Source organism: Paraburkholderia sp. JPY419, assembly GCF_050435705.1.
Lineage (GTDB): Bacteria > Pseudomonadota > Gammaproteobacteria > Burkholderiales > Burkholderiaceae > Paraburkholderia > Paraburkholderia youngii.
This window is the reverse complement of sequence record NZ_JBNDKV010000002.1, coordinates 1720478-1778148: the sequence shown is the minus strand read 5'-3', so window position 1 is coordinate 1778148 and position 57671 is coordinate 1720478. Positions and strand designations below refer to the sequence as shown.

48 protein-coding genes and 1 tRNA gene (1 of these 49 cut by a window edge) are annotated in these 57671 nt (G+C 63.9%); 20 read left to right on the top strand and 29 right to left on the bottom strand.

Annotation, left to right across the window (positions count from 1 at the left end; translation table 11 throughout):
- A protein-coding gene (locus QFZ91_RS14280) for a DUF3857 domain-containing transglutaminase family protein (RefSeq protein ID WP_429567599.1) crosses the window boundary here: on the bottom strand, positions 1-678 show its 5' end (the start). It extends 1221 nt beyond the left edge of the window; 678 of the gene's 1899 nt are visible here — the first part of the coding sequence; its start codon is at positions 676-678; the stop codon falls past the left edge of the window.
- 332 nt (positions 679-1010) lie between these two features.
- Between QFZ91_RS14280 and QFZ91_RS14275 the strand changes: the two genes are divergently transcribed.
- Positions 1011-1724: a PepSY-associated TM helix domain-containing protein gene (locus tag QFZ91_RS14275; protein ID WP_429567598.1), complete on the top strand. Its 714-nt coding sequence runs from the start codon at positions 1011-1013 to the stop codon at positions 1722-1724.
- A 51-nt stretch (positions 1725-1775) separates the two neighbouring features.
- On the opposite strand, the gene QFZ91_RS14270 is transcribed toward QFZ91_RS14275, so the two are convergent.
- From QFZ91_RS14270 to QFZ91_RS14220, 11 genes are all read right to left on the bottom strand, one after another.
- The gene (locus QFZ91_RS14270) at positions 1776-2798 is read right to left on the bottom strand and encodes an XdhC family protein (RefSeq protein ID WP_176367392.1); all 1023 of its coding nucleotides are present in this window, start codon (positions 2796-2798) and stop codon (positions 1776-1778) included.
- Positions 2771-3385: a CoxG family protein gene (locus tag QFZ91_RS14265; RefSeq protein ID WP_429567597.1), complete on the bottom strand. Its 615-nt coding sequence runs from the start codon at positions 3383-3385 to the stop codon at positions 2771-2773. Before QFZ91_RS14265 ends, QFZ91_RS14270 begins: the two co-directional genes overlap by 28 nt.
- Positions 3376-4641: a vWA domain-containing protein gene (locus tag QFZ91_RS14260; protein WP_429567596.1), complete on the bottom strand. Its 1266-nt coding sequence runs from the start codon at positions 4639-4641 to the stop codon at positions 3376-3378. The genes QFZ91_RS14265 and QFZ91_RS14260 overlap by 10 nt, the downstream gene beginning before the upstream one ends.
- A gap of 11 nt (positions 4642-4652) precedes the next feature.
- On the bottom strand, positions 4653-5534 hold the full coding sequence (locus tag QFZ91_RS14255; RefSeq protein ID WP_176109790.1) for an AAA family ATPase: 882 nt from the start codon (positions 5532-5534) through the stop codon (positions 4653-4655).
- A gap of 168 nt (positions 5535-5702) precedes the next feature.
- Positions 5703-6500, bottom strand: a complete 798-nt coding sequence (locus tag QFZ91_RS14250) for an FAD binding domain-containing protein (protein WP_429567595.1) — start codon at positions 6498-6500, stop codon at positions 5703-5705.
- Positions 6501-6528: 28 nt separating this feature from the next.
- Positions 6529-8910, bottom strand: coding sequence for a xanthine dehydrogenase family protein molybdopterin-binding subunit (locus QFZ91_RS14245; protein ID WP_429567594.1), 2382 nt, complete (start codon positions 8908-8910; stop codon positions 6529-6531).
- Positions 8911-8920: 10 nt separating this feature from the next.
- The gene (locus QFZ91_RS14240) at positions 8921-9442 is read right to left on the bottom strand and encodes a (2Fe-2S)-binding protein (protein WP_429567593.1); all 522 of its coding nucleotides are present in this window, start codon (positions 9440-9442) and stop codon (positions 8921-8923) included.
- Between the two features lie 469 nt (positions 9443-9911).
- The gene (locus QFZ91_RS14235; protein WP_429567592.1) at positions 9912-11303 is read right to left on the bottom strand and encodes an amino acid permease; all 1392 of its coding nucleotides are present in this window, start codon (positions 11301-11303) and stop codon (positions 9912-9914) included.
- A gap of 302 nt (positions 11304-11605) precedes the next feature.
- Positions 11606-12262 (bottom strand): response regulator transcription factor RqpR, encoded by a 657-nt coding sequence (gene rqpR / locus QFZ91_RS14230; protein WP_429567591.1) that lies wholly within the window; start codon positions 12260-12262, stop codon positions 11606-11608.
- 10 nt (positions 12263-12272) lie between these two features.
- Complete coding sequence (locus QFZ91_RS14225; protein ID WP_429567590.1) at positions 12273-13160, bottom strand: sensor histidine kinase; 888 nt, start codon at positions 13158-13160, stop codon at positions 12273-12275.
- Between the two features lie 398 nt (positions 13161-13558).
- Positions 13559-14329 carry a ferredoxin--NADP reductase gene (locus QFZ91_RS14220; RefSeq protein WP_018436901.1) on the bottom strand — a complete coding sequence of 257 codons (771 nt, stop codon included), beginning with the start codon at positions 14327-14329 and terminating at the stop codon, positions 13559-13561.
- Positions 14330-14935: 606 nt separating this feature from the next.
- On the opposite strand from QFZ91_RS14220, the gene QFZ91_RS14215 reads away from it, so the two are divergent.
- Positions 14936-16072 (top strand): hypothetical protein, encoded by a 1137-nt coding sequence (locus QFZ91_RS14215; protein WP_429568644.1) that lies wholly within the window; start codon positions 14936-14938, stop codon positions 16070-16072.
- Between the two features lie 187 nt (positions 16073-16259).
- Here the strand turns inward: QFZ91_RS14215 and QFZ91_RS14210 are convergent, their stop codons facing one another.
- From QFZ91_RS14210 to QFZ91_RS14190, 5 genes are all read right to left on the bottom strand, one after another.
- Complete coding sequence (locus QFZ91_RS14210; RefSeq protein WP_429567589.1) at positions 16260-17216, bottom strand: ABC transporter permease; 957 nt, start codon at positions 17214-17216, stop codon at positions 16260-16262.
- 22 nt (positions 17217-17238) lie between these two features.
- The gene (locus QFZ91_RS14205) at positions 17239-18219 is read right to left on the bottom strand and encodes an ABC transporter permease (protein WP_429568643.1); all 981 of its coding nucleotides are present in this window, start codon (positions 18217-18219) and stop codon (positions 17239-17241) included.
- Between the two features lie 49 nt (positions 18220-18268).
- Positions 18269-19834 carry a sugar ABC transporter ATP-binding protein gene (locus QFZ91_RS14200; protein ID WP_429568642.1) on the bottom strand — a complete coding sequence of 522 codons (1566 nt, stop codon included), beginning with the start codon at positions 19832-19834 and terminating at the stop codon, positions 18269-18271.
- 325 nt (positions 19835-20159) lie between these two features.
- The gene (locus tag QFZ91_RS14195) at positions 20160-21179 is read right to left on the bottom strand and encodes an ABC transporter substrate-binding protein (protein ID WP_368594888.1); all 1020 of its coding nucleotides are present in this window, start codon (positions 21177-21179) and stop codon (positions 20160-20162) included.
- A gap of 191 nt (positions 21180-21370) precedes the next feature.
- Positions 21371-22408, bottom strand: coding sequence for a LacI family DNA-binding transcriptional regulator (locus tag QFZ91_RS14190; protein ID WP_429567588.1), 1038 nt, complete (start codon positions 22406-22408; stop codon positions 21371-21373).
- A 332-nt stretch (positions 22409-22740) separates the two neighbouring features.
- On the opposite strand from QFZ91_RS14190, the gene QFZ91_RS14185 reads away from it, so the two are divergent.
- Positions 22741-23745 (top strand): aldose 1-epimerase, encoded by a 1005-nt coding sequence (locus QFZ91_RS14185; protein ID WP_429568641.1) that lies wholly within the window; start codon positions 22741-22743, stop codon positions 23743-23745.
- Between the two features lie 47 nt (positions 23746-23792).
- On the opposite strand, the gene QFZ91_RS14180 is transcribed toward QFZ91_RS14185, so the two are convergent.
- The gene (locus QFZ91_RS14180) at positions 23793-24590 is read right to left on the bottom strand and encodes an endonuclease/exonuclease/phosphatase family protein (protein ID WP_176109779.1); all 798 of its coding nucleotides are present in this window, start codon (positions 24588-24590) and stop codon (positions 23793-23795) included.
- Between the two features lie 54 nt (positions 24591-24644).
- Positions 24645-25205, bottom strand: a complete 561-nt coding sequence (locus QFZ91_RS14175) for a hypothetical protein (RefSeq protein WP_429567587.1) — start codon at positions 25203-25205, stop codon at positions 24645-24647.
- Positions 25206-25485: 280 nt separating this feature from the next.
- On the opposite strand from QFZ91_RS14175, the gene QFZ91_RS14170 reads away from it, so the two are divergent.
- The 3 genes from QFZ91_RS14170 to QFZ91_RS14160 all read left to right on the top strand — a co-directional run bounded on the left by QFZ91_RS14170 (position 25486) and on the right by QFZ91_RS14160 (position 28368).
- The gene (locus QFZ91_RS14170) at positions 25486-26463 is read left to right on the top strand and encodes an AAA family ATPase (RefSeq protein ID WP_429567586.1); all 978 of its coding nucleotides are present in this window, start codon (positions 25486-25488) and stop codon (positions 26461-26463) included.
- 354 nt (positions 26464-26817) lie between these two features.
- On the top strand, positions 26818-27924 hold the full coding sequence (locus QFZ91_RS14165; protein ID WP_176122315.1) for an NAD(P)/FAD-dependent oxidoreductase: 1107 nt from the start codon (positions 26818-26820) through the stop codon (positions 27922-27924).
- 132 nt (positions 27925-28056) lie between these two features.
- Positions 28057-28368, top strand: a complete 312-nt coding sequence (locus QFZ91_RS14160) for a high-potential iron-sulfur protein (RefSeq protein ID WP_176380697.1) — start codon at positions 28057-28059, stop codon at positions 28366-28368.
- Positions 28369-28496: 128 nt separating this feature from the next.
- On the opposite strand, the gene QFZ91_RS14155 is transcribed toward QFZ91_RS14160, so the two are convergent.
- Both QFZ91_RS14155 and QFZ91_RS14150 read right to left on the bottom strand, forming a co-directional pair.
- Entirely contained in the window at positions 28497-30053 is a 1557-nt protein-coding gene (locus QFZ91_RS14155; RefSeq protein WP_217910395.1) for an amidase, read from the bottom strand.
- Between the two features lie 242 nt (positions 30054-30295).
- Positions 30296-30994 carry a dienelactone hydrolase family protein gene (locus tag QFZ91_RS14150; RefSeq protein ID WP_013088117.1) on the bottom strand — a complete coding sequence of 233 codons (699 nt, stop codon included), beginning with the start codon at positions 30992-30994 and terminating at the stop codon, positions 30296-30298.
- A gap of 321 nt (positions 30995-31315) precedes the next feature.
- Here QFZ91_RS14150 and QFZ91_RS14145 point away from each other — a divergent pair, with 321 nt between their 5' ends.
- Together QFZ91_RS14145 and QFZ91_RS14140 are read left to right on the top strand one after the other, a co-directional pair.
- On the top strand, positions 31316-32419 hold the full coding sequence (locus tag QFZ91_RS14145; protein WP_429567585.1) for an NAD(P)H-dependent flavin oxidoreductase: 1104 nt from the start codon (positions 31316-31318) through the stop codon (positions 32417-32419).
- A 451-nt stretch (positions 32420-32870) separates the two neighbouring features.
- Positions 32871-34016 (top strand): branched-chain amino acid ABC transporter substrate-binding protein, encoded by a 1146-nt coding sequence (locus QFZ91_RS14140; RefSeq protein ID WP_018436890.1) that lies wholly within the window; start codon positions 32871-32873, stop codon positions 34014-34016.
- Positions 34017-34120: 104 nt separating this feature from the next.
- Here the strand turns inward: QFZ91_RS14140 and QFZ91_RS14135 are convergent, their stop codons facing one another.
- Positions 34121-35335, bottom strand: a complete 1215-nt coding sequence (locus tag QFZ91_RS14135; RefSeq protein ID WP_429567584.1) for an MFS transporter — start codon at positions 35333-35335, stop codon at positions 34121-34123.
- A 250-nt stretch (positions 35336-35585) separates the two neighbouring features.
- Here QFZ91_RS14135 and QFZ91_RS14130 point away from each other — a divergent pair, with 250 nt between their 5' ends.
- The 3 genes from QFZ91_RS14130 to QFZ91_RS14120 all read left to right on the top strand — a co-directional run bounded on the left by QFZ91_RS14130 (position 35586) and on the right by QFZ91_RS14120 (position 38513).
- Positions 35586-36248, top strand: a complete 663-nt coding sequence (locus QFZ91_RS14130) for a HugZ family protein (RefSeq protein WP_429567583.1) — start codon at positions 35586-35588, stop codon at positions 36246-36248.
- Positions 36249-36643: 395 nt separating this feature from the next.
- Positions 36644-36946, top strand: a complete 303-nt coding sequence (locus QFZ91_RS14125) for an H-NS family nucleoid-associated regulatory protein (protein WP_008921239.1) — start codon at positions 36644-36646, stop codon at positions 36944-36946.
- 283 nt (positions 36947-37229) lie between these two features.
- On the top strand, positions 37230-38513 hold the full coding sequence (locus QFZ91_RS14120) for a cation diffusion facilitator family transporter (protein WP_429567582.1): 1284 nt from the start codon (positions 37230-37232) through the stop codon (positions 38511-38513).
- A gap of 60 nt (positions 38514-38573) precedes the next feature.
- Here QFZ91_RS14120 and QFZ91_RS14115 read toward each other — a convergent pair whose 3' ends face one another.
- From QFZ91_RS14115 to QFZ91_RS14105, 3 genes are all read right to left on the bottom strand, one after another.
- On the bottom strand, positions 38574-39032 hold the full coding sequence (locus QFZ91_RS14115) for an Lrp/AsnC family transcriptional regulator (protein ID WP_012431468.1): 459 nt from the start codon (positions 39030-39032) through the stop codon (positions 38574-38576).
- A 90-nt stretch (positions 39033-39122) separates the two neighbouring features.
- A complete protein-coding gene (locus QFZ91_RS14110; protein WP_013088123.1) occupies positions 39123-39755 on the bottom strand; it encodes an exonuclease in 633 nt (210 codons plus the stop codon).
- Positions 39752-40396 carry an MBL fold metallo-hydrolase gene (locus QFZ91_RS14105; protein WP_429567581.1) on the bottom strand — a complete coding sequence of 215 codons (645 nt, stop codon included), beginning with the start codon at positions 40394-40396 and terminating at the stop codon, positions 39752-39754. The genes QFZ91_RS14110 and QFZ91_RS14105 overlap by 4 nt, the downstream gene beginning before the upstream one ends.
- 646 nt (positions 40397-41042) lie before the next feature.
- Here QFZ91_RS14105 and QFZ91_RS14100 point away from each other — a divergent pair.
- Entirely contained in the window at positions 41043-41648 is a 606-nt protein-coding gene (locus tag QFZ91_RS14100) for a septal ring lytic transglycosylase RlpA family protein (RefSeq protein ID WP_176122309.1), read from the top strand.
- A 122-nt stretch (positions 41649-41770) separates the two neighbouring features.
- On the opposite strand, the gene rsmI is transcribed toward QFZ91_RS14100, so the two are convergent.
- Positions 41771-42655 (bottom strand): 16S rRNA (cytidine(1402)-2'-O)-methyltransferase, encoded by an 885-nt coding sequence (rsmI, locus tag QFZ91_RS14095; RefSeq protein WP_429567580.1) that lies wholly within the window; start codon positions 42653-42655, stop codon positions 41771-41773.
- On the opposite strand from rsmI, the gene QFZ91_RS14090 reads away from it, so the two are divergent.
- The 6 genes from QFZ91_RS14090 to QFZ91_RS14065 all read left to right on the top strand — a co-directional run bounded on the left by QFZ91_RS14090 (position 42654) and on the right by QFZ91_RS14065 (position 46620).
- The gene (locus tag QFZ91_RS14090) at positions 42654-43166 is read left to right on the top strand and encodes a YraN family protein (RefSeq protein ID WP_429567579.1); all 513 of its coding nucleotides are present in this window, start codon (positions 42654-42656) and stop codon (positions 43164-43166) included. The two genes, rsmI and QFZ91_RS14090, sit on opposite strands and share 2 nt — an antisense overlap.
- 148 nt (positions 43167-43314) lie before the next feature.
- Positions 43315-43902, top strand: coding sequence for a phosphoheptose isomerase (locus QFZ91_RS14085; RefSeq protein WP_176122307.1), 588 nt, complete (start codon positions 43315-43317; stop codon positions 43900-43902).
- A 26-nt stretch (positions 43903-43928) separates the two neighbouring features.
- Positions 43929-44720, top strand: a complete 792-nt coding sequence (locus tag QFZ91_RS14080; RefSeq protein WP_176380706.1) for a BON domain-containing protein — start codon at positions 43929-43931, stop codon at positions 44718-44720.
- Complete coding sequence (locus tag QFZ91_RS14075) at positions 44720-45076, top strand: c-type cytochrome (RefSeq protein WP_429568640.1); 357 nt, start codon at positions 44720-44722, stop codon at positions 45074-45076. Before QFZ91_RS14080 ends, QFZ91_RS14075 begins: the two co-directional genes overlap by 1 nt.
- A 62-nt stretch (positions 45077-45138) precedes the next feature.
- Positions 45139-45214: transfer RNA gene (locus QFZ91_RS14070), tRNA-Ala, on the top strand.
- A gap of 191 nt (positions 45215-45405) precedes the next feature.
- Entirely contained in the window at positions 45406-46620 is a 1215-nt protein-coding gene (locus QFZ91_RS14065) for a tyrosine-type recombinase/integrase (RefSeq protein ID WP_368716785.1), read from the top strand.
- A 219-nt stretch (positions 46621-46839) separates the two neighbouring features.
- Here the strand turns inward: QFZ91_RS14065 and QFZ91_RS14060 are convergent, their stop codons facing one another.
- Positions 46840-47349: a hypothetical protein gene (locus QFZ91_RS14060; RefSeq protein ID WP_429567578.1), complete on the bottom strand. Its 510-nt coding sequence runs from the start codon at positions 47347-47349 to the stop codon at positions 46840-46842.
- A gap of 2300 nt (positions 47350-49649) precedes the next feature.
- Positions 49650-51251 (bottom strand): NERD domain-containing protein kinase family protein, encoded by a 1602-nt coding sequence (locus tag QFZ91_RS14055; protein ID WP_429567577.1) that lies wholly within the window; start codon positions 51249-51251, stop codon positions 49650-49652.
- Between the two features lie 1662 nt (positions 51252-52913).
- Between QFZ91_RS14055 and QFZ91_RS14050 the strand changes: the two genes are divergently transcribed.
- The gene (locus QFZ91_RS14050; protein WP_429567576.1) at positions 52914-54446 is read left to right on the top strand and encodes a sensor domain-containing diguanylate cyclase; all 1533 of its coding nucleotides are present in this window, start codon (positions 52914-52916) and stop codon (positions 54444-54446) included.
- Between the two features lie 160 nt (positions 54447-54606).
- The gene (locus QFZ91_RS14045) at positions 54607-55914 is read left to right on the top strand and encodes a solute carrier family 23 protein (protein ID WP_429549066.1); all 1308 of its coding nucleotides are present in this window, start codon (positions 54607-54609) and stop codon (positions 55912-55914) included.
- 62 nt (positions 55915-55976) lie between these two features.
- Here the strand turns inward: QFZ91_RS14045 and QFZ91_RS14040 are convergent, their stop codons facing one another.
- Positions 55977-57632 (bottom strand): Na+/H+ antiporter, encoded by a 1656-nt coding sequence (locus QFZ91_RS14040; protein WP_429484066.1) that lies wholly within the window; start codon positions 57630-57632, stop codon positions 55977-55979.
- Positions 57633-57671: the final 39 nt, after the last annotated feature.

Sequence of the window (57671 nt, the reverse complement as noted above, 5' to 3'; positions counted from 1 at the left end):
CCGATCCCCGTACGACACGTACGCGATCGAGCCGCGTTCGAGCCGGTCGAAATGCGCCTTGTCGTAGCGGAATTCGTAGCGCGTGCGGCCGTCGCGCGTGATGGGCGTCACCGCGCTGAAGCCCCGCGCGTCCGCGTACAACGGCTTGTCAGCGGGCAGGTCGTAGATCAGGCGGAAGTCGCGGGTCGGCGCGAGGTCGGGCGGCGTGAAGTCGCTGAATTCTCCAGGCACGATCGGCTGCCGCTGCGTCTTGCGGTACGTCAGATGCACGCGCGCGCCGGGTTCGACCGCGGGGAACACGATCACCTTTTCCTGGATGTCCTGGAACATCGGCGCGTCGAACGAACGGACTTCCTGCACGTCGCGGATCTGCTCGGGCGCTACGTCGTGACGTTTACCATCGGCGGTGACCGTATAGGCCTCGAGGATCTGCACGTCGGCCATGTTGCGGTTGAACCAGACGTATTGCTGCGCGACCCGCTCGACACCGGCTTCGGTGTTCACGCGCAGCGTCATCGAATCGAGCTTCGCATACGAGCCGTCCGCGTTGATGGTGAAGGTCTGCGTCTCGCCTTCGTTGGTGTACGGGTCGTCCAGTTTGACCGGCATGCTCGCGCTCGCGGCATGAATGCCGGCCAGCCAGCTGGCGGTGGCAAGGACCACGAGGCAGAGTCGCATGACGGTAGGTATCCCCGGACGATAAGGTTGACGGCATCGCCAGCTAGCGTCGTTTCACGCCGCGCGGATGTCAAGCGGCTGGCGCGCATCTGGAAGCGACTCGGAGATTGCCCGGCGGGTATGCACCGCGCACCCACAGCGTCCCGACATTGAGCAAAACACTTAATTGTGTAATGATAATGTTTCTCAATTGAAAGGCATCGAAAGCTTTTTGTCGCGAGTCTTCTCCTCTGTGACCGCCAGCCAGCCCTTCACGCGATCGCCCGGATCACAAGCCGGCCGATCCGCCTTCTCACTCGAATTCTTCTTACCGCTCTAGCCCGGAGTCCGTTTTGAACGCGCCTGAATCGATCGATCTGAAACCTACCGTCGCCGCGCCGGGCGTCCCCGCGCCGGGCGCCGCCGCGCAGCAGGCGCCGGGGCGGCAGCGTTCGCGTCGTGCGACCTTCATCAAGTGGCTGCGCAATGTGCATGGCTGGATCGGCTTGTGGGGCGCGGTGCTCGGGCTGATGTTCGGCGTGACCGGCTTTCTGCTCAATCATCGCGCCGGTCCGCTGAAAATTTCCACGGGCGCGCCGCAGGTCGAGGAAATGCAGATCGCGGTGCCTGAGAAACCGCTGCACTCGCCGGGGGAGATGGCGAAGTGGCTGCAACGCGAACTGAAGATCGACGGCAAGCCTGGACGCGCGAAGCGCGAGCCCGCCCATACGGTCGCGTGGGGCGATCACAGCACGATTCAGCCTGAGCAATGGCAGGTCGGCATCATGGGCCCGGGCCAGAGCGTGCAGGCCGAGTACTGGGTCGGCAATGGCTTCGTGACGGTGAAGCACACGCGGAACTCGTTTTTTGCGACGCTGAGCAATCTGCACAAGGGCGTCGGTCTCAGCGTCGGGTGGGTGCTGTTGATCGACACGATCGCGGGCAGCCTGATTCTGCTGTCGCTGACCGGCGTGCTGCTGTGGACCGAATTGAATAAACGCCGCGTGGTGGGCGTGGTACTGGTGAGCGGATCAGTGATCGCGGCGGTGCTTTGCGGCTTGATGTAAGCGCGGAAGGCACGCCCGGTGCCCTCCGTCTGGTTTGTTGAACGCGGCAGGCTACACTTTGCAAGCGGCGCCACCCGACGCCGCAATCTCCCGCGCAGCCTTCGCCCCTTCGACCTGCAATAGCGTCGGCAGCGACACGCCATTCTTGGCCGCCGTCACCTCCGCGAGAATCGACACGGCGATCTCAGGCGGCGTCCTGCTGCCGATATAAATGCCGACTGGCCCATGCAAACGGGCCAGTTCGGCTTCGTTCAAATCGAACTCCTTCAAACGCTCGCGTCTCGCGTGATTGTTCCGGCGCGAGCCGAGCGCGCCGACATAAAACGCCGGCGTTTTCAATGCTTCCATCAGCGCGAGATCGTCGAGCTTCGGATCGTGCGTGAGCGCGATCACCGCGCAGCGCTCGTCGAGCTTCATGTCGATCACGGTATCGTCCGGCATCGTGCGGACGATCTTCGTGCCCGGCACGTCCCATTCCTCGGTGTATTCCTCGCGCGGATCGCAGACCGTCACCTGATAATCGAGCCCCACCGCGATGTGGCATAGATAGCGCGACAACTGCCCGGCGCCGATCACGAGCATCCGGTAGCGCGGGCCGTGGATCGTCAGCAGACGCTCACCGTCGAAATGCACGCCGTCGGTCGCCTGCGCGTTGTCGAGCCGCACCGCGCCCGTCGCCATGTCGAGTTCACGCGCGACGAGCCGGCCGTTCTCCACCGCGTGACACAACTCGGCGATGCCGCTTTGCCGCGTCAACGGTTCGAGCACGAGCTGGATCGTGCCGCCGCACGGCAGCCCGAAGCGATGCGCTTCCTCGGCCGTGATCCCGTATTTCACCGCTTCCGGATGCGTCTGCTCGATGCCCTGTTGCCGTACGCGGTCGATCAGATCGTCCTCGATGCAGCCGCCCGACACCGAGCCCACCACGAGGCCGTCGTCGCGCACCGCGAGCATCGCGCCCTCGGGACGCGGCGACGAGCCCCACGTCTTCACGACCGTCACGAGGAGCGCGCGATGTCCGTCGTCCAGCCAGCGGGCGCTAGTCTTCAGAACTTCGAGATCCACGCTGTCCATGATTTCTTCCCCTTCTTTGCTTCGCCGCCGGACTCTTCGTCCGCGGCGTCGTTCGATTCCGCTTGCGCAGACGCGGACGCAGACGCAGCTTCGGCTTCGGTATCCACCGATGCGTCGCCATCCGCAGCTTCATCAGCGCTATTCTCACCCGAGAGCTGGGCACTCAAGCGCTTGAAAAATTCCCCGGCAATCTTGCGCGCCGCGCCGTCGACGAGCCGCGAGCCGATCTGCGCGAGCTTGCCGCCGACCTGCGCGTTGGCGGTGTAGGAGAGCTTCGTCGCGGCATCGCCGTCGGCTTCGAGCGTGACCTGCGTATTGCCCTTCGCGAAGCCGGCCGCTCCGCCCTGGCCTTCGAACACGATCGTGTAGGCGTTCGGCGCGTCGATGTCGGTCAGTTGCATGCGCCCCTTGAAGCGCGCCTTGACCGGGCCGACCGCCGCGCTCAGCGTGACCAGGTACGCGTTTTCGCCGTCCGGGTCGATGCTTTCGCAGCCGGGGATGCAGGCGCGCAGAATCTCCGTGTCGTTCAACGCGTCCCACGTTTGCTGCTGCGCGACCGGCAGCGTATGAGTTTCGCTCAATTCCATGACGTTGCTCCTGCGAGTGTCGTCGCGGCGACGGCGTGGCGAGGCGTGCGCGTCAATTGCGCGAGATCGCGGCCGAACGCTGCGAGACTGTCTAGATTATGAACCGGACGATGCGCGTCGACATACGGCAGGATCGCCTGCACGCCGCGCGCCTTCGGAGTGAAGCCGCTGAACCGCAGCAGCGGATTGAGCCACACGATGCGATGCGCGAAACGTGCGAGGCGCGCCATTTCGGTATCGAGCACGTCGATCGCTTCGTGATCGAGACCGTCGGTGACGAGCAGCACCGTTGCACGACCTGTGAGCACGCGGCGCGCCCAGCGCCGGTTGAATTCGGCGAGCGCCGCGCCGATGCGCGTGCCGCCCGACCAGTCGACCACCTGATCGCTGAGCGTCGCGATCGCGACGTCGGGATCGCGTTCGCGCAATGCGCGCGTCGCGTTCGTGAGCCGCGTGCCGAACAGAAACACCTGCAGACGTTCGCGCGACTGCAACAACGCGTGGCAGAAGTACAGCACCGCGCGCGAGTAGTTGCTCATCGAGCCGGAAATGTCGAGCAGCAGCACGAGCGGCGGCTTGCGCTCGACCCTCGCGCGATACTTCCACACGGTCCAGTCGCCACCGGCGCGCACCGCGTGCCGCGCGCTCGCGCGCAGGTCAGCGTGCGTGCCGTGCGATGCCGCCTTCAGGCGCCGCGTCGGTTCGGTGGCGAGCGGCAGCCGCTGGCCGCGGATCAGATGACGCAGCGTGCGCCATTCGTCGGCGCTCAGCGTGTCGAAATCGCGATGACGCAGCCGCTCTTCCGCGCTGAACGTCAACTGAGCATGCAACTCGTGCTGCTCGGTTTCTTGCGGCGCATTCAGATGCGGCGACGGCGGCATGCGTACCGCGAGCGCATCGGCGAGACGGTTGTTGCGCTTCGGCGGCGGCAGCCCGTCGCGCACTTTCGGCAGCAGCAGTGCGCGCAGCTTGCCCTCCCAGTCGGGGTCGCGCCAGAAAAGATCGAATGCGGCATTGAAGAGCTCGCGTTCGTCGGGCGCGGTGACGAGCAGCGCGGCAAGCGCGGCGCGCACGTCGTCGCGGCGGCCGAGATCGATCCACTGCAACGCGGCGAGCGCGTCGACGGCCTGTGCGGGCGACATCGGCAAACCGGCGCCGCGCAGCACGCGCACGAAATGAACGACGTTGCGCGCGAGCGTGGGCCCCGACTGCTGGTTCGCGCCGTCGCGTCTGCCTATGCCGATGTCGTTCGTCATGCCGACGACCCTCACCCGGCCAGACACTGCGCGATCTGCGCGGCATCCACGCGCGCGAGATCGTCCTGATACTTGAGCAGCACGCCGAGCGTGTTCTGTACCGATTGCGGATCGAGCTCCGTGACCGACAGCGCTTCGAGCGCGCGGCACCAGTCGATCGTTTCGGCGATGCCGGGCGCCTTGAACAGATCCATGCCGCGCAGCCGATGCACGAAGTCGACCGCGCGCCGCTGCAATTGCGCCGACGTTTGCGGCGCGCGCGCGGCGACGATCTCGAGTTCGCGCTCGCGATCCGGATAGCCGATCCATTGATACAGACAGCGGCGCTTCAACGCATCGTGCACTTCGCGCGTGCGGTTCGACGTCATGATGACGAGCGGCGGCTGTGCGGCGCGCACGGTGCCGTATTCGGGAATCGATACCTGGAAATCCGAAAGCAGTTCGAGCAGGAAGGCCTCGAACGGTTCGTCGGCGCGGTCGATTTCGTCGATCAGCAGCACGCGTCGCGCGCCGGGATGGTTTTCGTCGGGCATCAGTGCCTGTAGAAGCGGACGCTTCAGCAGGAATTCGCCGCGATACAGCGTGTCGTTGTCGGGGCGCTCGCCGCTCGCTTCGGCGAGCCGCAGCGCCATGATCTGGCGCGGGTAGTCCCACTCATAAAGCGCGCTCGCGGTGTCGAGTCCTTCATAGCATTGCAGCCGCAGCAGCGTGGTGCCGAGCATGCCGGCCGCCGCTTTCGCGAGCTCGGTCTTGCCGACACCCGGCTCGCCTTCGACGAACAGCGGCCGCTCCATGCGCAGCGCGAGATACAGCGCGGTCGCGAGTTCGCGGCTCGCGAAATAGCCTTGGGCGGCGAGTTGGGCGAGGGTGTCGTCGATCGAAGCCGGCTGCATGGTGGTCCTGAATGCGCGCGACAGGCCATGACAAGGCGTGGCGCGAGTGAAGAACGCAATGGGCGCGAGCTCGGCGTCGAACGCAGGCGCCTGCTCGCGAAAGGAACGAAGCCGGCTTGCGCGCGCCACGATGTTCGCGCGGCAAGCCGGGCCGCCTAGCGAGTATCGCTAGGCATTTGCCTTCGTGACCGCGCGCGCGGCGAGCAGCGGAATCAGATGCGCGCGATACGCGGCGCTCGCGTGCATGTCGTCGTTCAGCTCGTCGGGCGACACGCTGACCGCGCGTGCCGCCTCGGGCGTGAAGTTCGCCGACAGCGCGCTTTCGAGCTCGGGCACGCGAAATACCGACGACGCCGCACCCGTCACCGCAACCCGCACACCGCCTGCGGACTTCGCGACGAACACGCCGACCAGTGCGAAGTGCGAGGCCGGATTGCGGAATTTCTCGTACGCGGCGCGCTCGGGCACCGGAAACTCGACGGCGACGATCAACTCGTCGGGTTCGAGCGCGGTCTCGTACATGCCGACGAAGAAATCGCTCGAGGCGATGCGCCGCCGATCCGTGACGATCGTCGCGTCGAGCCCCATCGCGGCGGCCGGGTAGCACGCGGCCGGATCGTTGTTCGCGAGCGAGCCGCCGATCGTGCCGAGCGCGCGCACCTGGCGATCGCCGATATTCGAAGCCAGCTCCGCGAGCGCGGGCAACACGCGCCGCACGTCCGCATGCTCGGCGACGTCGGCATGACAAACGGCCGCGCCGATCGTCACCTTGTTGGCGTCGACGCCGATCGTCTTGAGCACGGGAATGCGCGTCACGTCGATCAGTTGCGACGGCTGGGCAAGACGCAGGCGCATCGTCGGCAGAAGGCTCTGGCCGCCGGCGAGAAACTTCGCTTCCGGGTCGGCGGTGAGGGCTGCGGCGGCCGCTTGCGGATCCGTCGCGCGTTGATACTCGAATGAATACATGTCGAATGCTCCGCTCAGGATCGTTGGGTCAGGCTTGCTTCGCCGCTTGAATCGCGGACCACACGCGATGCGGCGTGGCCGGCATCTGCAGATTGGTCACGCCAAGCGGCGCGAGCGCGTCGATGATCGCGTTGATCACGGCCGGCGGTGAGCCGATCGCGCCCGCTTCGCCGCAGCCTTTGACGCCGAGCGGGTTGTGCGTGCACGGCGTGCCCTTCGAGGTCTCGACCGTGAAGTCGGGCAGATCGGACGCATGCGGCATCGCGTAGTCCATGTACGAACCGGACAGCAGCTGGCCGCTGTCGTTGTCGTACACGCAGCGCTCGAGCATCGCCTGGCCGATGCCTTGCCCGAGCCCGCCATGCACCTGGCCTTCGACGATCATCGGATTGATCACGTTGCCGAAATCGTCGACGGCGGTGAACTTCTGGATGCGGCTCTCGCCGGTGTCCGGATCGACTTCGATCTCGCAGATGTACGCGCCCGACGGATACGTGAAGTTGGTCGGGTCATAGAATGCGCTTTCTTCGAGGCCGGGTTCGAGCACATCGAGCGGATAGTTGTGCGGCACGTAGGCTGCGAGTGAAATTTCCGCGAACGCCTTCGTGCGGTCGGTGCCCGCGACGCGAAACACGCCGTTCCTGAACTCGATGTCTTCCGCCGACGCTTCGAGCAGATGCGCGGCGATCTTCTTCGCCTTCGCTTCGATTTTGTCGAGCGCCTTCGAGATTGCCGAGCCGCCGACCGCGATCGAACGCGAGCCATACGTGCCCATGCCGAACGCGATGCGGCCGGTGTCGCCGTGCACGATCTCCACGCTTTCGAGCGGAATGCCGAGGCGGTCGGCGACCACTTGCGCGAAGGTCGTCTCATGGCCTTGGCCGTGGCTATGCGAACCCGTGAACACGGTGACCGAACCGGTCGGGTGCACGCGAATCTGGCCGACTTCGAACAGGCCCGCGCGCGCGCCTAGGGCGCCCGCGATGTTCGACGGCGCGAGACCGCATGCCTCGATGTAGCACGAGTAGCCGAGGCCGCGGCGCTTGCCGTTCTTTTCCGATTCCTGCCGGCGCGCGGCGAAGCCTTCGACGTCAGCGAGCGTCAGCGCGCGCGACAGAATCGCGTTGTAGTCGCCGGTGTCGTAGGTGAGGCCGACCGGGGTCGCGTACGGGAACTGCGTGATGAAGTTGCGGCGGCGAATTTCCGCGGGGTCGAGCTTCATCTCGCGCGCCGCGGCTTCGACCAGGCGCTCGACGACGAACGTCGCTTCCGGCCGGCCCGCGCCGCGATACGCATCGACGGGAACGGTGTTGGTGAAGACCGCCTTCACTTCCGCGTAGATCGCGGGCGTCGCGTATTGGCCGGCGAGCAGCGTCGCGTACAGGATCGTCGGCACGCTCGACGCGAACGTCGACAGATAGGCGCCCATGTTGGCGATCGTATGCACGCGCATCGCGAGGAACTTACCGTCGGCGTCCATCGCCAGCTCGGCCTTGGTCACGTGATCGCGGCCGTGCGCGTCGGAAAGGAACGCCTCGGAGCGCTCGGCCGTCCATTTGACCGGCCGGCCGATCTTCTTCGATGCCCATGTGAGCGCGACGTCTTCCGCATACAGGAAGATCTTCGAGCCGAAGCCGCCGCCGACGTCCGGCGCGATCACGCGCAGCTTCGATTCCGGCAGCGACAGCACGAACGCGGCCATCAGCAGCCGCTCGACGTGCGGATTCTGATTCGCCACATACAACGTGTAGCTATCGTCCTGCGCCGAATAGCTCGCGTTGACCGCGCGTGGTTCGATCGCGTTCGGCACGAGGCGGTTGTTGACGATGTCGAGCGTGGTCACGTGCGCGGCTTTCGCGAACGCGGCGTCGGTCGCGGCCTTGTCGCCGTGACCCCAGTTGTAGCAGACGTTGTCGGGCACTTCGTCGTGCACCGCCGCCTGACCCGGGTCGGCCGCATGCGCGGTATCGACGACGGCCGGCAGTTCTTCGTAATCGACCTCGATCAGTTCGGCCGCATCTTTCGCGGCCTTGATCGATTCGGCGATCACCAGCGCGACCTGGTCGCCCACATGCCGCGCTTTCGTATGCGCGATCACGGGATGCGGCGGCTCGTTCATCGGCTTGCCGTCGGTGCTATGGATCAGCCAGCCGCACGGCAGTCCGCCGACCTTCTCCGCCGCCAGGTCCGCGCCGGTGAAGATCGCGACCACGCCCGGCGACTGTTTGGCCGCGCTCGTGTCGATGCTGTTGATCTTCGCGTGCGCATGCGGCGAGCGCAGGAACACCGCGTAGGTTTGCTGCGGCAGCACGATGTCGTCGGTGTACTGGCCTTTGCCGGTCAGGAAGCGATAGTCTTCCTTACGTTCGACGGCGGCGCCGATCAGGCTCTGGGTATCGGGTGCGTTCATCGTCGGCTCCTCAGGCGGTTGCGCCGGCGGCATTCGCGCCGGCAGTTGCGCTCGATGCGGCGGACGCCTTCATACCCGCGGCGCCTTCGAGCACGGCCTTGACGATGTTGTGATAACCCGTACAGCGGCATAGATTGCCGTCGAGCTGTTCGCGCACTTCGTCGCCGGTCAGATCGGGTTGACGCTGCACCAGCGACACCGCGTTCATCACCATGCCCGGCGTGCAGAAGCCGCATTGCAAACCGTGGCAGTGCTTGAACGCGGCCTGCATCGGATGCAGCGCGCCGTTGTGCGCGAGCCCTTCGATGGTCGTGACTTCGGCGCCATCGGCTTGCGCGGCGAGGATGTTGCAGGACTTGATCGCGCGGCCGTTCAGATGCACGGTGCAGGCGCCGCATTGCGCGGTATCGCAGCCGACGTGGGTGCCGGTCAGACGGAGTTGATCGCGCAGGAACTGGACAAGCAGGGTGCCAGGGTCGACTGAGGCGCTCACGGGTGCGCCATTGACCGTCAGACTGATGCTGATCGCCATGAAGCTGTCTCCTATGTCGACCGCGGTTAGCGCTTTAGCGCTTACCGCGGTCCCATGCGGTTTAAACGCGATTGATCGGAGCGAGCGCTTCGGCGTATCGATCCCCGCCTCCACGCTGACCACGATCCCATGCAAGATAGTTGCTGTGGGTGAGACCGGACCTGTGATTGTTGTTGCCCCTGCTTTTGCTTCGACTGCGAGTGACTGCGGTTCGCGAGGTCCGATGAGGGTGCTGCGGGTTTTACAAGTCTGCCGAAAAGTAAAGCACAAATCGCGCGGACGCGCTATGAGGGGAAGTGTGTCGGCGCGCGCGAGCGCACCAACAGAAGACGGGGCCACGGAACGGGACGCCGCAAAGACGAGCGCCCCGTCTGCAGGGCATGACGGGGCGCTTCGATAAATCAGCGGAAAGCGAGGCCGCGCTCGCGAGCATTCAGCTCATTGGCGCGGCCTCGTTGAAAACGGCGCCTTACTTTGCCAGTTTCGAATGACGGCGCGAGTAGCCGAAATAAACGACCATGCCGATCGCGAGCCAGATGAGGAACGCGCCCCACGTGATGCCTTGAAGATTCAGCATCAGGAACAGGCACGATGCGACCGCGAGCACCGGCACGACCGGCACGCCCGGGCAACGGAACGCGCGCGGCAGCTCGGGGTGGGTCTTGCGCAGCACGAGCACCGCGATCGACACCATCGAGAATGCCGCGAGCGTGCCGATATTGATCAGTTCAGCCAACACATTGAGCGGCACCAGCGCGCCGATCAGGCCGAAGAAGATACCGACGAGCCACGTCGTGAAGAACGGCGTCGCGAAGCGCGGATGCACTTTCGACAGCTTCGCGGGCAGCAGGCCGTCGCGCGACATCGCGAAGATCACGCGCGTCTGACCGTAGGCCATCACGAGAATCACGGTCAGCATGCCGAGCACGGCGCCGAGGTCGATGAAGCCCGCGACCCAGTTTTGCCCCGCGAGTTGCAGCGCGTATGACACCGGGTGCGAAATGCCCATGAACTTCTCGGACGGCACGATGCCGGTGACGACCGCGGCCACGGCCACATACAACACCGCGCACACGCCCAGCGACGCGATGATGCCGATCGGCAGATCCCGCTTCGGATTCTTCACCTCTTCCGCCGCCGACGACACCGAGTCGAAGCCGATGAACGCGAAGAACATCACCGCGGCCGCGCCGAACACGCCGCTCCAGCCGTGCGGCATGAACGGGTGCCAGTTGGCCGGCGTAACGTGAAACACGCCGACGCCGATCACGAGCAGCACGACCACGACCTTGATCGCCACCATGATGTTGTTGATCCGCGCGGATTCGCGCACACCGACCGACAGCAGCGTGGTGATCGCCATCATCACTAGGAAGGCGGGCAGGTCGAACAGCGTTTGGTGTCCGGGGACGGCGCCGGGGGCCGCGGTCAGCGCCATCGGCAGCGACACGCCGAAGCCCGACAGCAGCGACTGCAGATAGCCTGACCAGCCGACCGACACCGCCGAGGTCGCGAGCCCATATTCGAGCATCAGGTCCCAGCCGATGATCCATGCGGCCAGCTCGCCGAGCGTCGCGTACGAGTACGTGTAGATCGAACCGGCGACCGGAATTGTCGACGCGAATTCCGCATACGCGAGGGCGGCAAAGCCGCAGGCGATCGCCGCGACCACGAACGAGATCATCAGCGCGGGGCCGGCCTGCAAGGCGCCCGTGCCGGTGAGCACGAAGATGCCGGTGCCGATGATGGCGCCGACGCCGAGGAAAGTCAGGTCGAGCGCGCCGAGCGCCTTTTTCAGGCCGGCGGTCTGAGCGCTTGCCGCAAGCATGTGCTCGACGCTCTTTTTGCGAAACAGGGACATTGGCGTGGGTCTCCAGTGGTGCACGCGTGTTGCGCGCCGAATGTCGGGAAAACCCGCAATTCTAGCGGATGCGTGCCACCGGGCCGGTTCAAAACGGCGCTTCGTGGACGAGGGCGATGGGCGGAAACTCCCGCCAGGAGGGGCGGCGGGGTGGTCTTGCGGTGCCGCACGCGGGGCGGCAGTAAGCTTTTACTGAATTGGCGATCGATGGGGACGGAATTTCTTCGTTTGCGCGGCCGCCACGATCGGCTCGGGCCGACTGCGGCACAACGCCGCAGTCATGGGCTATGGCGTCTGCTGGCCTAGCCGGCCATCGCTGGATTCAGATCGACGAGGCGGTTGCTCATCACATAGAACGTGAGCTCGGCGTTGTTGCGCAGCTTCATCTTGTCGAGCAGCCGCGTGCGGTACACGCTGACCGTCTTCACCGACAGCGACAGTGTGGCCGCAATATCGGTGAGCCGTTTGCCCGACGCGAGCATGCACAGCGTCTGGTACTCGCGATCGGACAGCTTTTCGTGCGGCAACTGCTCGCCGTCGAACGACACGTAGTCGGCGAGTGCCTCGGCCATCTCGGGGCTCACGTACTTGCGGCCCGCGGCGACTTGCCGGATCGCGCCGATCATCTGCGCGGCGTCGACCGTCTTCGACAGATAGCCGGACGCGCCGGCCTTGAGCGCGCGCACCGCGTACTGGTCCTCGCGGTACATCGAGAACATCAGCACCGCGACGCGTGGCGCCTTGCGCTTCAGGCGCTTGAGCACCTCGACGCCATTCATGTCGGGCAGCGAGATGTCGAGCAGCACGACGTCGAAGCTGTGATGGACGACCGAGTCGAGCGCTTCGGAGCCGCTTTGCGCCTCGGCGACCTCGCGCGCGACGCCGCGATCGAGCAGCAGCTGGCGAACGCCCTGGCGGACCACCGCGTGATCTTCGACGATCAGGATGCGCAGGCTCATGGTCGCGTGCTCACGATTGCAGCGCGCGCCGGGCGGCGCGCGGGGCGGGGGTGGTGGCCAGCACCGCGTGCCACGCGAAGCGGGCCTGGATCAAGGTGCCGCGCGGGGCGACGGCGCCGTTGCTGCCAGTGCCGCTATCCTCGCTGCAACCGACGCTTGCGCGCCTCGCGCCGACCCGCAACGTGCCGTCGAATGCGGCGCAGCGCGCCTGCATGCCGGCGAGGCCGAAATGGCCGGCTGGCTGTTTCTGGCCACCGCGTTCGCGCGCGCCGCGCGGCAGGCCGATGCCGTCGTCGCTGACGATGAGCCTCAGATGACGCGCACCGGTTTCGATGCGCACGTCGGCGCAGCTCGCGCGTGCGTGCTTCGCGACGTTGTTCAGCGCTTCCTGCGCGACGCGGAACACGGCGAGTGCCGCATCGGCGGGCAGGCGCGCGAGACGCGCGTCGTCGGCGCAGGTGACGGTGGTGCGCAAGCCGGTGCGAGAGGAGAAGTCGCGCACCCAGCACTTCAGCGCGCCGGCGAGGCCAGTCTCGAACGACGGCGCGTGCAGTTGCGCGATGGCCTCGCGGTTCGCCGCGTGCACGGCGTCGAGCGAACGGTTCGCGACCGCGAGCGCGGCCGCGCATTGCGGCGGCGCGTCGGCGGGCAGCCAGGTTTCGATGCCGGCGAGCGCGAAGCGCGTCGCGGTCAGCTCGGCGCCGACGCCGTCGTGCAACTCGCGCGCGACGTGGCGGCGTACGCTTTCCTGCGCATCGACCAGTTCGGCCGACAGCTCGCGCACCCGCGCGCGCAGCCGCTCGATCTCGCGCGCGGCGTGCGACGGCATGTCGAAGCCATCACGCTGCGCGGCCGAGGCCAGCGCAGCGTTGAACGGCACGGCAGTCGGCGTATCCATGAATTTCCCTCTCAGGAAGCGGAGTGGACAGCGAAGCGCGCGCGCAGACGCGATCAGCGCCTGCGAATCACGCGGTTTCGCGTCGGACGAAACACGATGGCCCAACGTAACGAAATTTACATTCAGTAACAACTCGGGTTGACGATGTTCAGTGCATGAATTCGTCTGATCTCGCGGCGCGATGATATCCCAAAAAGATTAAAAAAGCAGTCGCGCCAAGGCTTAGCGCATGGTTTGTAGAAATTACTTGATGTTTGTCATCCGCCCGCCGTGTCAGAGGAATTCTGACAGCGAAGGTGACGTAACAGCGTCCAATTTGTAACGGAGCAACAAAAAAGGAGCCCAGAGGCTCCTTTTTTGGAATTTGCGGTGCGTGAGCCGCGAGAGGGAACGACGGTTTAGCCGACGAAGGCCTTTTCGACCACGTAATGACCCGGCTCGTTGTTGCTGCCTTCCTTGAAACCGGCATCTTCGAGCAGCTTGCGCGTGTCGCGCAGCATGTGCGGGCTGCCGCACAGCATGACGCGGTCGTTTTCGAGCGAGAAACCCGGCACGCCGAGGTCGGCGAACAGCTTTTCGGTTTCGATCAGCTCGGTGATGCGGCCGCGGTTCTGGAACGCTTCGCGCGTGACGGTCGGGTAGTACAGCAGCTTTTCCTGCACGAGCTCGCCGAGGTGTTCATGCGCCGGCAGGTGCTCGGTGATGTATTCCTTGTACGCGAGTTCGTCGACGAAACGGCAGGTGTGCGTGAGCACCACGCGTTCGTAGCGGTCGTAAATGTCCGGATCTTTGATGATCGACATGAACGGCGCGAGGCCCGTGCCGGTAGACAGCAGCCACAGCGTCTTGCCCGGCAGCAGGTTATCGGCCACCAGCGTGCCGACCGGCTTCTTGCCAATCAGCACTTCGTCGCCGACCTTCAGATGCTGCAGACGCGAGGTGAGCGGACCGTCCTGCACCTTGATGCTGAGGAATTCGAGATGTTCTTCGTAGTTCGCACTCGCGAGGCTGTAGGCGCGCAGCAGCGGCTTGCCGTCGACCTGCAGGCCGACCATCGTGAACTGGCCGTTTTCGAAGCGGAACGACGGATCGCGCGTGCAGGTGAAGCTGAAAAGCGTATCGGTCCAGTGATGGACGCTCAGGACGGTTTGTGAATTCAGGTTGCTCATGGCTTCTTGGATAGTGCGAAAACAAAGGCGGCCAGTCGTCTGAGCCGGCCGGCACGGCAAGGGCGATGCTGCGCTGATCCGGAGTCGGGACTCCCGCGCAATCCAGCATTTTACCGTGCCCGCCGGGGCGGGGCCGCGGCGCGGCGGGCGAGCGTGGTAAAGCGGGTTGCCAAAACCGGGAAGCGGCGGCGCCGGCTTGCTGGCGCCGCGAAGTACGTTGGCGTGAGAGCGGCCGTGCTTCAGCGGGGTACGGCGATTCGGCGAACGCCGCGCAGGGCGGCTGCCATTGGCTGTCCGGCAGGCGTGAAAGCGACGCGCCGCGTGGGCAACAATTTCAAGATGATACCGAAACGCGGCGTGCGCTGCAGCATTGACCCTGCTAATAAGGCCGGCAAATGGGGCGGAACCGTCCCGACGCCATCGGGATCGCCTCGGGTTCGACTATCGGTTGCCCGGCGCGATTTTTTGGGGAATACGCCTGACCTCACCTCGTTTACGCAGGACGCGAGTCGCGCGAAGCCAGGCAGTGCGGTGGCTGCGCGACTCGTCCTGGCGGCCGCGACCGCCCCTGCGAGTAGGAGGTGTCAAATGGAAACTTCTCGTGCGATGTCTGCATTCGGTTCATACCCGGACTTCACCGGATTGGCGATATGGGCACGCGCATCGCGCCGCTTACGTCGTGCGGTGTGTCATGCCGGTCTGCTGGTTTTATCGTTGGGGGCGGTCGGGGCCGAGGCGCAGGAGGTGATTTTGCCGCCGCAGTCCGTGACCTCGTCGACAGTTCCGGCCAACGGCGATGTCAATCCGTATGGCATGGCGTTCGTGCCGTTCGGCGTGCCGTCCTGGAGCACGCTCAAACCCGGCGATGTGGTGGTGTCGAATTTCAATGCGCAGTCGAACCTGCAGGGAACCGGTACGACGATCGTCAAGCTCGTGCCCAATAGCAATCCGGTGACCTTCTTCCAGGGAAACAATCTCGGTCTCACGACGGCGCTCGCGGTGCTCAGAAGTGGCTTCGTGCTGGTGGGCAATGTGCCGACTACGGATGGCAAGAACGTCGTCCCTCCGGGCTCGCTGCTCGTCATCAATCCGCAAGGCGGGCTCGTCACGGAACTGAAAGATAAGAAGCTGCTGGACGGGCCTTGGGATCTCACCGTGATCGACGGGGGGCAATTCGTCAGGGTCTTCGTCTCGGATGTGCTGAACGGAAAGGTCGCGCGGATCGATCTTGCGATCGGGCAGAACGGCGTTCAGATGCTGCCTAGCTCGACCATCATTGCATCAGGCTATCTGCACCGCACCGATCCGGCGGCACTGGTGGTCGGCCCGACCGGACTGGCATACGATCCGACGCATGACGTGCTGTACGTCGCCTCGACAGGTGACAACGCGGTGTTCGCCATCTATGGCGCCGCGGGCGCGAATCACGATGGCGGCGTCGGCCGGATGATTTACCAGGACAACAATCACCTGCACGGTCCGCTTGCGTTGGCACTCGCACCCAACGGGCATCTCGTCACCGCAAACGGCGACGCGGTCAACCCCGACCCGAATCAGCCCAGCGAAATCGTCGAGTTCACCGTCGACGGACAATTCGTCGCCCAATTGCAGGTCGATCCTGCGCCGGGCTCGGCGTTCGGCCTCGCCTTCGGCCTCGATAGCAACCGCCACCTGCAGTTCACGGCGGTGGACGACGCCACCAATACCGCAACGGTCTGGACGTTGCGCACGAATAATCAATAAGGAAACCGAGGACGACGATCGGGGACGTCCTGACGCGTCGGGGACACGTCACGGTCACACGGTTTCACGGCGGGTCTATCGGTACGCAGATATGGATCGGGGGCGGCGATTGTAGCGGCAAGCCTCAGTCAAATAAGGAAAATCTGTCCGATGGTATTGTTGACGCCAACTCGCGGGTGCCGCTTGCTCAGGCCGCCGCCGCCCGCTTTTTTCCTCGCTGTTTCAGCACCCGCGCCTGCAGCACGATCACGAGTAGCAGGAACACGCCGCGAATCACCGATTGCCAGTACGCGGACAGACTGATGAAGCCGAGTCCGTTCTCGAAGTTCAGCAGATTGAATACGAGCCCGAGCAGCAGCACGCCGGCGATCGTCATCGCGACGGAACCTTCGCCGCCGGTCAGCAGCGTGCCACCGAGCACGACCGCCGAGATCGCGAACAGCTCCCAGCCGACGCCTTCGTTCGGTTGCCCCGCGCCGAACTGCGCGGCGAGGATCACGCCCGCCATGCCGGCGAGCAGCCCGCTGACCGCATAGGCCATCACCAGCGTGCGGTCCACGTTAAGCCCCATCAGCCGCGCGGCCTCCTCGCTGCCGCCGATCGCGAGCGAGTGCCGCCCGAAGCGCGTGCTGCGCAGCGCGAGCCAGCCGGCCACCGCGGCGACCAGCGCGACGAGTCCCGGGATCGGCAGTCCGAGCAGGTCGCCCTGACCGAAGTTGCCGAAGTTCGAATCGGCCGCGATCGAGACCGCATCGTTCTTGCCCAGCAACAGCGCGACGCCGTGCGCGCCGAGGCTCGTCGCCAGCGTGACGATGAACGGCAGGATCTTGAGCCGCGTGATGATGATGCCGTTCAGCACGCCGACCGCGAGCCCGGCCGCGCAGCCCGCCAGCACCGCGACCCAGCCTCCGTAGACGCTCGTCAGCGCGGCGACCACGCTGGCGAGCGCCGCGACCGTGCCGACCGACAGATCGATGCCGCCCGTGATGATCACGAAGGCCATGCCGATCGAGATCAGCGCGAACATCGAGTTGTAGCGCCAGAACGACGTGATGTTGTACGCCGAGCCGAAGTGGTCATAGCGCACGAGCCCAAAGACGACGAGCGCCGCGAGCGCGAGCAGGATGGGAAGATTCTTTTTCATCGCATCGAATCCGGAAAGGTTGTCAGCGCGGGCGCCGCTGCACGTAAACCGCCGCGACGATGATGCCGGCCTTCACGACGAGCGCGGCCGCATCGGGAATGCCGTGAGCGAGCAGCGTATAGCGCAGCAACTGGATGATCAGCGCGCCGATCAGCGTGCCGCCTATATACGCCTTGCCGCCCGTCAGCGCGGTGCCGCCGACCGCGACCGCCGCGATCGCATCGAGTTCGACACCGAGCCCCACGACGTTCGCGTCCGACGAGGAATTCACCGAAATCGAGATCAGCCCCGCGAGGCCCGCGAGCGCCGCGCACAGCGTGTACGCGATCATCTTGACGGCAGCGGTCGGCACGCCGCACAGATACGCGGCTTTCTCGTTGCCGCCGGTGATCAGCAGATACTGGCCGAACAGCGTCTTGCGCACGACCCACACGAATACGCCGACCAGCGCGAGCATCAGCAGCACCTGGAACGGCACGCCCGCGACCTTGCCGAGCGCGATCCACTGAAAGGCTGGCGTGTTGAACGCTTGCAGACTGCCGTCGGTGACGACCTGCGCGATGCCACGTCCGGCGATGAACAGCACGAGCGTCGCGACGATCGGCTGCACCGATAATCGTGTGACGAGCAGTCCGTTGAACACACCGCACAGGGCGGCCGCCAACACCGGCAGCACGAACGCGAGCGCGATGCCGAGCGGTCCCGCGATGTTGAGGAACAGCATCGGCGCGAGCGCGCCCGAAATCGCCATCGACGCGCCCACCGACAGATCGATGCCGCCCGTCGCCACGACCAGCGTCATGCCGATGCCGACGACCACGATGGTCACGACCTGCGTCATGTTTACGTTGAAGGTCTGCAGCGACCAGAAGTGCGGCGTGAAGATCAGGTTGAACAGCACCATCGCGAGCAGCACGATCACTTCGCGCTGCATCGCGAGATGGCGCCACTTCTGCACGGTGCTCGCGGACCGGGCGGGCGGCGTGTCGGTCGATTGCATCATGGTTGCATCTGCGCCCGGCGCCTCGCCGCGCAGCGGATTGGAATGGAGCTTAAGCGCCATGACGGTCGCCCTCCAGCGCGTCTTCGATGTGTGCCGCTCGCGCGGCTTGCGCGAGCGCGGATTGGCCCTCGCTGCCGTAGGCGATCGCATCCATGATCGCGGTCTCGCTCATCTCGGCTCCGTTCAGTTCGGCGACGGTGCGGCCGTCGCGGATCACGACCGCGCGATCGGCGACCGCGGTCAGCTCTTCGAGCTCGGACGCGGACAGCAGCACCGCGAGCCCCGCGTCGCGCAACTCGCGCACGATCTTCGCGACATCGGCTTTCGCGCCGACGTCGATGCCGCGCGTCGGCTCGTCGAGCAGCAGCAGCGCGGGTTCAGCCGCGAGCCAGCGCGCGAGCAGCACTTTCTGCTGATTGCCGCCCGACAGCTCGCGGATCGGCTGATCGGCCGAGCGCAGCTTGATGCCGAGCGAAGCGATGAAGCGATCGACGATCACCTGCTGCTTCTTCACGTCGACGATGCCGTTTTTCGCAAGCGTGCGCAGGCAGACGAGCGTCAGGTTGTCGCGCACCGACAGTTCGGGGACGATGCCTTCGCCCTTGCGGTCTTCGGTCAGGTACGCGAGGCCGCGAGCGATCGCGTCCTGCGGAGATTTCAGCGCAACCGTCTCGCCGCCGATCGCGAGCGAGCCTTGCGCCAGCGGGTCGGCGCCGAACATCAGCCGCATCGTTTCGGTGCGGCCCGAGCCGAGCAGGCCGGCCAGACCCACCGCCTCGCCCGCGTGCACGTCGAGCGACACGCCGTTGACCTTCGGCGGCGCGCCAAGCTGTGTCGCGCCGATCACCTGCTTGCCGCGCTTCGCGAGATTCGCTTCGCGCGCCGCCGTGTCGTCTTGCACGACCGCGGCGAGGGAGCGGCCGAGCATCGTCGTGACGAGCTGCAGCTTGTCCATCTCGGCCATCGTGCTTTGCGCGACCGTCTGGCCATCGCGCATCACGGTCACGCGATCGCACAGCGCGTAAAGCTCGTCCAGCCGGTGCGACACGAAGATCACCGCGCGGGCGTCGTCCCGCAGCTTGCGCACGACGGTGAACAGCAGTTCGACCTCGCGCTCGTCGAGCGACGACGTCGACTCGTCCATGATCACCATCTTCGCGTCCGACGACACCGCGCGCGCAAGCGCCACCATCTGCTGGATCGCGGTCGAGTAACGGCCGACCGGCTTCTTCACGTCGATCTGCAAACCGAACGAATCGAGCAGCGCCGCCGCGCGCTGCTGCACCGTGCGCCAGTCGATCAGACCAAAGCGGCGCGGCTCGCGGCCCAGAAAGATGTTTTCCGCGACCGAGCGGAACGGTACCAGGTTGATCTCCTGGTAGATCGTGCTGATGCCCGCTTCGCGCGCCTGCTTCGGCGTGCGGAAATCGACCTCGCGGCCTTCGAAGCGCACGCTGCCCGAGCCGCGCCGATAGGCGCCGGTCAGGATCTTGATCAGCGTCGATTTGCCGGCGCCATTCTGGCCGATTAGTGCGTGCACTTCGCCGGCTGTCACGCTCAGATTCGCGCCGCGCAACGCGGGCACGCCGCCGAAGCTGATGCCGATGTCCTGCATCTCGAGCAGCGGCGAACGGGAAAGGGGGGAGTGTGGCGTCTCTTTGCCAGATTCCGTCACGGGAGTTCTCCTGATGCGGATGCTGCCGATATTGCCGGATGCGCTGTTGCTGGCGACGCGGTCGGGCCGCCCCAGCGCGTGCGGCCCATCTTACGCCCGCATAAAAGCGAAGCGACGGTCCGTCGGTCACGGGCGCGTCGCTTCGAAACCTTCCCGCCACCCGCCCGACGAGGAGACATTCATAGAAGGCGGATGACTTCCTGCTACAACGCCGAAGGGAGTCCCCGGGAACATGCCGCCCCGGGGCGCTTCCCGATGCTTGCGATCAATAGCCGTACTGCATGTTCTGCTGCACGTTTTCCTTATCGTAGAAGCGGTCGGACACCTTGACCCAGGTCGGGATCTTTTCACCCTTCGCATAGCGCTGCGCGACGTCGCAGGCGAGCGGGCCGAAGAACGGGCTCGACTGCACGCTCGCGCCGAGCTCGCCAGCCGCGATCGCGTCCATGCCGCCCTTGGTCCCGTCGATCGTGACGATCTGGATGTCCTTGCCCGGCTGCTTGCCGGCCGCCTTGATCGCGGCGATCGCGCCGAGCGCCATTTCATCATTGTGCGCGTACACGGCGGTCACGTCAGGATGCGCCTGCAGCAGCGTTTCCATCACCTTGCGGCCGGTGTCGCGCGCGAAGTCGCCGCTTTGCGACGCGATGATCGTCATGCCAGGGTTCTTCGCGATCACTTCGTCGAAGCCCTTCTTGCGATCGTTCGCGGCCGACGCACCCGTCGTGCCTTCGAGCTCGATGATCTTCGCCTTGCCGCCCGTGGCCTTGATTAGCCAGTCGGCGGCGCGATGACCCTGATCGATGAAGTCCGAGCCGATGAACGTGATGTAGTCCCGGCCCGCCTTCGCGACCGACTGGTCGACGTTGCGGTCGACGAGGATCACCGGAATGCCGGCCTTCTTCGCCTGCAGCACGACCGGCGCGAGCGGCTTTTCTTCACGCGGCGGGAATACCAGCAGATCGACGTGCTGGGCGATCATGCTTTGAATGTCGGAGACCTGTTTGGAGTTGGAGCCGTTGGCGTCGGTCATCACGATCTGCCAGCCGCATTTCGCGGCGATGTCCTTGAAGCTCCTGGTTTCCGCGAGACGCCACGGGTTGTTGCTTTCGGTCTGCGCGAAGCCGACCTTCAACGGGGTCTTGGTCGCCAGCTTCGGCAATGCGTCGTCGGCATGCGCGGCCGCCGCGCCGACACCGATTGCCAGAGCCAGCAGCGAAGCTGCGAGCGGACGAATCTGCTGCTTGCGCGCGTGCGTGCGCGACTGCGTAATGAGCGACGCCATGTCTTCCTCCAGTAACCGGTGACGGTGTATTTGCTTTTTGTGCTGCTCGGGATTGTCTCTGTCCAGCCGGGAGCCCGACGCTGTTTCGACGGCGAGGATGCGGTTGGCTATAACCCACCGGTGCGCGTTCTTCCCGACCCGACGTGCCGATTATTCCACTCGGAATTATTATCGGTCAATCACTAATAATATTAATCGTCGCCGATTTTTGCCTCGGTAATTACCCTGACCGAGGCGCGTTCGACCAGTGGTCCGTCGAGCTTCACCGTGCGATGGCGCACCGGTGCGCCGGCCGCGCGGTTGTGCTCTTCCTGCAGCAACGTCTCGACGGCCCAGCGGCCGAGTTCGTAGTTGGGCAGCACCACCGTCGACAGTGGCGGATGCGTGTGGCGGGCGATTTCCTGGTCGTCGTAGCCGAGCACCGACACGTCCTCGGGCACGCGCAGGCCGAGTTGCTTGAGCGCCTCGATCGCGCCGATCGCGGTCAGGTCGTTCGCGCAGAAGATCGCGGTGGGCGGATTGGCTTCGCGCATCAGCGACAGCGTCAGCTCGAAGCCGAGGCCCGAACTCCAGTCGCCGTCGCGCACAAGTTCGGCCGCGAACGGCAGATCGGCGGTCGCGAGCGCGGTGCGGTAGCCCTTCAGGCGGTCTTTCGCGGCGTCCTGCCACGGTTCGCCGTTGATGTAGCCGATGCGCCGGTGGCCGGCTTGCAACAGGTACTCGGTGGCCAGATGGCCGCCCGCGACCTCGGCCGGTACCACCGACGAAAACGTGCTGTCGCCGGTGTAGCAGTTCAGCAGCACGGTCGGCACCTGCGACAGCGCGGCCGGCGGCGCGACCTTGCGCGTATAGACGGTCGCGTAGATCACGCCGAATACGTGCGGATTGGTGATGACCGTGTCGAGTACCTGTTTTTCGATGTCGGCGTTGCCGTGCGTCGAGTAGACGGCGAGCATCTTGCCGCTCGCGTACGCTGCGTCGCGCGCGCCGTCGATGTTGACGACCGGGTGCGGGCTCGTGGAGATTTCATCGGCCAGATAGACGATCAGATTGCGCTCGTCGCTCGATGCCGTGAGCGGCTCGCGCAGCGACAGCCGGTAGCCGAGGTCGTGCGCGGCCTTCAGCACCTTGTTGCGGGTGGCCTCGGAGAACTTCGCGCCGGCCGCGTTATTGAGCACGAGCGAGACGGTGGATTGCGACACGCCGGTGAGCTTGGCGATGTCGGTCATGGTGGGACGGCGTTGAGTCGATTTTTTCATTGTGCGGGCCGCGCTGAGGCGGCGCTGAAGCAGGGGAATGCCAGCGGCATCATGCTGCTGACGGTACCACTAATAATATGCGTGCGGCAACGCGTGCTACCTCGCCATTTGGGAATCGAGCTTAGGCTCCGTTACCGGCTCTTTTTGAACGAATTTATTACTAATAATATTGACCGGCAATGCGGTGTCGTGCCATTCTCGCTCGGGGTAGTCCGCCGGCCGCGGGGGCGCGGCACGTCAAAGGAGATATGAATGCACGTTTCTGTTGCCGCTTTCCGCTCGCGATTTCGCCTCGTCTGATCATGCGCGACGTTTCCCCGATTCCTGCACGGCCGGGCGAGGCATATGCCGTGACCCGATCGCCGGCGCAGCTGTCATGGCTCGACGATCCCGCGATCGCCGCGCGCCTCGTCACGTTGTCGGCCGGCGCATTGCGCGCGGTTCTCGCGCCGGACATTGGCGGCGCGCTCGCGGCGTTCTACGAGGTCACGCCGGAAGGCCCGTTGCACTGGCTGCGGCCGGCGCTGCCGGAAGCGTTCGAAGCGCGCGATCCGCTGCGCATGGCGAGCTTCCCGCTGTTCCCGTACTGCAACCGGATTCGCGATGCGCGCTTCGTGTTCGACGGCGCGACGATCGAGCTCGCCGGCAACGACCCGCGTTTCGCCCACGCGCTGCATGGCAACGCGTGGCGTCGTCCGTGGCGCGTCGGAGCGCGCGGTGAAAGCGCGGTGGACTTGCACTTCGAGCACGAGCCCGATGCGAGTGTGACCGGCGACTGGCCGTTTCGCTATCGCGCGCGGCAGCGTATCGAGTTGCGCGGCGGCGCGCTGCACATCACCATGTCCGCACGGAATCTCGCCGATCGGCCGATGCCGTTCGGCATGGGCCATCACCCGTACTATCCGCGCACCGCGGCGACGCGCATCCATGCCGACGTGCAGGCGATGTGGCACGCGGACACCGATGTGCTGCCGACGCATCTCGGCCCGCATCCTGCCGTCGACGCGTTGCGCGCGGGCATGTCACCCAACGAGTTCGATCTGGATAACAACTTTTCGAACTGGTCGCGCGCGGCGACGATCGCGTGGCCCGACGAGCGCCGCAAGCTGACGATGCGGGCCGACGCGCCGTTCGATCACCTGGTCGTGTTCGCGCCGGCCAACGATCCGCAGCTATGCGTGGAGCCGGTCACGAACACGACCGACTGCTTCAACGCGATTGGTACACAAGAGCACGTCGGCGGCTGCGTGTTGCAGCCGGGGGAAGAGATAGAAGCGGCGCTGAGCTGGACACCGAATCGCGAGTGAAGGGAGGACGCGCTTTCCGTTGGCGGAGGCGCAACGAGCGAAAACGTTTACTCCAAGCGCAACTTCGCCATATACGGCAAATGATCCGACAGCCACGCGGTCTCCTGCGTCGGCTGGATCCATTCGACCGGCTGCATGCCGCGCACGAACATCTTGTCGAGCGACAGCGCCGGCGAGAACGCCGGGAACGTGCGCGCCGGTTCGCCGAGCAGCGTCGCGACTTCCTGCAAGCCGTGCTCGCGAAAGAGCGGCACCGAGTCGTTGCGCCAATCGTTGAAGTCGCCGGCCAGCACGAGCGGACCGTCCGGGGCTTCCTTCGCGATCCAGTGCGCGATCCAGTTCATCTGCCGCAAGCGCGCCGGACGCGTCAGCGCGAGATGCGCACACAGCAGCGTGACGAGCCGCCCGCCGAACGTCGCACGCGCGACCAGCAGGCCGCGCTTTTCGAAGCGGTGCGCGGAAATGTCCCAGCGGCCGCCGAGATCCAGCGGATGCGGCGACAGAATTGCATTGCCGTGCCGCCACGACGGCTTGAACACGTTCGGGCCGAGTGCGACTTCGAGTTCGAGCGCGCGCGCGATTTCGGTCGCCTGACAGTGCCAGACGTCGGTCAGCGGATCGTCCATCGGCGCACCGAAACTGCTCGCCAACACCGGCGACGGCATGCGCCGCGCCATCGCTTCCTGCAGGAAGTACGCGTCCGCGTGAGTCGATTGAACCCAGCGCTGCATCGCCTGCCAGGCCTGAAAACCGAGCGGGGTGCGGCCCTTATGCAGGTTCCAGCTTACAGCGACGAAATCGTTCGGCGCGAGGCTCTCGCGGATCAGTTCTTCTGGGTTTCGCATGCCGCGTTATCCACGTGTTCTGTTTGAGCGCGCCGGTCAGGCGCGCGGTTCCTGTCAGTTTGGAGTGTTGCCGCCAGCCGCGGCGCCATTGCCGCTCGTGCCGCCATTCGTACCGTTGGCATTCGCACCGTTGCTCACGACGCTCGCGTGCACGCGGTACACGAGGTTCGGATTGCGATCGACGATCGTCCAGCTCGCCCATTGATCCGGCGGCACCACCAGACCCGGATGGCTCGCGCTCACCTGGCGCGGTTGCGGCGGCAGCTTGCAGCCGATGTCGGTGCGCGCCGCGTTGTTGTCCTCGAGCGTTTCCTGCGTGTCGATCGAAAACATCACGCCCTCGGGATCGACGCGCAGCGGCGACACCGTGATCGTGCGCGACAGATCGATGCTGCCGGCCGGCTGGTCCTTGCAGCCGACAGGGTGTTGCACGACCTGGTGATGCGTATCCGTGCGCGCCTGGCCAACGGTAGTGGTGCCGTCGAACGAATCGATCTGCTGGCCATCTTTCACTACCTGCAATTGCCATTGCACGACCTGCTGCGCTGGCTGTTGTTGCGCGTGGGCGAGCAACGAAGCGCCAAGCAGCATGGCCACGATACTGGTTTTCCACATAAAAGGTTCTCCGCTCACGCGTCGGTTGCGGGGTTGCCTTGCCTCCGCCGCAGCAGGTCAGAGAGCAATCTTACCCCCGATGGCCGCAACGATTTCTGACACGGTCGAGGAGGGCCGGTTCAGCAACAATCCATTCCAGATAAGGATCGGAATGCCCGCGATCGTTAGCAGCAGAGTCGTGCGACTGCTGGCTTGCACGCACTTGTGTCCTCGCTACACTGGACTGGTATCGGCGCTCACAAGGCGCCGCCGCAGCAGGATCAGCGAGACGGGGTGAGCGATGACGACAGCAATGGTCAAACAGGAAATCGCCGTGGCCTCGTTCAGCCAGGTGTATGACCTCGACGAGGTCGAAAGCGCGCTGAACGGTCTCGGCGAAGGCGCGAACGAGGCGCTGCGCACAACCTACGAAAAGATGCTGAAAAACGGCAATCTGCGCTTCTGCGTGAAGCCGAACCGGATGCCGTCGATCGACGATCTGATCGACGCGCTGCCCAATTTTTCGTCACCGCTCGACGACATCCGCAAGCAGGTCGCGCTGTGCCTCGAAACCGAGGATCGGCTCGAACTGATGCCGATCCTGCTGCTCGGCGAACCCGGCATCGGCAAGACGCATTTCGCGAAGCAGTTGGCGCGCCTGCTCGGCACCGCGTACCAATACGTCGCGATGAGTTCGCTGACGGCGGGCTGGATTCTGTCGGGCGCGTCGTCGCAATGGAAGAACGCAAAGCCGGGCAAGGTGTTCGATGCGCTCGTGAACGGCAGCTATGCGAACCCGGTCATCGCTGTCGACGAGATCGACAAGGCGACCGGCGATTCGCAATACGACCCGCTCGGCGCACTGTACGCGCTACTCGAACACGACACCGCCCAGAGCTTCGTCGACGAATTCGCCGAGATACCAATTAACGCGGGCAACGTGATCTGGATCGCGACCGCCAACGACGAACGCGCGATCCCCGAGCCGATCCTGAACCGCATGAACGTCTACGAGATCGCGCCGCCGGACCACGCCGGCGCGCGACGCATCGCGCAGTCGATCTACGACGAAATCCGCGGCGCGCACAACTGGGGCCTGCGCTTTCCGGAGACGCTCGGCGACGCGACGCTCGATGCGCTCAAGCGGGCATCGCCGCGCGAGATGCGCCGCGCGATCCTGAACGGCTTCGGCGCGGCGCGCATCGCGGGACGCGACCGGGTCGAACCCGCCGATATCCGGCTCGATTACGGAAATCGGCGAAAACCGATCGGGTTTTGACGTTTTCGGCCAGTTTGTTGCACCAATCCCGCGTTTTTCGTGATTTTGATGGCTGTCGCGGCAATTCGTACAATGTGTGTGGTGAATGCAACGGCAATTGTTGCTGTTTTCGACGTAGATCGTGGAGTCAAGCCAGTTTGCGCCGCCATCACCTGATCGAGGCGCACGGGCGTTTGTCACTTCTGTCTGTACCGAGTCGTACAATTTTCCGTGGGGGTGATAAAAAGACATAAGCAGACCCAGCGGACAGATACGTTCGACAATGAACGGAACGCGGCGGCGAGATGCCGTTCCTGTCTTCCTTCCATCGGCTGAACGAGGCAGCGCGCGGTGCGATGCGCCGCGTCAACGGATATGGATCAGATCGAATGTGTAGTGATCGGTGCCGGCGTGATCGGCCTCGCGACGGCGCGCGCTCTCGCGGCACGCGGGCGCGAGGTGATCGTGCTGGAGGCCGCCGACGCGATCGGCGTGGGCACGAGTTCACGCAACAGCGAAGTGATTCACGCGGGCATCTACTATCCGCGCGGATCGCTGAAGGCCACGCTGTGCGTGCGCGGCCGCGAAATGCTGTATGACTACTGCGCCGAGCGCAACGTGCCGCATTCGCGCTGCGGCAAGCTGCTCGTCGCGACGTCGCGCAACCAGATTCCGCAGCTCGAAAGCATCATGGCCAAAGGGCGCGACAACGGCGTGCTCGACCTGATGCGCATCACCGGCGATCAGGCGCAGGCGCTCGAACCAGCGCTCGAATGCGTGGAGGCGGTGTTCTCGCCGCAGACGGGGATCGTCGATAGTCATCAGTACATGCTCGCGCTGCAAGGCGATGCCGAGCGTGACGGCGCCGTGTACGCGTTTCATGCGCCGGTCGAGGCGATCGAGGCTCACAACGGCCGCTTCACGATCGCGGTCGGCGGTGCGGCGCCCACCACGATCAGCGCCGCCTGCGTGATCAACAGCGCGGGTCTGCATGCGAACGCGCTCGCGCGCAAGATTCGCGGGCTCGACCCGCGCCACGTGCCGCCGCTTTACTTCGCCCGCGGCAATTACTTCAGCATCTCGGGGCGCGCGCCGTTCAGCCGCCTGATCTATCCGATGCCGAACGAGGCCGGCCTGGGCGTGCACCTGACGCTCGATCTCGGCGGCCAGGCGCGTTTCGGTCCCGACGTCGAGTGGGTCGACGCGATCAATTACGACGTCGATCCGCGCCGCGCGGAGTCGTTTTATGCGGCGATTCGCGCGTACTGGCCGGCCTTGCCCGATAACGCGTTGCAGCCGGCTTACGCGGGCATTCGTCCGAAGCTTTCAGGTCCTGGTGAACCCGCCGCCGATTTCGTAATTCAGGGGCCGGCCGCGCATGGTGTGCGCGGGCTCGTCAATCTGTTCGGCATCGAGTCGCCGGGTCTGACGGCATCACTGCCGATCGCGCAGCGGGTCTGCGAGCTGGCGGGGCGCGCGTAAGCCCGCGATTACACCGTACCGATCCGCTTATCTCCAGCATTTGGAATATCACCGGAGACGGCTTCGTTGCTATGCTTGGCGAACGCTGTCATCAGAACGGCGTTGATTCCAATATAAATGGAGTGAGTCCCCATGAGATCTTCCCGTCGTACGTTTTTGATCACCAGCATCGGTGTGGCATCGACACTCGCACTGTCGCGCCAGGCGTTCGCCGACGCGCCGAAAGTCTCCGAAACCGATCCGACCGCGCAGGCGCTTGGTTACAAGGCGGACGCGAGCAAGGTCGACAAGGCGAAATTCGCCAAATTCCAGCCAGGCCAGCAATGCAGCAACTGCAGCTTCTTCCAGGGCAAGGCGGGCGATGCCTACGGCGGCTGCCCGATGTTCGCGGGCAAACAGGTCGCTGCCACCGGCTGGTGCAGCGCTTATAACAAGAAGGCCTGATCGAGCCTGCGTGTGATGTGCTAGCAGGGCTTTGCGCGGGATGCGCGGCGACATCGCGGCGCATCCCGCGACTGCGTGCATCGTGGCGTTTTGCGCCAGATGCGGATTGCAGCCGGCCGCTGGATTTTTTAGCGCCGCGCTTTCATCAATGGTGGGCGCCTGTCGAACCACGGCCGTGCCGCCTCGAGTTGCGCGGCGAGTCTGAACAGCGTCGCCTCACCGCCGACACGCGCGGCGAACTGCACGCCGATCGGCAGCCCGCGCGCGTTCCAGTACAAGGGCACCGACATCGCCGGCTGGCCACTCAGGTTGAACAGCTCCGTGCAACCGGCCCAAGCGAATGCCTTGTTCGAGGCTTCGAACAGCAGTCTCTTCATCAATCGTTCCAGCGGCATCGTGGTGACCGCGCGCATTTGCATGCGCTCGACGGAACTCGGCCGCATCTCGCCGATCTTGATCGGCGCGGACGCGAGCGTCGCGCACAACAGCACGTCATAGCGGTTCAGCAGATCGGTCAGACGCGCGGTGATGCGGCGCTGTTCGTCGAGCGCGGCCGGCAAACCCTGCTCGCCGATCTTGCGGCCGACGTGCGCCATCGCCCACGTCGAAATTTCGAACTCGCCGCGCGTCGGCCTGTGGCCGGTGATGCGCTCCGCGTTCAGCACGAGGTCTTCGGCGGTCACCGACCACAGCGTCAAGAACGCATGACGGACCGCCGCGAAATCGACGCCGAGCGACACCGGCTCCAGACGATGGCCGAGTGAGCTCGCGAGTTGCGCGGCGTCGTCGAGCGCGGCGCGCGCATCGGCCGATAACGATGGCGCGAGCATCGGCTCCGTCACGTAGGCGATCGTCAGCGGCTTGCATGGCTCGCGGGTTGCGCCGAGAAAGGTGCCGGGCGCGCCGGCCGGCCGCTCGGCGTTGCCCGCCAGCAGGTCGAGCAGCAATGCGCTGTCGCGCACGCTGCGCGAGACGGCGTGATCGATGCCGAGTTCGCCGGCACTGGCCTGCGCCGCGCGCGGCACGCGACCGCGCGACGGTTTCAGGCCGAACAGTCCGCAGCATGACGCCGGAATTCGGATCGAGCCGCCGCCGTCCGACGCATGCGCGAGCGGCACCACGCCGGCGGCGACCGCCGCCGCCGCGCCGCCGCTCGAACCGCCCGGCGTGTGATCGAGATTCCACGGATTGCGGCACGCGCCGAATAGTTCGGGCTCCGTATAAGGCATCTGGCCGAGCTCGGAGGTGCTGGTCTTCGCGAAGATGTTCAGACCCGCCGCTTTCGCGAGCGCGACGACCGGCGCGTCCTGCGTCGGAATGAAGTGGCGGTAGTGGCGGCTGCCCATGGCCATGCGCAGTCCCGCCACGGGCGCGCCGAGATCCTTGATCAGGAACGGCACGCCGGCGAGCGCGGCGTGGGCGGAGGAGTTGTCCGTTCCGTTCACGCCGTCGGCGCTATTCGCGCGATTTGCGTCGTCGCGCGACGCGCGCTGGCGGGCCGCATCGTAGTCCTTCAGAACGACTGCGTTGATCGCGGGATTGACGGCCTCGGTGCGCGAGATCGCGACGTCGATCAATTCGCGCGCGCTAACCTGGCGCGTGCGCACGAGTTCGGCGAGGCCGATGGCGTCATGAGCGAGATAGTCTGATAGCACGTCGTTTGAGCCCTCGCGGTCGGTTGGCATGCCGCGTCGAATTCGCGGCAGGCCATGCACGCGCGACGGCGTCGTTTCGCTCGATTTTCGCGTTGCTCCGCTCGGGCGTCGCGCATGTGAAAGACGGCGTGTCGGCCGACACGCCGTCTTTCACAGAGTACCTGAGTTGAGCGCCGACGTGACTGATGTGAATTCGAATGCTCACTTCAAATGCGCGAGCTGGCGATCACATCAGTGACGCGGCCGGTCCGGCTAATTGCCGGAACCGCGAATTACATCCGCTCGCCGAGGAACGTCAGCGTGCGGCCATGCGCCAACGCGGACGCGTGCTGGTTGTACGACGCACGATCCGAGCAGTTGAAGCCATGATCCGCGTTCGGGTAGATGTTGAATTGCACGTCGGCACGACCCGCGAAGCGCTCCTGGATCTGGCCGATGTCCGACGGCAGAATATGCGCGTCAAGCTCGCCGTAGTGGAACTGCATCGGCACCTTGACGTTCGCGGCCTTGTCGAGATGGTTGTGGATGCCGCCGCCGTAGTAGGCGACTGCGGCGTCGACCGAACCGGCCGCTGCGGCCAGATAGGCGAGACGGCCGCCGAAGCAGTAGCCGATCGCCGCGACCTTGCCGGTCACTTCCGGCAGCGCGCGCAAGGCGGCCGCGGCGGCGCCGATGTCGGCGACCGCGTCGTCGACCTTGGTCTTCTGCATCAGCTCGATGCCCTTTTCGCGATCCTTGCCCTCATACGTCAACTCGACGCGCGGCTGCACGCGCCAGAACACGTCCGGTGCGAGCGCGACATAGCCGTCCTGCGCGTACTGATCGGCGACCGAGCGGATATGGCTGTTCACGCCGAAGATTTCCTGAATGATGATGACGGCCGGTCCCTTGCCGCCCTTCGGCAGCGCGAGATAGCCGCCGAAAGTGTCGTTGCCGGCCGGGATGTCGATCCATCGGGAAGTCGTGCTCATGCTGTTCTCCATTGACTTGCGCGAACGCCGCGCGAGGTCGGTGTGTACGAAACGCTCAAGGCCACGCGGCCCTGCAACGGGCGGTTAGTTTGCCATCAAAAGAACCGGCTTGCAGCGAGGCGGGACGGGGCCTCGCGGCCAATGCGGCGCGCTTCGATTCTCGTAAGGCGATTGAAACGATCTCGATTATTCATTTCTCCGCGATGGCGCGGACGGGTACAGTCAGCGCGTAATGGCTCGCGTGTGTCGGCGCATCTCGCGACATCTTGGCGAGCGCATGGATGAGCACATCGACGGCTTTGCGCCGGAAAGGAAACGAACATGAACGAAGGCAGTTTTGTGACGCCGTTTGCCGAGCGCTTCCAGCTGCGGGTACCCGTCGTGCAGGCGCCGATGGCCGGCGGCGCGACAACGCCGGCGCTCGTCGCGGCGGTGTCGAATGCGGGCGGGCTTGGTTTTCTCGCGGGCGCGGCGCTCGCACCCGAAAAGATCGCGAGCGAGGTCGCGGCGATTCGCGCGCTGACCGATCGCCCGTTCGGCGTGAATCTGTTCGTGCTCGATCCCGTCTCGCCCGATGAAGCGACCGTGCGTCGCGCGCTCGACGTGATCGATCCGCTGCGTGCCGAGCTCGGTTTGCCGCCGGGCCAGCCGCTCGCACACTATGCGCCTGACTTTCGCGCGCAACTGGAGGCGCTGATCGACTTGCGTGTGCCGGTCGCCGGCTTCACGTTCGGACTGCTTTCGGCGGCCGACGTCGAGCGTTTGCATGCGGGCGGCAGCTATGTAGTTGGGACTGCGACGCATGTTGCCGAGGGCATCGCGTGGCGCGATGCGGGTGCCGATGCGATCGTCGCGCAAGGCGCGGAGGCAGGTGCGCATCGCGGCACGTTCATCGGCGCATTCGAAGATGCGCTGGTCGGCACGATGGCGCTCGTGCCGCAACTGGTCGACGCGACCGGGCTGCCGGCGCTCGCGGCCGGCGGCATCATGGACGGTCGCGGCATCGTCGCGGCACTCGCGCTAGGCGCGCAAGCCGCGGTGATGGGCACCGCATTTCTGACCACCCGCGAGAGCGCGATTCCCGAGGTATGGAAAACCCGCGTGCGCGGCACGTCCGATACGTCGACCACGGTGACGCGCGCGATCACGGGCCGTCACGCGCGCGGCATCCGCAATCCGTTGATGCAACGTTTGCGCGAATCGGCGGAAAGCATCGCGCCGTATCCGGTGCAAAACGCGTTGACGCAGGAGCTGCGGCAACACGCGGCGCGCGCGCAGAACGGCGACTACCTGTCGCTGTGGGCGGGGCAGGGTGCGCCGCTCGGGCGCACGCGCGCCGAAGCAATCGGCGCGGCTGAACTGATGGCGCAGCTCGAGCAGGAATGGCGGGCGGCCTCTGCGCGAGTCGCCGGGTTCATGCGTTGATTGCGTGGTCGATTTAAGGTTGATTTAAGTTTTTTACCGCTGTCACATTCCTGTGCGGCACGCCACATTTTTGAGTTGAAAAACCCTTCGAATCTTATGTGACAGAAGCCGGAAAAAGACTAAATCCGCGCCCGCGGAGAAACTTCCCAATTAGCGGAAACCCGCATGGGACGGGGCTTTCCGGCTCGCTCGCCCAAGCCGCGAGCGGCTCGCGCAGGAACTGCGCTATTAGTGTTGTTCCCACTTTCTCAAAAAACTCCCGCAAATTAATTTGTTGGCCTACACTTGCGCGCAAGTACGGTTTACCAACTGTCATAAACAGTCCGGTAAACGTACTGGCCAAGTGCATGAACGATGCAACCGGCGTGGTCGTCCACGGGACTGAGCGACACGTGTAGGGGAAGCGGGGCACAGGGCGATTACGTTGTTTTGACCGAAACTGGAGACTTACATGAGCATCAAAATTCAAAAGCTGTTGCCGATCAGCGCTGCCGCTCTGCTGTTCGCGACGTTGGCAACATCGGCCGCGGCCGACACGGTCATCAAGATCGGTCACGTTGCGCCGTTGACTGGCGGTATCGCTCACCTGGGTAAGGACAACGAGAACGGCGCGCGCCTGGCCGTTGAGGAAATCAACGCGAAGGGTCTGACGATCGGCGGCCAGAAGGTCACGCTGCAACTCGACGCGCAAGACGACGCGGCTGACCCCCGCACGGCTACGCAGGTTGCGCAGAAGCTCGTCGACGACAAGGTCGTCGCCGTGGTCGGCCACCTGAACTCGGGCACCTCGATCCCGGCATCGAAGATCTATAGCGATTCGGGCATCGTGCAGATCTCGCCGTCGGCAACGAACCCGGCCTACACTCAGCAAGGCTTCAAGACGACCTACCGCGTCGTCGCGACCGACGCTCAGCAAGGCCCGGCACTCGCGAACTACGCGGCGAAGGGCATGAAGGTGAAGAGCGTCGCGATCGTCGACGACTCGACCGCTTACGGCCAGGGTCTCGCGAACGAGTTCGAGAAGACGGCGAAGGCGCTCGGTCTGAACGTCGTATCGCACGACGCGACGAACGACAAGGCCGTCGACTTCCGCGCGATTCTGACCAAGATCAAGGGTGAAAACCCCGACGCGATCATGTACGGCGGCATGGACGCAACCGGCGGCCCGTTCGCCAAGCAGGCAAAGCAGCTCGGCCTGCGCGCGAAGGTGCTGGCAGGTGACGGCGTGTGTACCGACAAGCTGTCGGACCTGGCCGGCGACGCAACCGACAACATCGTCTGCTCGGAAGCCGGCATGGCGCTCGAAAAGATGGCAGGCGGCAAGGCGTTCGAAACGAAGTACGAGAAGCGCTTCGGCCAGCCGATCCAGATTTACGCGCCGTTCACGTATGACGCTGTGTACATCATCGTCGACGCGATGAAGCGCGCCAACTCGACCGAACCGGCGAAGATTCTGGCAGCGATGCCGGCGACCGACTACAAGGGCGTGATCGGCGAAACGACGTTCGACTCGAAGGGCGACCTGCAGCACGGCGTGATCTCGCTGTACAACTACAAGCAAGGCAAGAAGACGCTGCTCGACGTCGTGAAGATGTAAATTCGGTGTGATCGAAGGCGGCGTCGCGCCGCACTTCGATTCGCAGCTTGAGAGGCACGTGGGCCGCGAGGCTTGCGTGCCTTTTCTTTTGTTCACCGCTCCTGTCAGATCTTCAAACGCCGCAGCACCTTCGGCCCGGCGAACGCGATCATCGCGGCGCACACCGCGACGACCGACAGTCCGATCGTCAGATTGGTCACCTGCGCGACGGCGCCGATGATCACCGGTCCGAGCAGCAAGCCGAAATAGGCCAGCCCCGCGACGTGCGCGAGCCCTTCGGCCGCGTGGATGCCCTTCACGCTCGCCGCCGCCGCGAACAGCACCGGCATCATGTTCGCGAGGCCCAGGCCGATCAGCGCAAAGCCGGCGAGCGCTGCCACCGGATTCGGCAGCACCAGCGCGTCGACCATCCCCGCGCAGGCGAGCGCCGCGCTGATCATCACGAGCTGGGGTGCGCCGAAGCGGGCGCGCACCGCGTCGCCGGCAAAACGCGCGACTGCCATGCCGCCGGAAAACGCCGCGTAGGCGGCGCTGGCGAGCGCGGGTGTCGAGAGCACGACATCGCGCATATAGACCGTGGCCCAGTCGTACATCGCGCCTTCGGCGATCAGGGCGACCAGCGCCATCGTGCCGAGCGCCCACAGCGCCGGCGAGCGCCAGCGGCTCGCGCGCGGCGTCGCGGCATCGGGATGCTCGGCGTGCGGCACGTGCGGCAACACCGACGGGCAGGCGAGCACCAGCACGAGCGCGCTGGTCGCCGCGGCGAGCGCAAGATGCAGGGCCGGCGCCATGCCGCGCGACAGCAGCGCGCCGCCGACCGCCGCGCCGAACATGCCGCCAAGGCTGAACATGCCGTGCAGCGACGACATGATCGGTTTGCCGAGCGCCTTTTCGACGGCGCTCGCTTCGGCGTTCATCGCGACGTCGAGCGTGGCCATGCCGGCGCCGAAGACGGCCAGCACGACCAGCAGAATCCAGTACGCGGGCACGGCCAGAATCAGCGCCGCGCAGGCGGCCATCGCGAGGCCGCCGGCCAGGCAGGCCCGGCGCGTGCCGACCCGCGCGATCCACGACGCATTGGTCACCATCGCGCCGATCGATCCGCCCGCCACCGCGAACAACGCGAACGACAGCATCGCCGGATTGAGATGGAAGCGATCGCGCACCGTCGGCACGTGCACGCCCCACGACGCGTACATCATGCCGGCGATGAAAAACAGCGCCATCGTGGCGATCCGTGCGTGTTGCCGTGCGGTGACGGACAAGTTGCGATGGGCGGCGGGGAGGACGGCGAATTCGGAGGCGTGGTGATCGGGCACGGAGGTCTCGAGGCGGAGGGCGCGAGAAAGCGCATTGAAAGCGGATCTCCGATTTTATCGAAGCGTGGTGGCTAACGCTTGGAGCCGTGGGATCGGGCGCATACGATTGATGGGCCGGAGATGCAACGAAGCGGGATTGCTGCATGTCATGCTTTGGTGCGCCGCCGTTGCTTTTTGCATTGCTGCCCGTGACGGCTTTTGTGCCTCAACGCTCTCCCGTTCATTCCAAATTCACCCGAGGAACGCTCAGTTGAATATTCCCGCTCACGCTCCGCTGCATCTGCTGCACACGGCTGCGGTCGGCACGCTCGCCACGCACGCTCGCCAGCCCGAGGGGTTTCCGTATCCGTCGGTGTTGCCGTTCGCGCCGGACGCGCGGCATCGTCCGACGATCCTCGTGAGCCGGCTCGCGGAGCACACACACAACCTGCACGCCGATCCGCGCGCCGGTTTCCTGGCCGTCGACACACCCGATGGCGACGTGCTGGGCAGCCAGCGCGTCACGCTGCTCGGCCGCTTCGAGCCGGTCGACTCGAACCCGGAACTGGTGCGGCGCTACTTGCGCTATCACCCGGACGCGGAGCGCTATCTGGCGTTGGGCGATTTCACGTTCTGGATCATGGAGATCGAGCGGCTGCGCTACATCGGCGGCTTCGGCGCGATGGGCTGGCTCGACGGCGCGCAACTCGATCCGCTGCCCCCGCTTACCGCCAGCGACGAGGACGCGCTGATCGCGGAGTTCGGTCGCCGGTTTAGTGGCGCGGGCGGCGTCGAATTGCTGGGCGTCGACCGTTATGGCGCCGATCTGAAACGCAACGGTGTGCGCCGCCGCTTCGCATTCGATGACGCGCGGTCCGATACCGGAACATTGCACGCGGCGCTCCAAGTCTGCATCGAGCGGCATGCGGATTAAGCATTTATCGTTCATCGGAAAAACAAGCGTGTGCCAGTCGCGACGAACGGACGCCTGTATCAAAAGTGCGTGCTTATCCGAGTCAAAGCTTTCATGCCGTGAAATGTTTGATGCGCAATAGACGGCTCAAGTCTCATTTTCTGATAGTTAAATCGGATCAATATGCACACCGGGGAATTTTTTCAGCGACGTGCGAAATCACCTATTTGAAAGGACGTAGTCCGACCCAGAAGCGACGCAGGAAACTTTTTGAAACGAATTTAAATTAATTTTTCCGGGTGCTTATCCAGCCTTTCTATTTTGTGTTAATCTCGCCATCAAATTCCGAGGCATGAAACCTTCAAAGGCGAGTCGGCAAAAGACCGGCGTCATTTATCCATACCACAAGGGAACCTATGTCTTCTTACAAGGAACTACTCGCGCAGCGCGAGAAGCTCGAAAAGCAGATTGAAGAAGCGAAGTCGCGCGAATACGCGGAAGTCTTGAATGAAATCAAGCAGAAAATGGCCGACTACGGCATTTCGCTGAGCGAACTCGGCGGCGGCCGCGCACCAAAGGGCGCTAAAGCGAGCCGGCCGCGCGCAGGCGTCGCGCCTAAATATCGTGATCCTGAAAGCGGCAGCACGTGGTCCGGTCGCGGCAAGCCGCCGCGCTGGATCGCCGGTCTTGATCGCGAAAAGTTTCTGATCCAGAAGTAATCGCGATGCTGCGGATGGTAACGGTTGCGTGCACGTAATGCGAATACTGGCGAGCCTCCGCGTTTATAGCCTGCTGCAGAATCTCAAAAAGCCGCGCACCGTTCAGGGCGCGGTTTTGTCATTTGCGGCGCCGGGTTTCTGTCGCATGCACTTCAGGTAGCTGGAACGCGAATGCTTTTCGTTTAGATAAGCGCCTGATTTAAAAAGGTTTTTTCGCGGCCGTCCCTGCACAGGCGAGTCGTGGCGGGTACAATAGCAACAACTGACCTTTCCGCCTTTCAGCATGCCGTCCGCCGCGATCGCCCAAACCGCCGAGAAACAACGCGTTGCCCGCAAGAGTACCTTTGCGAGTATTGCGGTCAATACCGTATTGATGACGCTGCAAATCATCATCGGTACGATCGCGCACTCGCAGGCGCTGGTTGCCGACGGTGTCCATTCGCTCGCCGATCTCATTTCCGATTTTGTCGTGCTGATTGCCAATCGGCATAGCGGGGCAAAACCCGATGCCGATCACAATTACGGACATAGCCGTTATGAGACGGTCGCGTCGTTATTTCTCGGCGCGCTGCTGATCTCGGTCGGCGTCGGTATGTTGTGGCGCGCCGGTACGCGGCTCGCCGATCTACAAAATATTCCCGCCGTGCATATGAGCGCGCTCGCGGTCGCGGCGCTCGTACTGGTCTCGAAGGAAGCGCTGTTTCGCTACATGCTGCACGAGGCGAACCGGGTGCGTTCCGCGATGCTGATCGCGAACGCATGGCACGCCCGCTCGGACGCGGCGTCGTCTCTGGTGGTGGGGATCGGAGTCGTCGGCAGTCTCGCCGGCCTGCGGTTGCTCGACCCGATCGCGGCGGCTATCGTCGGCTTCATGGTCGCGCGCATGGGCTGGACCTTCGGTTGGGACGCGTTGCAGGATCTGTCGGACCGTGCGCTCGACGAAACCGCCGCCGCCGACATGCGCGCGCTGCTGATGTCCACCCCGGGCGTGCGTGACGTGCACGAAATGCGCACGCGCAAGACGGGCGATTTCGCGCTCGTCGACGCGCATATCCTCGTCGATCCGATGATTTCGGTGTCGGAAGGCCATTACATCGCGGAGTCCGCGCGTCTGCGTGTGCTGACCGACAAGCGCGTGCTCGACGCGCTGATTCACGTTGACCCGGAAAACGACGCGCTCGCGCATCCACCGCTCGATCTGCCGCCGCGGGAGCGCGTGACCGCCGAGGTCGACGAAGCGCTGGCTGCCGGTGGCTTGCGGGCCGCTGCGGTGAATCTGCACTACCTGAGCACCGGGCTCGACGTGGAGGTGGTGTTGCCGGCGGCGGGGTCTGCTGAAGGGCGCGCTGCGGAGGGTGCCGAAGTCGCTCGTTTGCTGGAGAGCGAGGCGCAGTCGCTCGGCCGCGTCGATCTGACGGCGCTCAAGCGTCGTCTCGGCGCACGCAAGCTCGACGTGCTGCTGCAACGGGATATCTCGGCCGCGCAAGGCGGTTCGGCGGCGGAGCTCAAGACCGGCACCGCTCCCGCCGGTCGGTCAACCGCCACCGAGCCTCACAACGCCACCTGAGTTTGGTCAGTTTCGGACGCCCGAAACCGCGAACTTCCATGCCGCCCGCGGCGGCATCCGTCACAACGGCAACTGCGTATCGAACTTGATTTCGCGCAGCACCACGCTCGTGCGCACCTGCGCGACGGCCGGAATCTTGAAAATGCGTTCGTGCAGGAAGCTGTCGTACGCCTTGATGTCGGGCGCGACGATCTTCAGGATGTAATCGGATTCACCCGTCGTGCTGTAGCACTCGGTCACTTCGGGGCAGGTAGCGATTTCCCGCTCGAACTGCTCGACGCCGCCTTCGGTGTGACGCGTCAGATGGATATGCGCGAGCGCGCACACGTGCAAGCCGAGCTTTTCGCGATCGAGCAGCGCCGTGTAGCGCTGGATCACGCCCGACTGTTCCATATCCTTGATGCGCCGCCAGCACGGCGTGCTCGACAACCCGACCTGGTCGGAGATTTCCTGCACGGAACGGCGTGCGTCGAGCTGCAGCAGGCGCAGGATCTTCTGTGAGAACGTATCGAGTGTCAACTGCGCCTCCGTTAGCGTCGCCGTATCAACGAATGGTAGAGGGCGCGAAAACGAAACGCAATGTAAAACGGCTCTCGCGAGCGAGATTGCCTAATTTACCGGGTCCGGAGCGGCGTTTTGCCCTGAGCCGTCCCCATCATCCTTGCCGTCCCCCGGCAGTTCGGGCTGACGCGCGCGCAAGTCCTTCAGCATGTTGCAAAAGAGGGCACCCTGCTCGATTGCGTCGTCGAGCGCGACGTGCGTGTGCGGATGCTCGTCGAACCAATGTTTCGGAAAGCGCGGCTTGATGTTCTTGCGGTACGGCAGGCCGGTCATCGCGAACGCGAGCGTCTTGATGTCGAGCGCCGACCACGAGAACGGGCAGCGGCCGACGAAGCGCATCATGTACCAGAACATATAGGTGAAGTCGAAGCCGGCCGGCATCGCGACAAACACCGGCTTGCCCGGCAGCGCCTCGACCCAGTCGACATAGGCGCTCAGGGCGGCCTCGGGCTTCTGCAAGTCCTGACGGCAGGCCGCCCATGCTTCCGGCTGGGTCTTCCACCACGCTTCTTGCACTGGATGCGGCGCCGCGCCTTCGAGTAGTTCGAGATTCGCCGAGAACGTCGCGATCAACTGCTTGTCCTCGGTGTATGCGGCGGATGCGAAGCTCAGCATCGAATGCGGGCCAGGGATCGGGCCGTCCGCTTCGACGTCGGTACTGACATAGATTTCGCTGCTCATGCGCCCACTCCGTCGGCGACATAGGGATTCGTGCGGCGCTCGGCGCCGAACGTCGAGGTCGGGCCGTGGCCCGGCACGAACGTGATGTCGTCGCCGAGCGGCCAGAGTTTGTCGCGGATCGAGCGGACCAGGTCGGCGTGGTTGCCGCGCGGGAAATCCGTGCGGCCGATCGAGCCGGCGAACAGCACGTCGCCGACCAGCGCAAGCCGGTGCGCCCGGCTGAAGAAGACCACGTGGCCCGGTGTGTGGCCGGGGCAGTGGTACACCTCGAAGGTTTCGTCGCCGAACTGCACGGTGTCGCCGTCTTGTAGCCAGCGGTCCGGCTCGAAGGCATCGGCCGCGGGGAAGCCGAAGCGCGCGCTTTGATCCGGCAGCTTGTCGAGCCAGAAGCGTTCGTCGGGATGGGGACCTTCGATCGGCACGCCGTAGTGGGTGGCGAGCGTCTTCGCGCCGGCGCAGTGATCGATGTGGCCATGTGTCAGCAAGACCTTCTCGACGGTCACGTTCTGCCGCACGACTTCGCGTTGGATCATGTCGAGGTCGCCGCCCGGATCGACGACGGCCGCGCGCCCGGTGGTCTCGCATACGAGCAGCGAGCAGTTCTGCTGGAACGGCGTGACGGGGATCAGGGTGACTTTCATGGCTGGAACGACGCGCTGGAAAAACGTTGATTGTACCGGCCTCGCGACAGTCTCCGTCGCCGACGCGACGGGCTTGCGCATGGCATTGTCGCGCCTGTCGCATGCCCATTTTTGCGATAAATGTGAAGATTGATCAAGGATTGTGGGTGCTCGCCATCCCAAAATTTTTTTTTGGGTATAATGGAGTCCATGCACAAGAGTTGTGCAGCCACAAGGCGACGCATCCCCACAAAACGGAGATGCCGCTCGCTATTCAAGTAAGGGCTGTCGGAATGCCGACGGCCATCAAGTATCGATGCGTTCGATGCACACGTCTTGCCCAGCCAGGCGCCGCGCGCCTGCTACGGAATTAACCTCCGTGACGCTGGGCGGGGCCTACGCCGCCGTTCCTGCGCGCTGAGTTGCGCGCGCAAGAACGTGTTTGCCACGTTCGATTGGCGGCATGTGGGGTCTGGTCAGGCTGCCGGGGACAGGTTGCGCCAGACGTGAAAATTAACCGTGCGGTAGCGGCTGAGTGAGCCGTATCCGGGCTTTGACGTACTGCGCTTATTCGCGCGGCGCGTTGTCGTCCCTACCGCCGGAGCCGCGAGCAACATGCCCAGCAGTTTCGCGGGTGACGCGGCTCGACTATGTGTTTGCACGTCTTATGAAAACTCGGCTATCCCGTGGTCTAGGGACTCTTTTTGCCTTTTTTGTACTGGCCGGCTGCGCCACGCCTCCGGGTGCGAGCGACACGTCCGCGAACGACACGCCGCAACGTACGAAGAACATGCACCTGAGTTCTTTCGGACCGCAATCGTTCGGTAGCGCGCCGGCCTCGAGCCCGAGCACGTCGGACGCGCCTGCGCCATCGCTGGCTGACGCGAAGCCGCTCACCGACGACGGCGTCGACGTTCCGGACTTCCATCAGATTGGACGTGCGTCGTGGTACGGACGCTTCTTCCACGGCCGCCGCACCGCCAACGGCGAGCGTTACGACATGCACGCCCTGACGGCCGCGCATCGTACGCTGCCGCTAGGCTCGTACGTGCGTGTGACCAATCCGGCCAATTCGCGCTCGGTGATCGTACGGATCAACGACCGCGGTCCGTACGCGCGCGGCCGCGTGATCGACCTGTCGATGGCGGCCGCCGGCATGCTCGACATGCGCCACAGCGGCACCGCGCGGGTCAAGATCGAAGGGCTCACGCAGCAGGAAGCGCGTGCCGAGCTGAACGAGACGCTCGCGTCGAACTCGGATTCGAACAAGTGATGTGACGTGACGGCCGCGGTGATGCCGCGTCGGCTGAACCAACCGTCTGTAGACAAGCGAAGGGCCGCGACATGCGGCCCTTTTCTCTTTCTCTTCCGCCTTTTGCCCGCCCGGCTTTGTCCTCAGGTGTCGGGCTTGTCTTCCTTCAGCGCGAGCGCGCGCGTGTACAGCGCGTTGCGCGATGCGCCCGTGAGCACAGCCGCGACCTTCGCGGCGCTGCTCACCGTCAATTCTTCGAGCAGGATGCCGAGCAGCGCATCGTGATCGTGCTCGCCGGCCTCTTCGGGCGACGCGCCTTCGACCACCAGCACGAATTCGCCCCGCTGCCGGTTCGCATCGGCGGCGAGCCACGTTGGCCCTTCGGCCAGGGTGCTCTGGTGCAGCGCTTCGTGTAACTTCGTGAGTTCCCGCGCGATCAGCAGACGACGCTTGCCGCCGAACGTATCGGCGAGCGCCTGCACCGTGTCGATGATCCGGTGCGGTGCTTCGTAGAACACCATCGCGTGAGGGTGCTGCGCGAGCGTCTGCAAGGCGGCGGCGCGCGCCTTCGGCTTCGGCGGCAGGAAGCCGAGGAACGAGAACGTCGCGACCCAGTCGCCGGTCGCGCTGAGCGCGGTGGCGAGCGCGCTCGCGCCGGGCAGCGGGACCACCGCGAAGCCGGCCTCGCGCACGGCATCGACGAGCTTGGCCCCCGGGTCCGAGATGCCCGGCGTACCAGCGTCGGACACATAGGCCACACGCTCGCCGGCCTGCAGATACTCGATTACGCGCTGCGCGGCGGCGCGCTCGTTGTGTTGATGCACGGCAACGAGCGGCTTCGAGATGCCGTAGCGCGCGAGCAGTTGACCGGTGTTGCGGGTGTCCTCGGCGGCGATGCGATCCGCGAGTCCGAGCACGTGCAGCGCGCGCAGCGTGATGTCGGCGATGTTGCCGATCGGCGTGGCCACCACATACAGCGCGGCGGAGGGGTACTGCTGCCCTTGCGCGAGTTCGGAGAGAGAAGTCATGACACGGAAGACACAAACAGACGGAACGAGGCCGACATTGTGCCATGTGGGCTTGCGCGAGCAGGTCGCGCCGGAGACTGCGCAAAAGACGTCCATCAACGTCAGGCCAAAAACCGCTCACAACTTTTCCTGCGCGCACCAGTCCAAATCCGTCGGCGCCGCTTTCGAAGCACGCGCACGAGAGTTTTTGCAGCGCCAGCGTCTGCGCTTCGTCGCGAGCAACGTGACGTGTCGGGGAGGCGAGATCGATCTCGTGATGAGTGATCGCGACGGCGCGCTGGTGTTCGTGGAAGTTCGCGCGCGTGCGCAGCGGCACTACGGCGGTGCTGCCGCGAGCATCGGTTGGCAGAAGCGGCAGCGCATCGTGCGAGCGGCGCGGCACTATCTCGCGACTCGCGCCGCGACGAACCGCGCCCCGCGCGATGAACCCGCGTGCCGTTTCGACGTCGTCGCGTTCGAGAGCGGCAGGCTCGTGTGGTTGCGCGATGCATTTCGCGCCGACGAACTCTGACAGCCCGCGCGGACAACGCGCGTGAGTGCGATAAACTTGCGCTCGCGTGCCGCGCGAGCGCAAGTTTATCGGCGACCACAGCCTGGCAGTATGCCTTCACAACACGGCCGCACAGTGCGGTCCATTCGCGGTAGAAGATAGAGACTCGATGTCAGTCGAACGCATCCAACAACACTTCCGCGACAGCGCGGCAGTCAAACTCGAAGCCCTGGAAACCCTCTCGATGCCGATCGCCGCCGCGATCGACACGATGTTCGCCGCTCTCGCCAACGGCAATCGCATCCTCGCGTGCGGCAACGGTGGTTCGGCCGCCGACGCGCAGCATTTCGCGGCCGAGCTGATCGGGCGCTTCGAGCGCGAGCGGCCAGGTCTGCCTGCCATTGCGCTCAGCACCGACACCTCCGTGCTCACCGCGATCGCCAACGACTATTCGTTCGAACAGATTTACGCGAAACAGGTCTGGGCGCTCGGTCAGCCCGGCGACGTGTTGCTCGCGATCACCACATCCGGCAATTCCGCGAACGTACTCGCCGCGATCGAAGCCGCGCATGAGCGCGAAATGATCGTCGTTGCGCTGACCGGCAAGGGCGGCGGACGCGCGCAGGAAGTGCTGAGCGACACCGACATCCACGTATGCGTGCCGTCAGAGCGCACCGCGCGCATCCAGGAAGTGCACCTGCTGACCATCCATTGCCTGTGCGACGGCATCGATGCCATGTTGCTCGGCGAAGACTGAGACTGATTTCGAAGGAGAGCTAGTTGATGAGCGTATTCCGCATCAAGAAGACACTGGTGAGAACCGTGCTCGTGGTCGGGTTCGCGGCGGGGCTGTCGGCCACGCTGCAAGGCTGCTTTCTCGCCGTCGGGGCCGCGGCGGGCGGCGGCGCGCTGATGGCGACCGACCGTCGCACGCTCGGCGCGCAGACCGAGGATCGCGAGATTCAGGTGAAGGCGCTGTCGCAGATTAGCCAGAATCTGCCGGACTCCGCGCACGTGAACGTCACGGTGTTCAACCGCCGCGTGCTGCTGACCGGCGAGGTCGCGGGCGAGGTGTCGAAGCAGCGCGCCGAGAGCATCGTGCGGAACCTGAACAACGTGAATACGATCGTCAATGAACTGGCGATCATGCCGGCGAGTTCATTCTCGTCGCGCACCAACGACACCTACCTCGAAACGCGCGTGAAGACCGCGCTGATCGCCGAGAAGAACATTTCGGCGAACAACTTCAAGGTCGTGGCCGAGCGCGGCAACGTTTATCTGATGGGCCTTGTCACAATGGATGAGGGTAAGGTCGGCGCCGATGTCACGAGTCGCGTGCCGGGTGTCGTGCAGGTCGTCAAGGTGTTCCAGTACATACAGCCGCAGGAAGCGGAGGCCGCTGCGGCCGCGAGCGCGACGGCGCCGGTGGCCGCCTCGCAGCCCGAGGTCGGTGAGCCGACGGTCGGCGCGATTCCCGATTCGGGGGTGAGCGCGCGACCGCTCGATCAACAGGCCCCTGCGCCGGTAAATTCGTCGACGGCGGTTCGGCCGGGCAATCCGAAGGCGGTGCCTTGATGCGGGGTGTGGCGCTTGCGTGTGTTGTGTTCGCGGTGGTGGTCGGTGCGATGGCGGGCACGATGACGTCGGGTGCTTGCGCGGCTGAGGCCGCACTTCGCGGGCAGCAGGTCGCCGCGGCGAATGCGTGCATGGGCTGTCACGCGGTGGATCGCAAGTTGGTCGGGCCGTCGTTCCAGCAGGTCGCCGCGAAATATAAGGGTGACGCGCAGGCGCCGGCCAAACTCGCGCGCAAGGTGAAGGACGGCGGCGCCGGCGTATGGGGCATGATTCCGATGCCAGCCCATCAATCGATGAGCGATGCGGATATCCGCACGGTGGTCGACTGGGTGCTCGCGGGCGCGCCGTCCAGATGAGGTTTTCCCGAGGCTGGAGGCTTGGCAAAAGGGAAAATGGCTGTGCTAGAATTATTTTCGTTGGGGGGGTAGCTCAGCTGGGAGAGCGTCGCGTTCGCAATGCGAAGGTCGGGAGTTCGATCCTCCTCCTCTCCACCATCACGTGTTCCATGCAGTTCCGTAGAATTCCGCAAACCCCGCGTCCCGTAAGGCTCGCGGGGTTTTTGTTTCCATTCCGGGATTGGGGTTTCCGTTGACAGCCGGGGGCCTTTCAGAGCAGCTTTAGGGGCATCAGGCCAAATTTTCCATGTGGCCAAAATTAGTGCCCCCAAAGCAAGGGGAGGGCTCCCATGCCTCTTACCGATCTGGAAGTCCGCCGGGCTGCGCCTCGCGAGAAGGCATACCGGGTCTCCGACGGCCGCGGAATGTATCTCGAGATTTCTCCGTCTGGCGGCAAGTACTGGCGCCTCAAATATCGATTCAACGACCGGGAGAAGAGGCTGGCGCTGGGCGTCTATCCCGATGTCACGCTCGCCCATGCGCGAAAAAAGCGCGACGAAGCCCGTGCGATGCTTGCCGATGGTATTGATCCCGGTCAGGCCAAGAAGGACAAGAAGCGCCTCGCGCGGCTCAACGCCGCCACCACGTTCGAGGCAGTCGCGCTCGAGTGGTTCGAGCAGCAGACGCCCGGCTGGGCACCCAGCCACTCCGAGAAGATCATGGGACGACTGAAGAAGGACCTTTTCCCTTGGCTTGGCTCGCGTCCCATTGCCGACATCAGCCCACCTGAAGTCCTTGAAGTGTTGCGCCGTGCCGAGAAACGCGGTGCTCACGACACCGCACACCGGCTTCAGCAGAACTGCGGTCAGATCTTTCGCTACGCCGTGGTGACCGGACGCGCCATGCGCGACGTAAGCGCCGATTTACGCGGCGCGCTGCGACCCAACCGGCATACCCACTTCGCCTCGATTACGGATCCCGAGAAGGTCGGAGAGATGCTGCGCGCCTTCGATGGCTTTTCAGGGACGCTGGTCGTGCGCGCGGCGCTGCAACTTGCGCCGTTGCTGTTCGTGCGACCCGGCGAGTTGAGGCAGGCCGAGTGGGCGCAGATTGATCTGGAACGGCGCGCATGGTCCTTTACTGTTTCGAAGACGAAGACCGAGCATCTGGTCCCGCTGGCCAACCAGGCTGTAGAGATCCTGAAGGAGTTGCAGGCGCAAACCGGCAAATGGCGTTGTGTATTTCCGGGCCGTGATCGTAGGAAGCCCATGAGCGGCGCGGCGATCAATGCCGCGCTGCAGCGCTTGGGCTTCGACACGAAAACCGAGATCACCGGCCACGGATTCCGGGCGATGGCTCGGACCATCCTGCATGAGCGGCTACGATTTCCCGCCGAAGTCATTGAGCACCAACTGGCGCACCGGGTGCCTGACTCACTCGGCAGTGCCTACAACCGCACGCGGTTCATCGACGACCGGGTCGTCATGATGCAGGCGTGGGCCGACTACCTGGATCGGCTGAAAGCGGGGGCGGAAGTGGGGCCGATCCGGCCGCGGTGTGTTTGAGGCGGAAGTCTTGGCGCACCGCGTTTGTTGCCGATGCGCGGAGAGTCGCTCGTCACTTGTGATGGAGAGGACTTGTTTTCGCGCGAATGTTGAAATTTTGCTGACAACCAGCCCTGGTGTTGCTGCACGTTTTCCGACGCGATCTTGCACGGTTGAAATCACGTTTAGATTCGTTGTGGTTGCGTCCTGCGTACATCTCCGTTCATATCGCCTTCACGTTTATAGATTTTCCGTATCCGGTCTGATCTGGAAACTGAACGCATCTTGAACGACCATGGAGCCGGGTTGATTATTTCCGCGCTCCGTCTTTCTGTGAGATGTTGGACCGGTTTGCTGGCGGACTGGATCCTTTGCCGGGCGGTTGGGAGAGGTCTTTGTGGTGCCGGGCGCGTTGGAAGTGCCATCTGTACGACGAGCGTTGGCGCGTCGTTTCTTCGTCTCCTGCAGCGCGTATCGAAGCGCACTGACGGTCACGTTTATGCCCGCCTGTTTTGCCTGATCGATCAGTTGTTCGACCGAATACCCTTTGGCGCGGGCCGCATCGATGTGGGCGCGCACGGCCGGCATCGCGTCGCGTAGCGTAATGCGTCGCTCGGAGGGTGGTTTTTCCGGTAGCGCGTCGAGCAGCCGTGTGAACTCGTCCCATTGGGCTTTCGTGTAAGTCTTCGGTGCGGGCATGATGACCTTCCGTTTGCGGCTGGTGAGCATTGTGTCGAACTGATCGTGCATGCCGCTTGTTGGCGCGTCAACGCCGCATTCGTGCGTGGTCTGGACGATCGCGGATTACCTTGGGCGGTAGTGGAACACTGCGGAATGACGTACTTTTTTCTGTTCGTGGCGGAGGCGCAACAACATCTGTCAAGGCAGTGCCGTGCCACAGAGATGCGCTGGAAGTTTGGCGGCGTCGCTCACCCGTCGAGCCTGCACGTCATGTTTGCTGCCGCTGAAGATATTTGCCCATGATTGCGCTTAGAATTCGTGCGCGGAATGGGTTATTGTCGGGTGCGATCGGATTACGCGACGCATTGGACGCAGGTTCTTGTCTCTATCCGCCTTGCGTTTACAAGTGGGGGTAGGTACAACGCGAATATTCGCGACGCTCTTGGTGACCCGGATTTGCGCCAGTTGGGTAGGGTTCAGGTCTAGTGTGAAGACGTTTGAAAATCCGCGTGCGATTGCCGACTCCAGCTGCAGCCCCCGCAGACATCCAACATTCAGGTCGCGGCAGTGGACCGGAACACTACGCAGAAATCGGCCTGCCCAGTATGCAGGCTCGATCGATCGACATCCCGCGGCATGAGATACGGTGTGCGGTCAAACAAACGAAGAACAGCGATTCATGGGGTGTATCCCGCGGACGCATCTGGCCACCTTACGGAAATTCCCGGCCGACCTCGCTGAAAGTGCTTAGCCGGGAGACAAAAAACCGAGATTGAAACGAGTGACGGCAGGATAGGCTTGCGCCGGTTTTGGGCGCCATTCGTCTGCGAGCATGGCGGAGTGGTTGAGGGGGCCAAGCCGCTCGATCCCGGACGTCGCGCAGAAGTACGATCTGGACGCCAATCCGACAGTGCGTTTGCGCCGGGCTCGTAAGCACAACCCGTTGACGCCTCTCCTATAGGCTGTGCAAACGTACATTTCCGTAGACGTGGTGCGGCGAACCTAACCAACTCTCTCTCATCGTCGAGCGCGTCGCCGACGGTGGGAGAATGCCGTTGCGGCGCCACGTTCCTAGGTAGCGTCCCCCCGAACGCCCCGTTGCCGATCCCGTCACGCGCTGGTGTATCGAGTGCTGCCTGATTGAATCCGGCCGCACGGCGTCGCGAATCCAGCTCGTGAGCACCGGCGATCGCCGCTTCGATCGTGCTGATTGCCCGCACACAGAGATCGACGTAGTAGATTGCCGACCGGGAGCTCTGCGTGAGACCTGCCGCATAGCTTAAGTTCCGGTGACAGGCAGGCCCGCAAGTTGCCCAAATAGATAGCGTCAAGCAGCATGGCCGGTCGGCCAAGATGATTGTCGCCGCGCAGCCCAAACCTGCCGCGAAACAATGTAGACGTGCAGCCAGTGTGCGGACCGAGTTGTACGAGGCCGTGCAAAAAAACGAACGAGCCCATTTCGTCTTCGTCGCCAATCGGCACGTTCAATCGTCCGTAGGGCCTGCGCGCGCCCCCAGGCCGAATGCCCAGTCATCTGGACACGGGGAGCGCAGTTATTCGGTGCCGACGTCACCAGGGCGGCGGCATGTCTCACTACTGTCGGCGCAGATGGGGCTGTGCGCAGCGATTTGTTGAGCGGATGCAGCAGCCGGTCTCCTCTCTGCCGGACTTGAGTCGTGATCGTGAGCGCGTCGTCCATCCCGGGAATGCGCCTCCTGTTCTTTTCGACAGCCCGTCCGACGCTGAAATGTCCGACAACTGGAGGACAAGTCACGAGCCCTTCAGCATCGGAATGCTCCTAAGGTAACGGAGGAAATGGAACGAGAGGGCAGGTCGATCCGAGAAACCGTCGCGAACCTGGCCTTGTGAGCGGCGTACTGGGCGGCAAACTCGGGGTGATCGGCGAGCAGCCATTTGAGATTGACACCAAAGCCATCCTTTTTGCGTTTCGACGATACAGCAGCACGGCTACTTCGATCGCCTGCTTAGGAGATCGTGCGCGCCGAGCGCTCAACTTGTGCTGGACGCCGTCTGTTGGTTCGCAAGTGTCGTCAATTCCATGGTTTGGTCAAACACTTGTGCCGTCTCGAAGCGGGTTATCCTGTTATGAAGTGAGGCCGGACTCGGCAGTCCTCTGCGGTGGGGGCCAGCGCGCGAGACCAGCGGTTCCCCTATCGAGAGTTACGACATGAGTTTGACAACAACCAGGGAAAATCTTTTCACGCATCTGAGTGGGGAGATCGGAAAAGTCGTTGCGACCGACGCATATTTTCACGTGTCTCTTTTGGAACGGCTTCCGGATACGTTGCGGCGGAGCATAGACGAGGGCATTTCGCTGACGAGGCTGATTGCGGGGAACGATTTCAACGTTAAAGCTGATCAACCTCACGCAAGATGTCGCGCTCGTGCAAGGCTTCGTCGCGCGCTACGTGGGGTTTGAAAACCTTATGAATAAACAGCTCTCCGTGATTATCGACCTTAAAGACTTGCGCTGTCGCGCCTTCCGCGATCAATTCGATATTTGTGTACGACGGAGTGTCCGTCATCTCGCTGACGGAGGCCGCTTCCTTCTCTAAGCTTGTTCCCAGCAGCGTAGAAATTTCGGCTGCGACCTTGCTCGCTGTAGGGCGCTCCAACGGCTGTTGGGCAAGCATGCTGCCGATGAGGGTGCATAAGGCTGTCTGCTTAGGCTCTTCGCATGAAGCCGCCTGCAGAGCAGACGCAAGTTGGTCGTTAATGCTGAACTTATTTGACGGGACTTTGCCAACTAGCGCACGGAAAAACACGGCGCCAAGCGAGTACACGTCGGACGGAAAATCAGCTTTTCCTAATAAAACCTCCGGCGCGGTAAACGCGAGGGACAAATGCTCTTCGTAGTTAGCTCCGAGCACCGTCAACGCTGCGCCAGGATCGAACGTCAAATCGAAGTCCGTGAGTTGGGCTCGACCATCAATACCGATAAGAATACTTCTCGGTTGCACATTACGGTGCACGAGGCTCGCTGCTGACTTGTGAATGAAGTCTAACGCGAGGGCAATGTCGTTGACGATCGATGCAGCGCGACGCCAGTCCAGCCGGTTGTGTTCAGCGAGAAGGTCGTCCAATGAGCGCGTATCTGTCCAATCGGATACTTCGACAATAAGATGGCGGCCATTCGGATGGGCACTTACTGAGCGAATCCCCGGATGGTATGGGAGTGCTTCTGCGGCGCGCAAACTGCGCAACTGGGTTTCGGAAATCGCCGGGTCACTACTAAGCTTGCCGAACACGCGAAGTCGATAAAGACGGTGATCAATATTCGGATTACGCTCAGCGATATAGCTAATGTAGGTGGGAGCCGAACCTCTGTCCTCGCGAATCCGATATCCCGGAATTTGGTCTTCATAGCTTACCGTGGCGGATTGCTTATCCTTGTTGAGCTGGTCGACTAGCTTGCGAAAATGATAATCACTGAGCACGCGTTCGGACTTTTCATGATGATGCATCCTACGCTTAAGATAGTCCGCTAGCTCTTCCATCCCATCAAGCGTAATAAGCCCGTCGTGGATGTTTGCATGCCTGGCGGAAGAGGCGCCTTCAACGCGGGCGTCCGCATTGGTCAGCACGACCACGGACTGAACAAACGGCAATTTATGCTCGGCTACACCACTGAGCGCATGCTGTATGTAGCTTTTGAAGACTTTGCATTTCCTATTGTTGACGACATGCGGACTGTCGGTAATCGTGTTGCCACGGCGCCATTTCGGTTCTTGGACGGTGACCGCGCCGAACCAATCCTTCAACTCCACTACAGCAACAAAAGACCGAGTGATGACGACTGCGTCGCACTCGACATACGCAGCCTTCGAGGCATCGAAGAGTTCGATGTTCGGGTAGATGACAATATCGGTGGTGTTCGGCAGGGCCCCCGAAAGGAACTCGAATACCTTCCTTTCAGTGTCGTGCAAACAATGGCTGAAATCTTGTATCACGGGACGACTCCGTTACCGCTAGGTGGCGCGGAAAGCACTGCAAATTGCTGCTCAATGGACGTGGCTGATTGCTCTGAGTTGGCTACAGATCAGCGGGATGTGCCGACTATGTCACTGTTCGATGTTGCCCGGGTTTCGGTGTCTTGTATAGACGAGTGCGTAAGGAACGGCAGGCCAAGGGGCGGTAGCTTGTTGTTGCTCATCTGGTCGCTTTTGCTGAATCATTGGCTGGGCGTTGATTGAAACTAAACTCGCTGAACGGTTATGTCCAAAAGGAAAAAATGAGGGCATGAGGGGAATAAAACGTTTGCGTGAGCCCTACTTTGGCTCCCATTAGGGTATCTTACAGCGGCGCACGCGGAAATTACTGTCACGTTTGACAGCTTGATAGGCGGTAATGGACAGCAGTCATATTCATGGACGAAGTCGTTTTTGAAATTCAATCGCGTCCTGCCTCGTATGATTCGGTGCCTCTGGACCATCGCGTATGGACGAGACATTGTTCCCTTACTGCGTGAGCCTATAATACGATACTCACTAACAAACCAGTAACTGAGTTGCGAATATTTCCGGGCCGCCGTTTGAATGACGTGGCGTGGGATGGGCGGAAGGGACGCCGGTTGCACCCGCTAACAATGGTGCAACGCCGCTACCAGCGTAATCCAATGCGGGGAGCGACCTCGCCCGGTTGTCACGGATAATCGCGAGTTCGGTATGGCCGCACCTCCTAGCGACGGCAACCTGTTTTCAGCGGAAGTTATCTTCTTTCCTTCGCTGTCCAATCGTGGCTGAGGTTGGTCGGACGCTGTACACGTCAAGATAGAATCGTCGAAATACTTGCGTGCTGCGTCTGACGTATCGGAGGAGGCATTGAATTCCTTTCCTTGACCAGTTGAAATACCAACTTGACGAGTCGCCATTGCCTCTTTAGTGTCATTTAGTTTGCCCTTAATTGTTTCCGGTTGCCGCTTTGGCGGCGGTCGTTGAGGCGCAGTGACTTTCGCCGACCAGCCCCCCGTCAAGAGCTGGCCTCCGCCAAAGCTGATGCGAAGAATCACTAGCGATACAGCGGAAATGGTCGGGAGTTCGATGGCCTGTCCTAATGATCTCGCGCAAAGCCCTTCGCTGGGGGCATATTTGAAAATTGCTGGCGAGCCTCACGCCCGTCTGGCGGCCCTCCGCGAGATTGTTCGATCCTCCTCCTCACAAAATAGCCGTACGCGATGCTCACCGCAATCCAGTGACGAGCGATGCCATCTTTCACCGACAAGGCCTGCATTATCGAAGACAGGGAGCCGCCTGGCTTCCGCGGGCAGCGATTGGCTACAGACTGGGAGAGCAGTCTTGTAGCACGCAACGTTCGAACGTGACAGCCTCGATTCAATACAAGTGAAGAGGCCAACTATCCAGCCAATACGCATTTGCTATCCGAATAATCGGACGACGCCAGGATAATCCAACGATCAGGCGCAAACCCCCGTCGGACGGGCCTTCTGGCTCGCCGATATTGCGCATTCAGGCGAAAATCCGTCTATGCAAACGTTTGCCGATGCGCCACGTCTGCTACGCTAACGCTTTCGTAGGTCGCGTAATTAACGGTACTGCCGGGACGCGGCCGCCTCTTCACGCGCCACCTTCAGCGCAAGCCAAAAACCAAAACGCATGTCGACGCGCGGACCGAACAACGTGATTGCGATCAGCGTCTTGCTGGCCGGCGCGATCCTCGCGATCGCCGTGTCGCTGCTCGCACAGATGCGCGAAGATGCGTTGCGCCGCGCGCAAGACTCCATCGCCAACATATCCCTGCTGGTCCAGCGCGACGTGTCGCGCAATCTCGAGATCTATGACCTGTCGCTGCGCGCGGTGATCGACGGACTGAAGCAGCCGGGCGTCCTCGATCTGCCGCCGGCGATCCGCCAGATGGTGCTGTTCGACGGCTCGATCAGCGCACAGGACATGGGCTCGGTATTCGTGCTCGACGAGAACGGCAACGTGCGTTTCGATTCGCGCGCGTGGCCGCCGCGCGAACAGAGCCATGCCGACCGCGACTACTTCAAGACACAGCGCGCTTCGCCCGACGTCGGGCTGTACATCAGCCGCCCGTTCAGCCGGAACGGCACCGACGAGGACCTGCGCATCGCGCTGAGCCGGCGCATCTCGAGGCCGGACGGCAGCTTCGGCGGCGTGGTGGTCGGCACGCTTCGGCTCACGTATTTCCATCGGCTGTTCGACGGCATGAAGCTCGGGCCGAGCGGCTCGATGGCATTGATGCTCAGCGACGGCACGATGCTGATGCGCCGTCCTTACGACCCGAGAACGATCGGCATCAACCTGACCGGCACGGCCAACTTCTCGCGCTTCGTCAAGCAGCCGAGCGGTGACTTCTTCGGCACCGCGGCGATCGACCGTGTCGAGCGCTGGTACGCGTTCCGCCATATCGACGGCTTTCCGCTGATCCTCGACGTCGCGCTGTCCACGCGCGACATCTACGTTCAATGGCGGCGGCGCGCATGGATCATCGGCACGCTGATCGTCGCGCTCGACGTGACGATCATCGCGCTCGCGATCCTGTTCTCACGCCAGTTGCGTCTGCGCCGCGCGGCCGAGGAAGAGCTGCGCGAACTGGCGCGCACGGACGGGCTGACCGGCCTGAACAACCGCCGCACCTTCGAGGAGCACGTGAACGACGAATGGCGACGCGCACAGCGCAACGGCAGGCCGCTGTCGTTGCTGCTGATCGATGTCGACAACTTCAAGGGCTTCAACGACCTGTACGGTCATTCGGCCGGCGACGAAGCGCTGATTGGCGTCGCGCGCTGCATCGCGCAGAACGCGCGGCGTCCGGGCGACACGGCCGCCCGCTTCGGCGGCGAGGAGTTCGCTGTGCTGCTGCCGGACACGGATGCGACGGGCGCGCAGCGGATCGCCGAGCAGATCCGCGCGGCGGTGCAGGCGCTGCAATGCCGCCACGTGGCCAGCACGCATCACGTGCTGACGGTGAGTGCCGGAGCAGCAACGGCGCAGGACGCGGCGTTCGCGACCAGCCGCGCACTCGTCGACGCCGCCGACCAGGCGCTGTATCGCGCGAAGGATGCCGGCCGCAATCGAGTGATGGCCTACGGCGCGGCGACGGACAACTCCTCGCGGGCCGGCTCCGCGGTGACGCCGGACATCGACGCGCGCGGCGCGAAGTGACGCGCACCCGGGCCGTGCTTGTCGGCCCGCTTCATAGCCTGCCTCATAGCCTGCTTGCCAGCCCTTATTGCTCTCCGTAAACTCGCGCGTAATTTCGCCGGACCCACGCCGCAGCGCGTGATCGGCACACACCACGCCGACCCAGAGGAGAATCCCCGCAATGGCCGCATCCTATTTCCCCCGCTGGCGCCGCCAGCCTGCCGCCGCCCAGGGCGGCATCGTCGGCATCGACGAGAGACTCGGGTGGCCGCAGATGTTCGCGATGGGCGTCCAGCACGTCGTCGCGATGTTCGGCTCGACGGTGCTCGCGCCGCTGCTGATGGGCTTCGATCCGAATCTGGCCATCTTCATGTCGGGGATCGGCACGCTGCTGTTCTTCGTGCTCGTCGGCGGGCGCGTGCCGAGCTATCTCGGTTCGAGCTTCGCGTTCATCGGTCTCGTGATCGCGGTCACCGGCTACGGCGGACACGGAGCGAATCCGAACATTCCGGTCGCGTTGGGCGGCATCATCGCGTGCGGTGTTGCGTACGGGGTGATCGGTCTGATCGTGGCGGCGGTGGGAACGGGCTGGATAGAAACGCTGATGCCGCCGGTCGTGACCGGCGCGATCGTCTGCGTGATCGGTCTGAACCTCGCGCCGATCGCCGTGCATGGCGTGAGCGGCAGCAATTTCGAGTCGTGGATGGCGCTCGTCACGGTGCTGTGCGTCGGCGCGGTCGCGGTATTCACGCGCGGCATGCTGCAGCGTCTCTTGATCCTGGTCGGCCTGCTGCTCGCCTACGTCATCTACGCGATCGTCACGAACGGCCTCGGCATGGGCAAGCCGATCGATTTCTCGATCGTCGCGAACGCTGCGTGGTTCGGCATGCCGCACTTCATGTCGCCGGTGTTCGACCCGCACGCGATGACGCTGCTCGCGCCGATCGCGGTGATCCTCGTCGCGGAAAACCTCGGCCACATCAAGGCGGTCAGCGCGATGACTGGCCAGAACCTCGACCGCTACATCGGCCGCGCGTTTCTCGGCGACGCGCTCGCCACGATCGTGTCGGGCTTCGCGGGCGGCACCGGCGTGACCACGTACGCGGAAAACATCGGCGTGATGGCGGTCACGAAGATCTATTCGACGCTGGTATTCGTGATCGCCGCGTTGATCGCGCTCGTGCTCGGCTTCTCGCCGAAGTTCGGCGCGGTGATCCAGACGATTCCGGGACCGGTGCTGGGCGGCGTGTCGATCGTCGTGTTCGGCCTGATCGCGGTGACGGGCGCACGCATCTGGGTTGTCAACAAAGTCGACTTCTCCGATAACCGCAACCTGATCGTCGCGGCAGTCACACTCGTGCTCGGCGCCGGCGACTTCTCGCTGAAGCTCGGCAGCTTCGGGCTCGGCGGCATCGGCACCGCGACGTTCGGCGCGATCATTCTGTACGCGCTGTTGAGAAGGAAGCCAACGCAAGGGCCGGTGGCCTGAGCGTCTTTTATCGGCACCGGCTGTTCAAGCGCCGGTGCCGAGCCTGATCCAGCAGCGACCTCCTACCTTTTGCGCGCGGTCAGCGCCGTCTCCGACAGATCCACCTCACGCATCAGCTTGTTCATCGTCTCGTCGTTGATGCGCTGGGTGTCGCGCAAATCGAGCAGCGTCTTGCGCTCGGCACGCATCGCCGCGAGCTTCATGCGGAATTCGAGCGCATCGGCACGGCGCGCGAGTTCGCGTGGCGCCTGGTCGTCGTCGAGTGACGCGAGGCGGCGGCGGTACAGGTCCATCACGCGCGCAGTCACGTCGGTTGCATAGGCCTGCGCCGATTCATCGAGGTCCGCGCACTCGGTGTCGTGCAGATGATCGATCGCGCGAATCGCCGATTGAGCGGCCAGCGTGCGCGCGAGCGCTTCCTCGGCCGCGTGCGGGTCCTTGCCGCGCCGCCAGCCGCGCAGCAGCAGCGGCAACGCGGCCACCGCCACCAGCAGCGACAGCAGGATCACGCCCGACGCGATGAAGATCGCGAGATCGCGTCCCGGCAGCGGCGTGCCGTTGGGCAGCACCTCAGGCAACGACAGCACGCCCGCGAGCGTCACCGCGCCGCGCACCCCGGCCACGGTTGTCACCGACACCATGCGCAACCCCGGCACCGCGTTCGCGACACCATGTTTCGTCGCGCCGCGGCTAGCGAACCAGCGCAGCAGCCACACCCAAGCGAAGCGCATCGCGTACAGCGCGAGCGCCACCGCAACGATATAGCCGATCAGCAGCACGACTTGCGCGTCGTTGGTTTCATGCGCATCGAGCAGCGCGCGGCCGAGGATGTGCGGAAACTGCAAGCCGAGCATGATGAACACCATGCCGTTGAAGACGAACTCGATCATCGTCCACGTGCTCGTGGCCCGCACTCGCGAGGCGACCTGCCACTTTTCCATGATGCTTGCGTAGTTCATCATCATGCCGGCCGCGACCGCAGCGAGAATGCCCGACAGCTCGAAGCGCTCGGCGGTCAGATAGGCGGCGAACGGAATCAGCAGCGTCATCACGACGCCGGGCGCGGGATCGCCTTCCTCGGTGAGATTCAGGAAACGCGCGGACACGAAGCTGAACACCGCGCTCACCGCTGCACCGACCGCGAGGCCGCCCACTGCGATGATCACGAAGCTAACCGACGCTGCACGCAGCGAGAACGCCCCGGTCAGCGCGGCGGCGATCGCGAACTTCAGCGCGACGAGGCCAGACGCGTCGTTCATCAGCGCCTCGCCTTCGAGGATATGCATCAGCTGCCCCGGAATCTTGCCCTTGCCGGCGATACCGGACAACGCGACCGCGTCGGTCGGCGACAGCACCGCGGCGAGCGCGAACGCGACCGGCAGCGAGATCTGCGGCACCAGCACGTGCACGAAGTGACCGACCACCAGCACCGTCATGAACACGAGGCCGAGCGCGAGCATCAGGATCGCGCGGCGCGCCATGAAGAACTCGCGCTTCGGAATGCGCCAGCCATCCGCGAACAGCAGCGGCGGAATGAACAGCAGCATGAAGATTTCCGGATCGAACGCGACGTGCAAATCGAGGCGAGGCCACGCGAGCATCGCGCCGATCGCGATCTGCACTAGTGGCAACGGCAGCTTGAACGGCAGTGCGCGGGTCAGCACGCCGGACGCGGCGACGGCGAGAAGCAGGATCAGAACGGTGAAGACTATTTCCATCGTGTATTCCGGGTGATGAAGGACGGACAATCCGCGCAC

Bases quoted from the DNA above. Each gene is read 5' to 3' on its own strand.
- QFZ91_RS14190 (WP_429567588.1), bottom strand. From the start codon at position 22,408: ATGACCGACATCGCCAAGCTCACCGGCGTGTCGCAATCCACCGTCTCG.
- QFZ91_RS14145 (WP_429567585.1), top strand. From the start codon at position 31,316: ATGAACGAAGGCAGTTTTGTGACGCCGTTTGCCGAGCGCTTCCAGCTG.
- QFZ91_RS14140 (WP_018436890.1), top strand. From the start codon at position 32,871: ATGAGCATCAAAATTCAAAAGCTGTTGCCGATCAGCGCTGCCGCTCTG.
- QFZ91_RS14080 (WP_176380706.1), top strand. From the start codon at position 43,929: ATGAGCGTATTCCGCATCAAGAAGACACTGGTGAGAACCGTGCTCGTG.
- QFZ91_RS14225 (WP_429567590.1), bottom strand. From the start codon at position 13,160: ATGGATACGCCGACTGCCGTGCCGTTCAACGCTGCGCTGGCCTCGGCC.
- QFZ91_RS14215 (WP_429568644.1), top strand. From the start codon at position 14,936: ATGTCTGCATTCGGTTCATACCCGGACTTCACCGGATTGGCGATATGG.
- QFZ91_RS14085 (WP_176122307.1), top strand. From the start codon at position 43,315: ATGTCAGTCGAACGCATCCAACAACACTTCCGCGACAGCGCGGCAGTC.
- QFZ91_RS14185 (WP_429568641.1), top strand. From the start codon at position 22,741: ATGCGCGACGTTTCCCCGATTCCTGCACGGCCGGGCGAGGCATATGCC.
- QFZ91_RS14125 (WP_008921239.1), top strand. From the start codon at position 36,644: ATGTCTTCTTACAAGGAACTACTCGCGCAGCGCGAGAAGCTCGAAAAG.
- QFZ91_RS14110 (WP_013088123.1), bottom strand. From the start codon at position 39,755: ATGAGCAGCGAAATCTATGTCAGTACCGACGTCGAAGCGGACGGCCCG.
- QFZ91_RS14150 (WP_013088117.1), bottom strand. From the start codon at position 30,994: ATGAGCACGACTTCCCGATGGATCGACATCCCGGCCGGCAACGACACT.
- QFZ91_RS14255 (WP_176109790.1), bottom strand. From the start codon at position 5,534: ATGCAGCCGGCTTCGATCGACGACACCCTCGCCCAACTCGCCGCCCAA.
- QFZ91_RS14120 (WP_429567582.1), top strand. From the start codon at position 37,230: ATGCCGTCCGCCGCGATCGCCCAAACCGCCGAGAAACAACGCGTTGCC.
- QFZ91_RS14245 (WP_429567594.1), bottom strand. From the start codon at position 8,910: ATGAACGCACCCGATACCCAGAGCCTGATCGGCGCCGCCGTCGAACGT.
- QFZ91_RS14220 (WP_018436901.1), bottom strand. From the start codon at position 14,329: ATGAGCAACCTGAATTCACAAACCGTCCTGAGCGTCCATCACTGGACC.
- QFZ91_RS14065 (WP_368716785.1), top strand. From the start codon at position 45,406: ATGCCTCTTACCGATCTGGAAGTCCGCCGGGCTGCGCCTCGCGAGAAG.
- QFZ91_RS14240 (WP_429567593.1), bottom strand. From the start codon at position 9,442: ATGGCGATCAGCATCAGTCTGACGGTCAATGGCGCACCCGTGAGCGCC.
- QFZ91_RS14200 (WP_429568642.1), bottom strand. From the start codon at position 19,834: ATGCAGGACATCGGCATCAGCTTCGGCGGCGTGCCCGCGTTGCGCGGC.
- QFZ91_RS14075 (WP_429568640.1), top strand. From the start codon at position 44,720: ATGCGGGGTGTGGCGCTTGCGTGTGTTGTGTTCGCGGTGGTGGTCGGT.
- QFZ91_RS14050 (WP_429567576.1), top strand. From the start codon at position 52,914: ATGTCGACGCGCGGACCGAACAACGTGATTGCGATCAGCGTCTTGCTG.
- QFZ91_RS14040 (WP_429484066.1), bottom strand. From the start codon at position 57,632: ATGGAAATAGTCTTCACCGTTCTGATCCTGCTTCTCGCCGTCGCCGCG.
- QFZ91_RS14270 (WP_176367392.1), bottom strand. From the start codon at position 2,798: ATGGACAGCGTGGATCTCGAAGTTCTGAAGACTAGCGCCCGCTGGCTG.
- QFZ91_RS14090 (WP_429567579.1), top strand. From the start codon at position 42,654: ATGACACGGAAGACACAAACAGACGGAACGAGGCCGACATTGTGCCAT.
- QFZ91_RS14250 (WP_429567595.1), bottom strand. From the start codon at position 6,500: ATGTATTCATTCGAGTATCAACGCGCGACGGATCCGCAAGCGGCCGCC.
- QFZ91_RS14100 (WP_176122309.1), top strand. From the start codon at position 41,043: ATGAAAACTCGGCTATCCCGTGGTCTAGGGACTCTTTTTGCCTTTTTT.
- QFZ91_RS14205 (WP_429568643.1), bottom strand. From the start codon at position 18,219: ATGATGCAATCGACCGACACGCCGCCCGCCCGGTCCGCGAGCACCGTG.
- QFZ91_RS14235 (WP_429567592.1), bottom strand. From the start codon at position 11,303: ATGTCCCTGTTTCGCAAAAAGAGCGTCGAGCACATGCTTGCGGCAAGC.
- QFZ91_RS14060 (WP_429567578.1), bottom strand. From the start codon at position 47,349: ATGCACGATCAGTTCGACACAATGCTCACCAGCCGCAAACGGAAGGTC.
- QFZ91_RS14045 (WP_429549066.1), top strand. From the start codon at position 54,607: ATGGCCGCATCCTATTTCCCCCGCTGGCGCCGCCAGCCTGCCGCCGCC.
- rqpR (WP_429567591.1), bottom strand. From the start codon at position 12,262: ATGAGCCTGCGCATCCTGATCGTCGAAGATCACGCGGTGGTCCGCCAG.
- QFZ91_RS14180 (WP_176109779.1), bottom strand. From the start codon at position 24,590: ATGCGAAACCCAGAAGAACTGATCCGCGAGAGCCTCGCGCCGAACGAT.
- QFZ91_RS14170 (WP_429567586.1), top strand. From the start codon at position 25,486: ATGACGACAGCAATGGTCAAACAGGAAATCGCCGTGGCCTCGTTCAGC.
- rsmI (WP_429567580.1), bottom strand. From the start codon at position 42,655: ATGACTTCTCTCTCCGAACTCGCGCAAGGGCAGCAGTACCCCTCCGCC.
- QFZ91_RS14265 (WP_429567597.1), bottom strand. From the start codon at position 3,385: ATGGAATTGAGCGAAACTCATACGCTGCCGGTCGCGCAGCAGCAAACG.
- QFZ91_RS14165 (WP_176122315.1), top strand. From the start codon at position 26,818: ATGGATCAGATCGAATGTGTAGTGATCGGTGCCGGCGTGATCGGCCTC.
- QFZ91_RS14175 (WP_429567587.1), bottom strand. From the start codon at position 25,205: ATGTGGAAAACCAGTATCGTGGCCATGCTGCTTGGCGCTTCGTTGCTC.
- QFZ91_RS14155 (WP_217910395.1), bottom strand. From the start codon at position 30,053: ATGCCAACCGACCGCGAGGGCTCAAACGACGTGCTATCAGACTATCTC.
- QFZ91_RS14195 (WP_368594888.1), bottom strand. From the start codon at position 21,179: ATGGCGTCGCTCATTACGCAGTCGCGCACGCACGCGCGCAAGCAGCAG.
- QFZ91_RS14210 (WP_429567589.1), bottom strand. From the start codon at position 17,216: ATGAAAAAGAATCTTCCCATCCTGCTCGCGCTCGCGGCGCTCGTCGTC.
- QFZ91_RS14105 (WP_429567581.1), bottom strand. From the start codon at position 40,396: ATGAAAGTCACCCTGATCCCCGTCACGCCGTTCCAGCAGAACTGCTCG.
- QFZ91_RS14260 (WP_429567596.1), bottom strand. From the start codon at position 4,641: ATGACGAACGACATCGGCATAGGCAGACGCGACGGCGCGAACCAGCAG.
- QFZ91_RS14160 (WP_176380697.1), top strand. From the start codon at position 28,057: ATGAGATCTTCCCGTCGTACGTTTTTGATCACCAGCATCGGTGTGGCA.